The 57,671-nt window shown below is 48.5% G+C and carries 46 protein-coding genes (1 of these 46 running past the window's edge); 23 read left to right on the top strand and 23 right to left on the bottom strand.

The window, feature by feature from the left end; genetic code table 11:
• From dnaA to ACPYIV_RS00015, 3 genes are all read left to right on the top strand, one after another.
• Positions 1 to 1,389 carry a chromosomal replication initiator protein DnaA gene (gene dnaA / locus ACPYIV_RS00005; protein WP_293732060.1) on the top strand — a complete coding sequence of 463 codons (1,389 nt, stop codon included), beginning with the start codon at positions 1 to 3 and terminating at the stop codon, positions 1,387 to 1,389.
• Positions 1,390 to 1,642: 253 nt separating this feature from the next.
• Positions 1,643 to 4,186: an adenosylcobalamin-dependent ribonucleoside-diphosphate reductase gene (locus tag ACPYIV_RS00010; RefSeq protein WP_293732059.1), complete on the top strand. Its 2,544-nt coding sequence runs from the start codon at positions 1,643 to 1,645 to the stop codon at positions 4,184 to 4,186.
• 85 nt (positions 4,187 to 4,271) lie between these two features.
• A complete protein-coding gene (locus tag ACPYIV_RS00015) occupies positions 4,272 to 6,989 on the top strand; it encodes a 4-alpha-glucanotransferase (protein WP_425884904.1) in 2,718 nt (905 codons plus the stop codon).
• Here the strand turns inward: ACPYIV_RS00015 and ACPYIV_RS00020 are convergent.
• The gene (locus ACPYIV_RS00020; protein WP_293732084.1) at positions 6,972 to 7,331 is read right to left on the bottom strand and encodes a bactofilin family protein; all 360 of its coding nucleotides are present in this window, start codon (positions 7,329 to 7,331) and stop codon (positions 6,972 to 6,974) included. The two genes, ACPYIV_RS00015 and ACPYIV_RS00020, sit on opposite strands and share 18 nt — an antisense overlap.
• Before the next feature lie 119 nt (positions 7,332 to 7,450).
• Here ACPYIV_RS00020 and folB point away from each other — a divergent pair, with 119 nt between their 5' ends.
• The 4 genes from folB (at position 7,451) to ACPYIV_RS00040 (ending at position 10,453) form a co-directional block, all read left to right on the top strand.
• Positions 7,451 to 7,840: a dihydroneopterin aldolase gene (gene folB / locus ACPYIV_RS00025; RefSeq protein WP_293732057.1), complete on the top strand. Its 390-nt coding sequence runs from the start codon at positions 7,451 to 7,453 to the stop codon at positions 7,838 to 7,840.
• A 309-nt stretch (positions 7,841 to 8,149) separates the two neighbouring features.
• The gene (locus ACPYIV_RS00030) at positions 8,150 to 9,595 is read left to right on the top strand and encodes a monomeric [FeFe] hydrogenase (protein ID WP_293732056.1); all 1,446 of its coding nucleotides are present in this window, start codon (positions 8,150 to 8,152) and stop codon (positions 9,593 to 9,595) included.
• A 6-nt stretch (positions 9,596 to 9,601) separates the two neighbouring features.
• The gene (locus ACPYIV_RS00035) at positions 9,602 to 9,784 is read left to right on the top strand and encodes a hypothetical protein (RefSeq protein WP_293739704.1); all 183 of its coding nucleotides are present in this window, start codon (positions 9,602 to 9,604) and stop codon (positions 9,782 to 9,784) included.
• Between the two features lie 24 nt (positions 9,785 to 9,808).
• Positions 9,809 to 10,453: a MarC family protein gene (locus tag ACPYIV_RS00040; protein WP_293732055.1), complete on the top strand. Its 645-nt coding sequence runs from the start codon at positions 9,809 to 9,811 to the stop codon at positions 10,451 to 10,453.
• A 106-nt stretch (positions 10,454 to 10,559) separates the two neighbouring features.
• Here ACPYIV_RS00040 and ACPYIV_RS00045 read toward each other — a convergent pair whose 3' ends face one another.
• From ACPYIV_RS00045 to mtaB, 3 genes are read right to left on the bottom strand one after another with little or no spacing between them, the layout of a single operon-like run.
• Positions 10,560 to 11,624, bottom strand: a complete 1,065-nt coding sequence (locus tag ACPYIV_RS00045; protein WP_293732054.1) for a glycosyltransferase family 2 protein — start codon at positions 11,622 to 11,624, stop codon at positions 10,560 to 10,562.
• 27 nt (positions 11,625 to 11,651) lie between these two features.
• Positions 11,652 to 12,560, bottom strand: a complete 909-nt coding sequence (locus tag ACPYIV_RS00050) for a lysophospholipid acyltransferase family protein (RefSeq protein WP_293732053.1) — start codon at positions 12,558 to 12,560, stop codon at positions 11,652 to 11,654.
• Positions 12,561 to 12,597: 37 nt separating this feature from the next.
• Positions 12,598 to 13,920 carry a tRNA (N(6)-L-threonylcarbamoyladenosine(37)-C(2))-methylthiotransferase MtaB gene (gene mtaB, locus ACPYIV_RS00055; protein ID WP_301704669.1) on the bottom strand — a complete coding sequence of 441 codons (1,323 nt, stop codon included), beginning with the start codon at positions 13,918 to 13,920 and terminating at the stop codon, positions 12,598 to 12,600.
• A gap of 292 nt (positions 13,921 to 14,212) precedes the next feature.
• On the opposite strand from mtaB, the gene ACPYIV_RS00060 reads away from it, so the two are divergent.
• From ACPYIV_RS00060 to ACPYIV_RS00090, 7 genes are all read left to right on the top strand, one after another.
• Positions 14,213 to 15,442, top strand: a complete 1,230-nt coding sequence (locus tag ACPYIV_RS00060; protein WP_425884908.1) for a tyrosine-type recombinase/integrase — start codon at positions 14,213 to 14,215, stop codon at positions 15,440 to 15,442.
• Positions 15,439 to 15,813: a hypothetical protein gene (locus ACPYIV_RS00065; protein WP_320975571.1), complete on the top strand. Its 375-nt coding sequence runs from the start codon at positions 15,439 to 15,441 to the stop codon at positions 15,811 to 15,813. Before ACPYIV_RS00060 ends, ACPYIV_RS00065 begins: the two co-directional genes overlap by 4 nt.
• A gap of 307 nt (positions 15,814 to 16,120) precedes the next feature.
• Complete coding sequence (locus ACPYIV_RS00070) at positions 16,121 to 17,326, top strand: primase-helicase family protein (RefSeq protein ID WP_425884910.1); 1,206 nt, start codon at positions 16,121 to 16,123, stop codon at positions 17,324 to 17,326.
• Between the two features lie 254 nt (positions 17,327 to 17,580).
• Positions 17,581 to 18,546 carry a toprim domain-containing protein gene (locus ACPYIV_RS00075; RefSeq protein WP_136014998.1) on the top strand — a complete coding sequence of 322 codons (966 nt, stop codon included), beginning with the start codon at positions 17,581 to 17,583 and terminating at the stop codon, positions 18,544 to 18,546.
• A gap of 215 nt (positions 18,547 to 18,761) precedes the next feature.
• Complete coding sequence (mobV, locus tag ACPYIV_RS00080; protein WP_320975569.1) at positions 18,762 to 20,066, top strand: MobV family relaxase; 1,305 nt, start codon at positions 18,762 to 18,764, stop codon at positions 20,064 to 20,066.
• A gap of 80 nt (positions 20,067 to 20,146) precedes the next feature.
• Positions 20,147 to 22,255 (top strand): McrB family protein, encoded by a 2,109-nt coding sequence (locus ACPYIV_RS00085; RefSeq protein ID WP_425884913.1) that lies wholly within the window; start codon positions 20,147 to 20,149, stop codon positions 22,253 to 22,255.
• Positions 22,239 to 23,555, top strand: a complete 1,317-nt coding sequence (locus ACPYIV_RS00090) for an McrC family protein (RefSeq protein WP_425884915.1) — start codon at positions 22,239 to 22,241, stop codon at positions 23,553 to 23,555. Before ACPYIV_RS00085 ends, ACPYIV_RS00090 begins: the two co-directional genes overlap by 17 nt.
• A 217-nt stretch (positions 23,556 to 23,772) precedes the next feature.
• Here ACPYIV_RS00090 and ACPYIV_RS00095 read toward each other — a convergent pair whose 3' ends face one another.
• Positions 23,773 to 24,975: an acyloxyacyl hydrolase gene (locus ACPYIV_RS00095; protein WP_425884917.1), complete on the bottom strand. Its 1,203-nt coding sequence runs from the start codon at positions 24,973 to 24,975 to the stop codon at positions 23,773 to 23,775.
• Positions 24,976 to 24,987: 12 nt separating this feature from the next.
• A complete protein-coding gene (locus tag ACPYIV_RS00100; protein ID WP_425884919.1) occupies positions 24,988 to 26,067 on the bottom strand; it encodes a 6-bladed beta-propeller in 1,080 nt (359 codons plus the stop codon).
• A gap of 419 nt (positions 26,068 to 26,486) precedes the next feature.
• On the opposite strand from ACPYIV_RS00100, the gene ACPYIV_RS00105 reads away from it, so the two are divergent.
• From ACPYIV_RS00105 to ACPYIV_RS00115, 3 genes are all read left to right on the top strand, one after another.
• A complete protein-coding gene (locus tag ACPYIV_RS00105; RefSeq protein WP_293732048.1) occupies positions 26,487 to 28,151 on the top strand; it encodes an AMP-binding protein in 1,665 nt (554 codons plus the stop codon).
• Positions 28,152 to 28,307: 156 nt separating this feature from the next.
• Positions 28,308 to 28,538, top strand: coding sequence for a hypothetical protein (locus tag ACPYIV_RS00110; RefSeq protein WP_425884921.1), 231 nt, complete (start codon positions 28,308 to 28,310; stop codon positions 28,536 to 28,538).
• Between the two features lie 85 nt (positions 28,539 to 28,623).
• The gene (locus ACPYIV_RS00115; protein ID WP_425884923.1) at positions 28,624 to 30,723 is read left to right on the top strand and encodes a TonB-dependent receptor domain-containing protein; all 2,100 of its coding nucleotides are present in this window, start codon (positions 28,624 to 28,626) and stop codon (positions 30,721 to 30,723) included.
• Between the two features lie 11 nt (positions 30,724 to 30,734).
• Here ACPYIV_RS00115 and ACPYIV_RS00120 read toward each other — a convergent pair whose 3' ends face one another.
• The 10 genes from ACPYIV_RS00120 to ACPYIV_RS00165 all read right to left on the bottom strand — a co-directional run bounded on the left by ACPYIV_RS00120 (position 30,735) and on the right by ACPYIV_RS00165 (position 40,234).
• Complete coding sequence (locus tag ACPYIV_RS00120; RefSeq protein ID WP_293739678.1) at positions 30,735 to 32,030, bottom strand: NAD(P)/FAD-dependent oxidoreductase; 1,296 nt, start codon at positions 32,028 to 32,030, stop codon at positions 30,735 to 30,737.
• A gap of 181 nt (positions 32,031 to 32,211) precedes the next feature.
• The gene (locus ACPYIV_RS00125; protein ID WP_425884926.1) at positions 32,212 to 33,201 is read right to left on the bottom strand and encodes an FAD:protein FMN transferase; all 990 of its coding nucleotides are present in this window, start codon (positions 33,199 to 33,201) and stop codon (positions 32,212 to 32,214) included.
• Between the two features lie 142 nt (positions 33,202 to 33,343).
• A complete protein-coding gene (locus ACPYIV_RS00130) occupies positions 33,344 to 34,300 on the bottom strand; it encodes an acetylornithine carbamoyltransferase (protein ID WP_293739676.1) in 957 nt (318 codons plus the stop codon).
• 60 nt (positions 34,301 to 34,360) lie between these two features.
• Positions 34,361 to 34,546 carry a hypothetical protein gene (locus ACPYIV_RS00135; RefSeq protein WP_293739675.1) on the bottom strand — a complete coding sequence of 62 codons (186 nt, stop codon included), beginning with the start codon at positions 34,544 to 34,546 and terminating at the stop codon, positions 34,361 to 34,363.
• A 179-nt stretch (positions 34,547 to 34,725) separates the two neighbouring features.
• Positions 34,726 to 35,970: a glutamate-5-semialdehyde dehydrogenase gene (locus tag ACPYIV_RS00140; protein WP_425884928.1), complete on the bottom strand. Its 1,245-nt coding sequence runs from the start codon at positions 35,968 to 35,970 to the stop codon at positions 34,726 to 34,728.
• A 16-nt stretch (positions 35,971 to 35,986) separates the two neighbouring features.
• Positions 35,987 to 36,403: a hypothetical protein gene (locus ACPYIV_RS00145; RefSeq protein WP_293732040.1), complete on the bottom strand. Its 417-nt coding sequence runs from the start codon at positions 36,401 to 36,403 to the stop codon at positions 35,987 to 35,989.
• A 15-nt stretch (positions 36,404 to 36,418) separates the two neighbouring features.
• Positions 36,419 to 37,492: a glutamate 5-kinase gene (gene proB, locus ACPYIV_RS00150; RefSeq protein ID WP_301704673.1), complete on the bottom strand. Its 1,074-nt coding sequence runs from the start codon at positions 37,490 to 37,492 to the stop codon at positions 36,419 to 36,421.
• A complete protein-coding gene (locus ACPYIV_RS00155; RefSeq protein ID WP_293732038.1) occupies positions 37,489 to 39,144 on the bottom strand; it encodes an AMP-binding protein in 1,656 nt (551 codons plus the stop codon). Before ACPYIV_RS00155 ends, proB begins: the two co-directional genes overlap by 4 nt.
• 53 nt (positions 39,145 to 39,197) lie before the next feature.
• A complete protein-coding gene (locus ACPYIV_RS00160) occupies positions 39,198 to 39,752 on the bottom strand; it encodes a helix-turn-helix domain-containing protein (protein WP_293732037.1) in 555 nt (184 codons plus the stop codon).
• Between the two features lie 293 nt (positions 39,753 to 40,045).
• Entirely contained in the window at positions 40,046 to 40,234 is a 189-nt protein-coding gene (locus ACPYIV_RS00165; RefSeq protein WP_005637036.1) for a ferredoxin, read from the bottom strand.
• Between the two features lie 197 nt (positions 40,235 to 40,431).
• Between ACPYIV_RS00165 and pruA the strand changes: the two genes are divergently transcribed.
• A complete protein-coding gene (gene pruA / locus ACPYIV_RS00170) occupies positions 40,432 to 42,063 on the top strand; it encodes an L-glutamate gamma-semialdehyde dehydrogenase (protein ID WP_425884932.1) in 1,632 nt (543 codons plus the stop codon).
• Positions 42,064 to 42,208: 145 nt separating this feature from the next.
• Entirely contained in the window at positions 42,209 to 43,384 is a 1,176-nt protein-coding gene (locus tag ACPYIV_RS00175) for a proline dehydrogenase family protein (protein WP_293732036.1), read from the top strand.
• Between the two features lie 67 nt (positions 43,385 to 43,451).
• On the opposite strand, the gene proC is transcribed toward ACPYIV_RS00175, so the two are convergent.
• Positions 43,452 to 44,258, bottom strand: a complete 807-nt coding sequence (proC, locus tag ACPYIV_RS00180; RefSeq protein WP_293732035.1) for a pyrroline-5-carboxylate reductase — start codon at positions 44,256 to 44,258, stop codon at positions 43,452 to 43,454.
• Positions 44,259 to 44,381: 123 nt separating this feature from the next.
• On the opposite strand from proC, the gene ACPYIV_RS00185 reads away from it, so the two are divergent.
• On the top strand, positions 44,382 to 45,599 hold the full coding sequence (locus tag ACPYIV_RS00185; protein ID WP_293732034.1) for an aminopeptidase C: 1,218 nt from the start codon (positions 44,382 to 44,384) through the stop codon (positions 45,597 to 45,599).
• Positions 45,600 to 45,714: 115 nt separating this feature from the next.
• Here ACPYIV_RS00185 and ACPYIV_RS00190 read toward each other — a convergent pair whose 3' ends face one another.
• The 3 genes from ACPYIV_RS00190 to ACPYIV_RS00200 all read right to left on the bottom strand — a co-directional run bounded on the left by ACPYIV_RS00190 (position 45,715) and on the right by ACPYIV_RS00200 (position 50,574).
• Positions 45,715 to 46,284 (bottom strand): copper resistance protein NlpE N-terminal domain-containing protein, encoded by a 570-nt coding sequence (locus ACPYIV_RS00190; RefSeq protein WP_425884935.1) that lies wholly within the window; start codon positions 46,282 to 46,284, stop codon positions 45,715 to 45,717.
• A gap of 109 nt (positions 46,285 to 46,393) precedes the next feature.
• Entirely contained in the window at positions 46,394 to 48,238 is a 1,845-nt protein-coding gene (locus tag ACPYIV_RS00195) for a mechanosensitive ion channel family protein (RefSeq protein ID WP_293739670.1), read from the bottom strand.
• 29 nt (positions 48,239 to 48,267) lie between these two features.
• The gene (locus ACPYIV_RS00200; RefSeq protein ID WP_425884937.1) at positions 48,268 to 50,574 is read right to left on the bottom strand and encodes a S9 family peptidase; all 2,307 of its coding nucleotides are present in this window, start codon (positions 50,572 to 50,574) and stop codon (positions 48,268 to 48,270) included.
• Positions 50,575 to 50,720: 146 nt separating this feature from the next.
• On the opposite strand from ACPYIV_RS00200, the gene ACPYIV_RS00205 reads away from it, so the two are divergent.
• Positions 50,721 to 51,329, top strand: a complete 609-nt coding sequence (locus ACPYIV_RS00205) for a hypothetical protein (RefSeq protein WP_293739668.1) — start codon at positions 50,721 to 50,723, stop codon at positions 51,327 to 51,329.
• 99 nt (positions 51,330 to 51,428) lie between these two features.
• Here ACPYIV_RS00205 and ACPYIV_RS00210 read toward each other — a convergent pair whose 3' ends face one another.
• Positions 51,429 to 52,223 (bottom strand): DUF6261 family protein, encoded by a 795-nt coding sequence (locus ACPYIV_RS00210; protein ID WP_293732029.1) that lies wholly within the window; start codon positions 52,221 to 52,223, stop codon positions 51,429 to 51,431.
• 424 nt (positions 52,224 to 52,647) lie between these two features.
• On the opposite strand from ACPYIV_RS00210, the gene ACPYIV_RS00215 reads away from it, so the two are divergent.
• Together ACPYIV_RS00215 and ACPYIV_RS00220 are read left to right on the top strand one after the other, a co-directional pair.
• Positions 52,648 to 54,936, top strand: a complete 2,289-nt coding sequence (locus ACPYIV_RS00215; protein ID WP_425884940.1) for a family 78 glycoside hydrolase catalytic domain — start codon at positions 52,648 to 52,650, stop codon at positions 54,934 to 54,936.
• A 72-nt stretch (positions 54,937 to 55,008) separates the two neighbouring features.
• Positions 55,009 to 55,515, top strand: a complete 507-nt coding sequence (locus ACPYIV_RS00220; protein WP_425884942.1) for an FKBP-type peptidyl-prolyl cis-trans isomerase — start codon at positions 55,009 to 55,011, stop codon at positions 55,513 to 55,515.
• Positions 55,516 to 55,619: 104 nt separating this feature from the next.
• On the opposite strand, the gene ACPYIV_RS00225 is transcribed toward ACPYIV_RS00220, so the two are convergent.
• Together ACPYIV_RS00225 and argC are read right to left on the bottom strand one after the other, a co-directional pair.
• Positions 55,620 to 56,747, bottom strand: a complete 1,128-nt coding sequence (locus tag ACPYIV_RS00225; RefSeq protein WP_293732026.1) for an aspartate aminotransferase family protein — start codon at positions 56,745 to 56,747, stop codon at positions 55,620 to 55,622.
• Between the two features lie 104 nt (positions 56,748 to 56,851).
• On the bottom strand, positions 56,852 to 57,671 hold the 3' portion of the coding sequence (argC, locus tag ACPYIV_RS00230) for an N-acetyl-gamma-glutamyl-phosphate reductase (RefSeq protein ID WP_293739665.1). It continues 149 nt past the right edge of the window; 820 of the gene's 969 nt are visible here — the last part of the coding sequence; its start codon lies off the right edge, out of view; the stop codon is at positions 56,852 to 56,854.

Here is a 57,671-nt window from a genome sequence, read left to right on the forward strand (position 1 = left end):
ATGCAAACTGAATATCAAACTTTGTGGAATAAATGCCTCGTAGTCATTAAGGACATCGTCCCTGAGGCCGCTTTTAACACATGGTTCAAACCTATCATACCATTATCATACGAGGATAATAAATTTACGATTCAGGTACCCAGCCAGTTCTTTTACGAGTATCTGGAAGAGAAGTATGTGAACGTATTGAAAGTTACCTTATATCGAGTGATGGGACAGGGTACGATATTGAACTATCGTATCAAGGTCGTTGATAAGGTGAAAGAGGATGGCATGATCACTTTACCTACCGGTAATGACGCTCCCCGTACCGGCAAGAAAAGTGCGGAAATCCCTTCATTATTCGAATCAAAAGCCCGGCAGGACTGGGATTCGCATTTGAACCCCAAATACAACTTCGACAATTATTTTGAAGGAACAAGCAACCGCTTGGTCCGTTCTTCGAGCGAGGCTATCGCCCAGGAACCGGGAAAGACCTTTAATCCGATGTTCGTGTTCGGGGCATCCGGCGTGGGAAAGACCCATTTGTGCCATGCGATCGGTAACCGTATCCAGGAGATCCACCCGGAAAAGAAGGTGCTGTATATATCGGCCCATCTCTTTACCGTACAATATACGGAAGCTATCCGGAAAAATACGACAAACGACTTCATGTATTTCTATCAGGGCGTCGACGTGCTGATTCTGGACGATATCCAGGAACTGATCGGAAAAGATAAGACACAGAACACTTTCTTCCATATATTTAATCACTTGCACCTGCTGGGTAAGCAATTGATCCTGACCTCGGATAAAGCACCTGTAGACTTGCAGGGAATGGAGGAACGCCTGATTACCCGCTTGAAGTGGGGATTGACGGCCGAGCTGGATCGCCCTGACCTGGATTTGCGTAAGAAGATCCTGAAAAACAAGATCAGCCACGACGGAGTGGTAATCCCGGACGATGTATTCAACTTTATTGCAAGCAACGTGACGGAGAACGTACGCGACGTGGAAGGTATCGTCGCTTCCTTGCTGGCCTATTCTACGGCGTTCAACCGCATGATCGACCTGCCCCTGACCAAACAGGTGGTGAGCCGTGTCGTAAAATTGGAAAAGAAGCAGGTGTCCGTAGAATCTATTCAGGACGTAGTCTGTAAATACTATAATCTGGAACTGGCTACCATCCAGACCAACTCGCGCAAGCGTGAAATCGTACAGGCGCGTCAGGTCACGATGTACCTGGCGAAGAAGTACACCGATAGTTCTTTCTCCCATATCGGAAAGATCGTCGGAAAGCGTGACCATGCAACGGTCCTGCATGCCTGTAAGACGGTAAAGGACCAGATCGAAACGAATAAATCTTTCCGTTCTTCGGTAGAAGAGATCGAGGCTTTGCTCAAAGCCTGATAGAATGCGATATTTTGATGAAAGGATGCGCTTGCGGGTTGCGTCCTTTTTCTGTTTCTGGAAAACCTTGTTGTAGGGCGGGTTTTCTTTTTGGGAAACTTTTTGAACTAAAGGAAAAGGTAAGCTGTTGATAAATAACATGGTTTATTAGAGAAAGGGGAAACTTGTCAACAATATATATTTTCTTTGTTGAATAATTTGGCTAATCCATAAACTATGCTTAAACTTGCACATCATTAAACTTAAAACAATCGTGAATCGTAAAACTTACACCTTCGATGAAGCGTTTAAGGCTTCACTGGACTACTTTACCGGCGACGAATTGGCCGCAAAAGTATGGGTAAATAAGTATGCCTTGAAGGATGCATTCGGGAATATCTATGAGGAGTCTCCTGTAGATATGCATCACCGTCTGGCGAGTGAAATTGCCCGTATAGAAAAAAAGTATCCTAACCCTCTGTCGGAAGAGGAACTTTTTAACCTGTTTGATCATTTCCGCTACATCGTGCCGCAGGGAAGCCCGATGACGGGAATTGGCAATGATTTTCAAATTGCCTCACTCTCTAACTGTTTTGTAATCGGATTGGATGGAGGAGCCGATTCGTATGGTGCGATTATTCGAATTGATGAAGAACAAGTGCAGTTGATGAAACGTCGTGGCGGTGTTGGTCACGATTTATCACATATTCGTCCGAAAGGATCTCCTGTAAAGAACTCGGCGTTGACATCAACCGGACTGGTTCCTTTTATGGAACGTTATTCTAATTCAACCCGCGAAGTGGCCCAGGACGGCCGTCGTGGAGCCTTGATGCTCAGCGTCTCTATCAAGCATCCGGATTCGGAATCGTTTATCGATGCCAAGATGACGGAAGGGAAAGTAACGGGAGCTAACGTTTCTGTGAAGATCGATGACGAATTTATGCAGGCGGTAGTCAACGGGACTCCTTATAAACAGCAATATCCGATCGACTCGCCGGAACCTACCACCGTGAAGGAGATCGATGCGGCCGGACTCTGGAAAAAAATCATTCATAATGCATGGAAGTCGGCCGAACCGGGCGTGCTTTTCTGGGATACCATCCTGAAAGAGTCAGTTCCCGATTCGTATGCGGACCTCGGATTCCGTACGGTATCGACCAATCCTTGTGGTGAAATTCCTTTGTGCCCGTACGATAGTTGTCGTTTGTTGGCGATCAACTTATATTCGTATGTAGTCAATCCTTTCACGAAAGATGCCTATTTCGATTTCGACCTGTTCCGCAAACATGTTATCCTGGCACAACGCATCATGGACGATATCATCGACCTGGAATCGGAAAAGATTGAAAAGATTCTCGAAAAGATCGATTCCGACCCCGAATCATTGGAAGTAAAACAAAGCGAGCGCCATCTGTGGGAAAAGATCCAGAAAAAGACTTTGCAAGGACGCCGTACCGGTGTGGGTATCACCGCCGAGGGAGATATGGTTGCCGCATTGGGATTACGCTACGGTACGGAAGAAGCTACCGATTTTGCCGAGGAGGTCCAGAAGATGCTGGCTCTGGCCGCCTATCGTTCTTCTGTCGAAATGGCCAAAGAGCGTGGCGCATTCGAGATTTACGATGCAAAACGCGAAGAGAAGAACCCGTTTATCAACCGTTTGCGTGAAGCCGATCCGGAATTGTATGACGACATGGTTAAATACGGCCGCCGTAATATCGCCTGTCTGACGATCGCGCCGACCGGGACGACCAGCTTGATGACACAGACTACTTCGGGCATCGAACCGGTATTCCTACCCGTGTACCGCCGCCGCCGCAAGGTGAACCCGAACGATGCGGAAGCCCGCGTCGACTTTGTCGACGAAACAGGCGACGCATTCGAAGAATATATCGTATTCCATCATAAGTTCGTAACCTGGATGTTGGCTAACGGCTTCTCCGCTTCCAAGAAATATTCGCAGGAAGAAGTAGAAGAGTTGGTTGCCAAGTCTCCTTACTATAAAGCGACTTCAAACGATGTGGACTGGTTACAGAAAGTCCGTATGCAAGGCCGTATCCAGAAATGGGTGGACCATTCCATCAGTGTGACGATCAACCTGCCGGCCGATGTGACGGAAGAATTGGTGGACACCCTGTATGTGGAAGCCTGGAAGTGCGGTTGCAAAGGATGTACGGTTTATCGTGACGGCTCCCGTTCAGGCGTTTTGTTGTCGACGGATAATAAGAAGAAGAAAAAAGAAGATTGCAATTGCATGGAGCCGCCGGTCATCGTGTCGACCCGCCCGCGCGAGCTGGAAGCCGATGTGGTGAAATTCCAGAACAACCGCGAGAAGTGGATCGCATTTGTCGGTTTGCTGAATGGCCGCCCGTACGAAATCTTCACCGGTCTTGCCGATGACGACGAAGGCATCATGTTGCCGAAGAACGTATCGAAAGGTAGCATCATCAAGAGCTACGACGAGGACGGAAAGAAGCACTACGACTTCCAGTTCAAGAACAAGCGTGGCTATAAAATGACGATCGAAGGTTTGGACGGCAAGTTCAACCCTGAGTTCTGGAACTATGCCAAGTTGATCTCCGGCGTTTTGCGCTACGGCATGCCGATCGACCAGGTGATCAAGCTGGTCCAAGGGATGGAACTGAACAACGAATCTATCAACACCTGGAAGAACGGTGTGGAACGCGCATTGAAGAAATACCTGCCGAACGGTATGGAGGCAAAAGGCCAGAAATGCCCGAATTGTGGACATGAAACACTTGTCTACCAGGAAGGTTGCCTGATCTGTACCAATTGCGGCGCTTCGAGATGCGGATGAAAAGATTTATGATTTTTGATTTATGATTTATCGTCGACGCGTACATCATAAATCAAAAATCAAAAATTATAAATATAAAAGTACCATGAAAGTCACCTTTAATATCAACTTCCATACCGTTTGGGGGCAGAAGTTATGTGTTGTAGGGTCGATACCGGAGCTTGGTTCCTGGGAACCCGCTCTGGCAAAAGAAATGAGTTATAAGGGAGATGGAAACTGGCAGCTCGAGCTGGAAGTGACTACCCCCGTGAAAGAGATAGAATACAGGTATTTCCTGAGTATAAACGATAAGCAGATATTCGAGGAATGGGAGAAGAACCATCAGGTATTCTTTATCGGCCAGGCAGATCAATATACGCTATATGACTATTGGCAGGTCCGCCCTGCCCATCTGGCTTTCTATACCTCTGCATTTACCAAAAGTTTGTTTGCCCATCCGTGTAATACGCACGAACGGGTGGTAAAGAGCGGGAAACGGCTAACGATTAAGATATCCGTCCCGCGTGTCGAAAAGAACCAGCGTGTGGCTATCACCGGCAATCAGGAATGTCTGGGCAACTGGCATCCCGACAGGGCGTTAATATTGAGTTGCGACACCTTCCCCGTCTGGCATATAGACCTGGATGCGGGTGGTATTACCTATCCGTTGGAATATAAGTTTCTGATCTGCGACGACCAGCAACAACCTTTATACTGGGAAGAAGATGAGAACCGCGTCCTCGATCTGCCTCCGCAACAGGTAGGAGAGACGGCGATCGTTTCCGGTCTTTATTTCCGCGATAACCTGCCCTTGTGGCGGTGTGCCGGTTCGGTGATCCCGGTCTTTTCCTTGCGTTCGGAAAAGAACTTCGGAGTCGGCGACCTGGGGGATTTGCGTATGCTGGTGGATTGGGCGAAGAAAACGCACCAACGCATTATCCAGGTGCTCCCGATGAACGATACGACAACGACGCATACCAGCACCGATTCGTACCCCTATAGCGCCATCTCGATTTATGCCCTTCACCCGATGTATATCAGCCTGGACGGTTTGAACGTTGCAGAGACGCTCGGCCGTGCGTCTCTACGCTTGGCGGACCCCGAAAGGGCGGCCTTCTATGCCCGCAAACAAGCCGAGTTGAATGAGTCGGACACCGTAGATTACGAACAGGCGGTTCGATATAAGTTGGAATATTGCCGGGAATACTTCAGGCAGGAGGGAGAAGCGATCCTGTCCACCCCGGGATACCAGGAGTTCTTCAAGCAAAACGAATCGTGGCTCATGCCGTATGCCGCCTATTGTTACCTGCGCGACACGTACCGGACTTCCGACTTTACACAATGGAAAGAAAACTCCGTATTCGACAAGAACAGCATCCGCGAGCTTTGCTCCGTGACGGGACGGGCGTACCCGGAAATATCATTCCTGTATTTCTTGCAATACATCTTGCATACCCAGTTTAAAGCCGTTTCCGATTATGCCCGCAAGAACGGGATCGTGTTGAAAGGCGATTTGCCTATAGGCGTGAATCGTACGAGTGTCGAGGCATGGATGGAGCCGAAATACTTCAACATGAACGGGCAGGCCGGCGCTCCGCCCGACGATTTCTCCGTGAACGGTCAGAACTGGGGATTCCCGACCTACAACTGGGATATGATGGAGAAAGATAATTTCTCCTGGTGGAAGAAACGTTTCCGCAAGCTGGAAGACTATTTCGATTGCTTCCGCATCGATCATATCTTAGGCTTCTTCCGCATCTGGGAAGTGCCGTCGGACTATGTGCAGGGGCTTTGCGGGCATTTCAACCCGGCTTTGCCGCTTACCCGTAGCGAGATCGAGCAATACGGATTGAACTTCAACGAAGCCCGTCTGACTACCCCGCATATCAACCGCGAGTTCCTGTCCGAACTCTTTGGCGACCAGACGGAGGTGGTGATCGGCACGTTCCTGGCCCAGTCGTCGTCGCATCATTTCGTGTTGAAGCCCTTCTGCGATACGCAACGCAAGGTAGAGGCTTTGTTTGCCGGAAAGACGGACGAGGCGTCCCTTCGGATCAGGAAGGGGCTGTTTGCCATAGCCAATGAGGTTCTGTTCCTGCGCGACCCGCGTGAACCGGATAAATTCCATCCGCGTATTTCGGCCAGCCAGTCCTACCTGTATCGCGAGTTGAGCGCTTCCGACCGGTATGCTTTCGACCAGTTGTATTGGAACTTCTTCTATCACCGCCATAACGAGTTCTGGAAGGCGCAGGCTTTTAGCCGCCTGACTCCGTTGATGGGCAGCACGAATATGCTGGTATGCGGCGAAGACTTGGGGATGATCCCGGAGTCCGTACCCGATGTGATGAACAAGTTGCAAATACTCAGCCTCGAAATAGAACGTATGCCCAAGACTCCGCAACGGGAGTTCTCGGACCTGGGCAACCTGCCTTACCATTCGGTTTGCACGACATCCACCCACGACATGACGCCGCTCCGTAGCTGGTGGAAAGAGGATCGTGCCAAAACACAACGTTATTACAACAATGTGCTGGGACATGCCGGGGATGCACCGGAAGAATGTACGGCTGATCTGGCGGCGCAGATCGTCTCCAACCATCTGGCAACCGCTTCGATGCTGGCCATTATCCCTTTGCAGGACTGGTTCGCAATGGACGACTCCATCAAACGGAAAGATTACGAAGCGGAGCGCATCAACGTCCCGTCCAATTCAAACCATTACTGGCGGTACAGGATGCACATCACGTTGGAGAAACTGATCGAGGCTGATAGCCTGAACAACAAGATTGCGGAACTGATTAAGCATTCAGGAAGATTCGCCTGACATCTTGCAGACGCCGTTGAAGCGGGCGTTCGGTTCGATCTCGAGGGTTTGGGCGAATATATCGCCTTTGATGACGGCGGTCGCTTTCAGGACAAGTTTGGCGCTGACGTGTACGGAGCCTTCCACTTCGCCCAATATTTCGGCATTTGCGGAAACGATATTTCCCGTGACGTTCCCTTTTGGGCCGATCACGATCTTGCCGCTACAACTTACATCTCCTTCTACTTTTCCATCCAGACGGAAATCTGTTTCCGTCTGGATATTGCCTTTAACGGTCGTGCCGGTTGCGAGGGTGTTATGCAGGCCGCCGTTTGTGTTTTCTTCTTTTTGCTTTATTCCCATCATATTTCGTATTGTTTGTTGGAGACGCACGGCCGTACGTCTCTGCATATCGCAAATATAAGACTATTTTTTTGCAGAAAGGTTTACTTTATTTACATTTACAGATAAAATAACGAATTATGACAACAAAGATAGAACTGACGGCCATGAAATTCTATGCCTACCACGGGGTAATGCCGCAGGAAACGAAGGTCGGGAACCATTTCGTTGTGAACCTGACCCTTACGGCACCGCTGGAACAGGCCGTAAAAAGTGATGAATTGGACGATACGATCAACTATGCCGCCGCCTATGCAGTTGTAAAAGAGCAGATGGATATCCCCTCTAAGCTGATCGAGCATGCGGCCGGCCGTATCCTGTATGCCTTGAAAGAACGCTTTCCGCAACTGGAAGCTATCGAGTTGAAACTCTCTAAGTTAAACCCGCCTTTCGGAGGCGATATCCATAGCGCGTCCATCCTTCTTTGCGAGACGTTTCTACCTCCTTGTCGTGACAATTGTGACAAATGACAATATTACAATAACAAGGGGGGGGATAATCGGTTCTATAGAAATAGTATAATATATATTATATATATATTATACTATTTTACTAAAAGAGAAAATTCTCTTTTAGCTAATTGTAATATTGTAATATTGTCATTTGTCACAGTTGTCACGATGCAAGGAAACATAGCTTTCTGCCCACGGAAACTATGTTTTGTTGGTGAAAAAGCATAGTTTAACATATTTTTGTGGTTTAGCCTACCCGTTATTTTGCGGGAGGGCTATATGCGCCTTATCTTTGTAACCAAATAAAGCACAAATAATAGATTCACCATGGCATTTACCAACAACGTAATGATTGTCCGCCACGGATTGCTGGCGAAGTTAGTGAAACTCTGGAAAGAAAACCGTCTGCTCGAAGAGATAGACCGGTTGCCTATCGAGTTGAGTCCCCGTAAATCGAAAGTCATCGGCCGTTGCTGCGTGCACAAGGAACGGGCGGTGTGGAAGTACAAGACATTGCCGTTGCTCGGATTCGATATGCAGGATGAGGTAGACGAGCTGACTCCTCTGTCCGAATATGCCAAACAAGCGTTGTTGCGTTCGGAAAACAAGAAAGAGAACCTGATGTGCGTGGTGGATGAAGCCTGTTCGTCCTGCGTGCAGGTGAACTACGAGATAACGAACCTCTGCCGTGGTTGTGTGGCACGAAGCTGCTATATGAACTGTCCGAAAGACGCGATCCGCTTCAAGAAGAACGGGCAGGCGGAGATCGATCACGACACCTGCATCAGTTGCGGCAAATGCCACCAGAACTGCCCCTACCATGCGATCGTGTATATCCCGATCCCTTGCGAGGAAGTCTGCCCGGTGAAAGCGATCAGTAAGGACGAGTACGGGGTGGAGCATATCGACGAATCCAAATGTATCTATTGCGGCAAATGCGTAAACGCCTGTCCTTTCGGAGCGATCTTCGAGATCTCCCAGGTGTTCGACATCCTGCAACGCCTGCGCAACAAAGAACCGATGGTGGCCATTGTCGCCCCGTCCATTCTGGCCCAGTTTGCGGCTCCGGTGGAAAAGGTCTACGGCGCCATCAAGTCGCTGGGCTTCCTCGAAGTCGTCGAAGTGGCGCAGGGAGCGATGGAGACAACCCGCCATGAAGCCGAAGAACTGAAAGAAAAGCTGGCGGAAGGCCAACCATTCATGACGACCAGTTGTTGTCCGTCTTATATCCAGCTTGCCGAGAAGCATATCCCGGATTTGAAGAAATATATTTCGACTACCGGTTCGCCGATGTACTACACCGCCCGGATTGTGAAGGAGAAATATCCGGATGCCAAGGTCGTGTTTGTCGGCCCGTGCGTGGCGAAACGGAAAGAGGTGAAGATGGACCCGTGTGTGGATTTCACGCTCACGTTCGAGGAAATAGGTTCGGTGCTCGCCGGATTGGATATCAAGGTGGAAGAGGCACAACCGTTCTCCGTCCTGTTCAATGCCGTACGTGAGGCGCACGGATTTGCCCAGGCCGGCGGCGTGATCAACGCCGTGAAGGTGTACTTGAAAGAAGACCAGGTTGCCAACCTCAACACGATCCAGGTCGCCAACCTGACAAAGAAGAACGTCGCCCTGCTACGTGCTTACGCCAAGACGGGCAAGGCTCCGGGACAATTCATCGAGGTGATGGCCTGCGAAGGCGGGTGTGTGACAGGCCCGTGTGTGCATGGCGATAGGGCTGCCGCGCAGAAGCAGTTGCTTAAAGAGCTTACTAAATACTAAACGCAAATGATGAAGAAGATTGTTTTACTCTTTTCGCTGGCGGTGACGTTGCTTCTGACGGCATGCGGACCCCGCGAAATTCCCGCGAAAGGAGATTTCTTCACGGTCAGCATTCCCGAAGCCGCCGGGATAGACGGGAACAAGTTGAACCATTGGCTCGTGTCTGCTTATTTAGTATGGGAAAAATAATGTACCAATAAAAAAAGTATTATCATGGAATCATTGTTACCTTTCTTTCTGTTATGTTTCACCTCGTTTTTTACGTTGACAAATCCGTTGGGGACGATGCCTGTCTTTCTGACTATGACGAATGGCATGAGCGAGGAGCAACGGCGTGCCATTGTCCGTCGTGCCACGATCGTGTCGTTTATGACGCTGATGGTGTTCACATTCTCCGGGCAGTTCCTGTTCAAGTTCTTCGGTATTTCGACGAATGGGTTCCGTATTGCGGGCGGTATCATCATCTTCACGATCGGTTTCGATATGTTGCAGGCACGCTATGCGAAAGCCAAGCTGAAAGAAGAGGAGGTGAAGACGTATGTGAATGATATCTCCATCACGCCCCTTGCCATCCCGATGCTCTGCGGCCCTGGTGCGATCGCCAATGCCCTGATGCTGATGGATGATGCCGTCACATTGGCAAAGAAGTGCATCTTGATCGGGACGATCGGCCTGATCTATTTTATCACTTATCTGATCCTCCGCGCCTCCACCCGCTTGAACCGCTATATGGGCGAAACGGGCAATAATGTCATGATGCGCCTGATGGGATTGATCTTGATGGTGATCGCCGTAGAGTGTTTCGTTAGCGGTTTCAAGCCGATTATGATCGACATTTTACAACATTCGAATCTGTAGCAGGTAAGGGAAAGCCCTACTTTCCCTTGCAATCATCCTCGGGATTTTGAATACATGGAGTGCCGTTTTGTCCGCATTTTGTCCGTTTGCCTGTTAACCTCTCTTTTTATAGCTCCGTAAATTTCTTTTTCCCCTGTAAATAGAACGCCAGGATCAGGCTTCCTTTTCGCAATTCCGGGATGTCGGAAAGTTTTGTTTTGGCAAGATTCTCCCGGCGGACCGGTTCATAAGACGGTTTTAACTCATGGAACGCTTTCCGGGCTTCATACACGGCACGGGCATTCGGATAATGGCCGGTCAGCAGAAACTTGGCCGCGGCAATATAGTCCAGCCAAAAACGCGTGCGCATCACGTGCTTCAAATCCTTTTCCGGCAAATTCTTATAGAGCATCAGCAGGTTGTTGCGGAAGTTGAGGAAGGTCTTGCGCGGGCTCTCGACATTCAGCGTCGCGCCTCCCACGTGGTACACAACCGACGAGGGCGTACAAACCAACCGGTAGCCACGCGAACGTAACCGCCAGCACATATCGATTTCCTCCTGATGGGCAAAGAATCCGGCATCCAGACCGCCGGCCTCTTTGTAGATCGATGTACGGACGAACAGACAGGCACCCGTGGCCCAGAGCAGGTCGGCCGGTGTGTCATATTGTCCGGCGTCTTTCTCCACAATGTGCAAGACGCGTCCGCGGCAATACGGATAGCCGTACCGGTCCATATATCCTCCTGCCGCTCCGGCATACTCGAAATATTCCTTATTCCGCTGGGCGCGTATTTTGGGCTGGGCCCCGGCTATGCTCTTGTCGGCATCCATGGCGGCGATAGGCGCATCCAGCCATCCCGGAGTGACTTCGACATCGCTGTTCAGCAAGACCGTGTATTCGTGCCCGATGTGCTCCAATGCCTGGTTATATCCTTCGGCAAAGCCGTAATTCTTGTCCAACCGGATGATGCCGACCGTCGGAAACTTGGCCTTTAGCATTTCGATGGAATCGTCGGTCGAGCCATTGTCGGCAACGATTACATCCGCCCATTCGCCGGGCGTATTAGCGACAACGGAGGGCAGGAACTCCTCCATCAGCGCCCGGCCGTTCCAGTTGAGGATGACGACGGCAAGACGTTTGTCCAGTTGAAAGTTGAAAGTTGAAAGTTGAAAGTTTTCGTTTGTTTTCATATAGTGTGTGTTCTTTTTTTGTGTAATTTAACTTTCACCTTTCACCTTTCCACTTTCAATTCTCTTGTATTTCCATCTCTTATGCGTCCAAAGCCAGTTAGCCGGATTGCGCAAGATGCATTTTTCCATCAGGCGGGCATATTGTTCGGTGATCCAGTCCTCGGATGTCTCTTTGGGAGTCTCTGTAACCAGTTTCATATCTACGGTATAGTAGCCGCGTTTCACCTGCTTCGTATCGAGGAATATGACGGGCAGGTCTAATTTGCGGGCGAGGCGTTCGGGACCGGTCAGGATGGAGGATTCCTGGTTCAGGAATGTTGTCCAGTAGTGCAGGTTGTTCCGGCTTGGCGTCTGGTCGGCGATGAAGATCACGACCGAAGGGGTTTTGTCTTTTTTCAGGGTGATGACATCCCGCACGGTGTCCTGCTTCTTGATCCCGTAGGAACCGAATTTCGTACGCAGGTTGATGAACAGGCGGTCGAAAGCCTTGTTGCTGAGCGGGCGGTATATCTGGTAGATACGGGAGTTCTTAAAGCGGGAGGTCGAGCCGGAGAACCATTCCCAGTTGCCGTAATGCCCCATCAGGAGGATAAAGCAGGTATGTCCTTTCTCCATCAGCTTGTCCACCAGTTCGGGATTCCTTAGGAAAGCCCGGCGTTGCAACTCTTCGAGGGAGATGTGGGCGAGCTTGATCGTTTCGACTATGTAGTCGGCGAAATGGTGGTAGAAATCCCGCTCCATGCGTCGGAGCTCGGCATCCGATTTGTCGGGGAAGGAGGCTCTCATATTTTGCCTGACGACCTTTACCCTGTATCTGACAACCTTATAGATCAGTACATAAAGGATATCCGATAATATATACAACGCCCACATCGGCAAGATCGCATGGACCTTTACCCAACTATAGATAAGCGCATATTGTATTTTACTCCACATAATGGTTTTATTCGTTTTTATTTGTGTAAATGATGATTTATTCAATAATCTTTACTACCAACGCCGTTTTGTCTTCGTTCCAACCCTCCAGTATGACTTGCCGGGTTTCGTTTACCAGCGAACCGTCGTAAGGGATCTCTACCTTTATATAGTTTTCCGTGAAGCCGTGCATCATGCCTCCCTTGCGGGTTTGCTCAAACAGAACATTCGCCTGTTGACCGATATGGGCTTCGTAGAATGCATGGAGCTTGCGGTCGGATATGTCCAGTAGTTGCTGGCTCCGGGCATGTTTGGCTTTCGGATCGACGACGTGGTCGATCTTGAGCGCTTGCGTACCCGGCCGTTCTGAATAGCTGAACACGTGTAGCTGGCTGATGTCCAAGCCTTCGATAAAGGTGCGGGCATCTTCGAAATAGGCATCCGTTTCGCCCCGCGTACCGACGATCACATCGACGCCGATAAAGGCATGAGGCATGATCTCTTTGATCTTTTCGATCTTATGGCGGAACAGGGCGGTGTCGTAACGGCGGCGCATCAATTTCAGCACATCGTCGCTCCCGCTTTGCAACGGGATATGGAAATGGGGGGCGAAACGCTTGCTACGCGCCACGAAATCGATCGCCTCGTCCGTGATCAGGTTCGGTTCGATGGAGGAGATGCGGTAGCGCACGATCCCTTCCACCTCGTCGAGCGCCCGGATCAGGTCGATAAACGTCTCCCCGGTGCTCTTCCCGAAGTCGCCGATGTTGACGCCTGTCAGCACGATCTCTTTCCCCCCGCTCGCGGCCACCTCTTCGGCCTGCTTCACCATGCTGGCGATCGTCCCGTTGCGGCTACGTCCGCGGGCGAACGGGATCGTACAGTAGGAGCAGAAATAGTCGCATCCGTCCTGCACTTTCAGGAAATGACGCGTACGGTCGTCCGCCGAGCAGGAGGGGGAGAAGGTACGGATATCTTTCGTTTGGGAAGCGATCACGGCGCCTCCCTCTTCTTTCTTTTTCAGGTCGTCTAAATACATCAACAGGTCCAGTTTCTGTTCGGCTCCTAAGACGAGATCGACCCCTTCGATATGCGAAACCTCTTCGGGCTTCAACTGGGCGTAGCAACCGGTCACGACGACGAACGCCCCCGGATGCTGCTTGCCGATCCGGCGGATTGCCTGGCGGCATTTCTTGTCGGCAAGCTCTGTCACAGAGCAGGTGTTGACAACGCAAATATCAGCCTTTTCACCCGGACGGGCTTTGCGTACGCCTTGTTCGGCAAGGACTTTCCCTATGGTCGAAGTTTCGGCGAAGTTCAGCTTGCATCCTAAGGTATAGTATGCGGCTATCTTGTTCTCAAAAACAGTCTTATCAATCATTGTCTTTTAATTATCGCGCAAATTTAGCGAAAATCTTTGGAATAACCGAGAAAAGAGGTTGAAATGTCACTGAAATGGCTATCATTAAAGCGTTTACAGTGCCAAATGAAGCCAACCGCAAAAAACGGGAAACGCAAAGGAAAGCAGTTCTATGAAGCAGAAAGGTTTTCAAATCGTTACCCGAAACGGGATGCAATTTTAACGTTCTCTGCTATGATTGCGCCGTTCTGCGCCGATTTGCTTATCAAGGTCTAACTCGTTGAGTAATAACTTTGCAAACAAAAAAACGAGTATGGCAAGAAGTACATTCAAAGTGCTGTTCTACGTGAACGGCAGCAAGGAGAAAAACGGTATTGTCCCCATCATGGGACGAGTGACAATCAACGGGACTGTGGCGCAGTTCAGTTGCAAGCAGAGTGTCCCGAAGACGCTTTGGGACATCAAGGGCAACCGAGCCAAAGGCAAGAGCAAGGAGGCACGGGACATCAATCTGGCTTTGGATAACATCAAGGCGCAAATCATCAAGCACTATCAACGCATATCCGACCGTGAAGCGTTCGTGACGGCAGAAATGGTGCGCAATGCCTATCAGGGTATCGGCAGCGAGTACGAGACACTGCTCAAAGCGTTCGACCGTGAAAACGAGGTGTTCAAGAAGCGTGTCGGCAAGGACAGGGTAATGGCAACCTACCACTCACGAGTTCGAGCAAGAAACCGTGTGGCTGCGTTCATCAAGTCTTTCTACAGGCGGACGGATATGTCCATGCTGGAAATTACGCCCGACTTCATCAAGGAGTTCGCCGCCTACCTCTCAACGGAAGCGGGACTGCATAACGGAACGATATGGGAAAAGTGTATGTGGCTGAAAGGTGTAGTGATGCGTGCTCATTTCAACGGTTTGATACCGAGAAATCCGTTTGCCCAATTCCATATCAGCCCGAATGTAAAGGAGCGTGAGTACCTGACAGAAGACGAGCTGAAAGCGTTGATGACGCACGAGTTCGGGGACGCCAAGTTGTCCTATATCCGTGATATTTTCGTTTTCGCCAGCTTCACCGCCCTCTCTTTCGTGGACATCAAGGAACTGACCAATGACAATATCGTGGAAGTAAACGGTGAGAAGTGGATATTATCGAAACGGCATAAGACAAAAGTGCCGTTCCAAGTGAAACTGCTGGATATTCCCTTGCAGATAATAGAGCGTTACCGCCTCCTGCAAGAGGACAACCTTGTTTTCCCCAATCTCAACTACTGGTCTATCTGCAAACCTCTGAAAAAGGTGATGAAAGAGTGTGGGATAACAAAGGACATCTCGTTTCATTGTGCAAGACATGGCTTTGCAACGTTGGCTTTGAGCATGGGTATGCCTATTGAGAGCGTGAGCCGTGTTTTGGGACACACGAACATAGTCACGACCCAAATCTACGCCAAAATCACAACGCAGAAATTGGACAACGACCTTACGATGCTCGGCAACAGACTGAACCAATCGTTCAACAACGTATCAATGGCAGGACAATGAAAAGGAATATCATCGAAATCACAGAGCACGGTACGATAACTATACCGAGTGAAACGGTATGGATGAGCGAAGCGGAACTTGTCAGCCTGTTCGGAGTTATCGCTCCATCCGTCCGTACAGCAATCAAAGCAGTCTATAAAAGCGGAATACTGACAGAGCATGAAGCGCAGCAGTATATTCGCCTATCGGACAAATGCCGCATGGATGTTTACTGCCTTGAAATGGTTGTCGCTCTTGCTTTCCGCATCCGTTCATACGGAGCGGAACGGGTACGCAAAGACTTAATTGAAAGGATGTACTTGCGAAAAGAGAAAACAAGCATCTACTTTTCGCTGTGTAATAGCATAAAATCATCTGAATATCAAGCGTAAAGTGTATTGATATGACGACATGAAGTAATGAAACCGATGCGTATTCCCATTGCCGAAAATGTATCCATATACATAATTGGGTAGGCGTATTGTCATTCATTCACAGGAATGTGGCAATCCCGAAGAAGCACCCCTCTATAACGGTTGTTTCTTCGGGATTTTTTATGGTTATGTTCTCCGATATACTGCAAGTTTTTCATACCGTGTGTTTTTTGCTCCGTTCTGCAGTGATTTGCGTATCAAGGTTTTAAGCGGCTCACTCTAACTTTGCATACGATTATTTATCAACCGTTTAAGCGTATGAACAATGAGTAAATCAGACATCTGCAAAGAGGAGTTTATCCGAGTGGGTACGACCCTCTACAAGTTAGTGAACCAGCCCCGACTGAACGGTGGCTATGTGAAGAAACGCATCGTGTGGAATAACGAAACATTACGGCAGGACTATGGTAAGCACTATCTCGCCACCGTCCCCAAGTATGACGGCTTCTGCACGGTTCCCGACCATGTGAACTACCATCCGATAGTGGACAAATTCCTGAACCTCTATGAACCGATAGACCACAAACCGATGGAGGGTAATTTCCCCTCTATATGTTCGTTAGTAAAGCACATCTTCGGGGAACAATACGAGTTGGGCATGGACTACCTGCAACTGCTCTACCTGCAACCCATTCAAAAGTTGCCAATCCTGCTGTTGGTGTCGGAAGAACGCAACACTGGCAAAAGCACGTTCCTGAACTTTCTGAAAGCCCTCTTTCAGAACAACGTGACATTCAATACCAACGAGGACTTCCGCAGCCAGTTCAATTCCGATTGGGCTGGCAAGCTGCTTATCGTGGTGGATGAGGTGTTGTTAAGTCGTAGGGAGGACAGCGAACGGTTGAAGAACCTGAGTACCACATTATCCTACAAGGTGGAAGCCAAAGGCAAAGACCGTGATGAGATAGCCTTCTTCGCCAAGTTCGTGCTGTGTTCCAACAACGAGTATCTGCCCGTCATCATAGACGCAGGGGAAACACGCTATTGGGTGCGGAAGATAGACCGCTTGCAGTCGGACGATACTGACTTCCTACAAAAATTAAAAGCGGAAATCCCTGCCTCCCTCTACCACTTGCAGTACAGACAGTTATCCACCGAGAAAGAGAGCCGTATGTGGTTTGCACCGTCATTGCTGCATACCGAAGCCTTGCAGAAGATAATCCGCAGCAACCGCAACAGATTGGAGATTGAGATGTGCGAACTTATACTTGACATTATGGTAAGCACGGGTATCGACTCTTTCTCTTTTTGCTGCAATGACATTCTCACGCTGTTGGCAAACACATATGTCAAGGCGGAGAAATACCAAGTAAGAAAGGTATTGCAGGAGTGCTGGAAGCTCACACCTGCACCGAACGGACTTACATACACCACCTACCAACTGAACTACAATCGGGAGTGTCGGTATGAGCCGATAAGGAGAGTGGGACGCTTCTATACCGTCACAAGGCAGCAGCTTGAAACGCTGTAAATCCATTGTCTTTTTGTTGAATTGTTGAATAAGGATATAACCATACTGATAATAAACAATATACACTCTCAACAAAATCTCAACAGACCAAAAGAGAAGTTGAGTCATAAAGCCACGAGCGATTGTCTGTTTCTCTTTTGGCGAGTGGTTTGTTGAGCGGATGTTGAGAATATATCTATATGGATATAAGTATCTTACATATACCATTCAACGAATCAACGATTTTCATTCACCATTAAAACCATAGGAAGATTATGACTACACAGGAAGCAAAGAAGATACATATCGCAGACTATCTGCAAAGTTTGGGCTACAACCCCGTCAAGCAGCAGGGCAAAAGCCTTTGGTACAAATCACCGTTCAGGGAGGAAACGGAAGCATCGTTCAAGGTGAACACCGAACTCAACCAATGGTACGACTTCGGAACAGGCAAGGGCGGCAACATCATCGCTTTGGCGCAGGAGCTTTACGGTTCGGACTATGTGCCTTACCTGCTTGGCAAGATAGCGGAACAAGCACCGCACGTCCGTCCCGTGTCTTTCTCTTTTCGCCAGCAGGCATCCGAACCGAGTTTCCAACATTTGGAAGTGAGAGAACTCACGCACCCTGCATTGCTCCGTTACTTGCAGGAGCGTGGAATAAACACCGCATTGGCGCAAGCGGAATGTAAGGAACTGCACTTCGTCCACAACGGTAAACCCTATTTCGCCATAGGGTTCCCGAATGTGGCAGGAGGCTATGAAGTGCGCAACCGTTTCTTCAAGGGCTGTATCGCCCCGAAGGACATCAGCCATATCCGACAGTCGGGAGAGCCGAGAGAGAAATGCCTCGTGTTTGAGGGGATGACGGACTATCTTTCATTCCTCACCTTGCGGATGAAGAACTGCCCGACCATGCCCAACCTTGACAGGCAGGATTACGTTATTCTCAATTCCGTTTCCAACGTATCCAAAGCCATAGACGTGCTGCACGGGTACGAGCGCATACACAGTCTGCTCGACAATGACGAGGCAGGACGGAAAGCGTATTGGGAACTGGCAGGAGAGTTTGCCGGACGTATCAGGGACTTCTCCCAAAACTACAACGGGTACAAAGACCTGAACGACTACCTGTGCGGTAAGCCCTTGTTCCAATCGGCAGAGCCGATAAAGCAGGAGAAGCAAGTCCAATCCGCAAGGCGGATGATGCAGCCACCGAAAAAACGAGGGCTGAAAATGTAGGGAGAGGTATGCTTGCAGCCGCACGGATATTTACCAACGGAAAATGCCGTAGCTTATTAGGGAATTTGTCCGAGCCGCATTGCAAGCAACGCTGAAAATCCCCCCAATAAGCCAAAGAGATTGCACCTCTCTGGACACTCCCAGTCAACGGCAAAAGCCGTGCAAAAGTAAATCATCAACCATTGTTTCACAAGTTAAAAAGAAAGGATTATTATATGGGTTATGCAGTATTACACATGGAAAAGACAAGCGGAACGGATGCCGCCATGTCAGCGCACATAGAGCGCACCATCAAACCGAAGAATGCCGATGAGAGCAGGACGCACCTCAATAGGGAACTGATAAGGTTCCCTGACGGGGTGGAGAACAGGACACAAGCCATACAGCACCGACTGGACACCGCAGAATTGGCACGCAAAATCGGCAACAACCAAGTGAGGGCTATCCGTGTCCTGCTCACGGGAACGCACGGGGATATGGAACGCATCACCAACGAGGGCAGACTTGATAAATGGTGCAACGACAATCTGAAATACCTTGCCGATACCTTCGGCAGGGAGAATATCGTGTCGGCAGTCTTGCACATGGACGAGCAGACACCGCACATACACGCCACCCTTGTACCGATAGTCAAGGGAGAGCGCAAGCGCAAGAAGAAAGAGGAACAGGTTAAGAAGCGATACCGCAAGAAGCCGACAGATACAGCCCGATTGTGTGCAGATGAGATTATGACACGAATCAAACTCAAATCCTATCAGGACACCTACGCCCAAGCCATGAGCGGCTACGGTTTACAGCGTGGCATTGACGGCTCGGAAGCGAAGCATATCACCACACGACAGTATTACCGTGACCTGATGCGGCAGACGGAACAATTACGAACAGACATCGGACAGCTTAAAGGCCGCAAAGAAACGGCACAGGAAGAACTCAGACGAGCCAAGAAAGAAGTTCAGACCGAGAAGTTGAAAGGTGTAGCCACGACCGCAGCCACCAACATAGCGGAAAGTGTAAGTTCTCTTTTCGGAAGTAACAAGGTCAAAACATTGGAAAGGGAGAATTCCGCATTGCAAAACCGCATTTCTGAACTTGAAGATGAAGTTCAACAAAGAGAGGAATGGCAAGCCAAACAGATGCAGGACATGAAAAGTACATATGAGCAACAGAACCACAAATTGTCCGAGTTCGTGGATTTCGTTAAACGCTATTTTCCATATGTTGAGAAGCTGATGCCGACAATAAAATTCCTACGTGAAACTCTGCATTTTGGCGATGACGTCATTAGAAAACTCTGTATGTTCAAAGACGCTTCCATTAAAGGCGAACTATATTCCCGTGAGTTTAACCAACGCTTCAAGGCTGACAGTGCGGTTTGTTCACTCAAACAGGACATAGAAGGAAATTTTGAACTCAACATAGACGGTGTTTCACACATTAGCTGGTTCAGACGAAAGAAAGACGAGTTTATGGAAGCGTTGGGAATGCCGACAAGGAAACAAAATAGGGGTATTAAGCTGTAAATCACAATAAAGTCCGTGGTAATGGTATACCGTATCACGGATTTTTTGTACTTTTGTACCAGTTATTTTGAAAGCAAACAATGGAAAGGACAGATTTCATAGAAAACAGAATAGATGTCGTTAAAAACATCTATACTCTATATTCTTATGCCAAAAGTACAATAGTAGAGGATAGAGAATGGGCTTTGCAACGATTTCAAAGAGGGAAATGGTATGTGGTTGAGCCATTTGGTAATACCTTGCTATTTGCTCCAAGTCGATTTGTCGGTTATAAAAATAACACAAGGGAAAAGCATACATCCAATCATGGAGATGGCACTCAGACTAACAACAAATTTCGTGAGCTAAAATTATATAAAGAAATATCAGATGATTATCTATCAGAACAATTTGAACATTTTATGACTGAATTGGGAATAGAAAGGGATACTGCTAATTTTTTTATTCCTAATGATTTGGATATTTCTGATTTGCGAAATCAACATAAGTGTTATTTTATCTGTCCCACTCATTGTAAGAGACAAAAAGATGTTGCATGGAAAGGTTTTCTTACCCAAAACCTCATGTCGATAGGATGGGAGCATACAGATTATACAAACTATACTATTGATGAAATAAAACAAGAATATCTTGATGACCAAACAGCTATAGGACCATTTACGTTAATTAAACAAATAAAAGCAGGAGATATTATCTGTTGCACCAATAATAATTTCGGTCTTTGGGGCATTGGAATTGCATTATCTCAATATAAATTTAAAGATAAAATTCACTATGCCGGCGTGGATGACGATGGCGATGAATCATATTATTCTCATTATATTGATGTTGCTTGGTTGTGCTTTAAGGAACAAGGATACATTTCAACCTCCGAATTTAATATCCAATCTACAGAAAAGCAATGGCAGCCTTATGGAACATTGAATCAAAAAAATGATATTCCCCAATATATATCAAATTACTTATTACACAGCAACTATACTGATATGGAAGATAATAAATACGAAAAATACATTAAGTTGTTAGAGGCTAATAAGAATCTCATTCTAACAGGAGCACCAGGAACAGGAAAAACATATTTGGCTAAAGCCATAGCAGAAGCAATGGATGCAGAATATGATTTTGTGCAATTCCACCCTTCCTATGACTATACTGATTTTGTAGAGGGGTTACGACCGACTCCACCGGACAGTAACGGAAATATTGGGTTTGAAAGAAAAGATGGAGTCTTTAAGATTTTCTGCAAAAGAGCAATAAAAGAAAAAGAAGAATCCACTGATTTCACTCCTTATAAAGAATCTTTAAAATTATTCAAAGACAAATTAAACAATGCTTCCATAGATATACAAAGTTTTAGAAGCAAAACGATGATACATGTACATATAGATGGGGGCATTATATGTGTGTATAATAAGCAAGGGCAAAAGAATTGGAGCGTTTCTGATGATAGAATGTTAAACTACTTAGTCAATAAGATATGCCCTACTAATGATACCTATCTTAAATCAATAGGCGATTATATACTGAAACAATTTCCTATAAAGGAAACCGCCAATGATCCTACCTCATTTAATTATGTTTTCATCATAGATGAGATTAATCGTGGGGAAATATCAAAGATATTTGGAGAATTGTTTTTCAGCATAGACCCAAGCTATCGTGGAGAAAGTGGATTGGTTAAAACGCAATACCAAAATCTGATAACGGATAAAACTGATTCTTTCTATGACGGATTCTATGTACCAAGTAATGTTTATATTATCGGAACTATGAACGATATAGACCGTAGCGTAGAAAGCATGGATTTTGCCATGCGCCGTCGTTTCGCATGGGAAGAAATAAAAGCAAATGAAAATACTGGAATGCTGGATACACTTCAAGAAATGAAAGATGAAGTTATAGAAGTAATGAAACGCTTGAATGCAGCAATATGGAATGAAGAATCCAATACTGGCATAGAAGGGTTAAATGCAGCATATCATATTGGCGGTTCTTATTTCAGTAAATTGCAACTTTATCTTAATGAGGAGCATACTAATAAGAAATTAGCATACAGACACCTTTGGGAAAATCACTTGAAAGGAGTGCTTTTTGAATATCTAAGGGGAACGGCAAATGCTATGGAGAATCTAAAAATGCTTGAATCTGTTTACTATAACGAAAATGACAACAATGATATTGAAAGATAATACACAGTATTCTTCTTCAGATAACTTCGAAGAATATCTATCATTCAATAATATTGCTAACAGAAAAATATCAGAATTGTTAGACGATAAGGGTAATGACTTGCTTGTTTATCCTCATTCATTTAGCCAGTGCGAGGATGAAATGGGGAGTCAATATCTATTTTCGTTGCAAACCAACTGGAAAGATAATAAATGTACAAAAGCTATATTGGAAACAGGGAATATGGCGGGTTTCATTGGTATGAATGGACAATCCGTTTCCATTCATTCTCGTTTTTCTAAAAATACAGAGGATTTCTTTTTACATTATATGCTTCAAAAAGTTTTATGTGTCAATGTTGTAAACTTATCACATGGAACTACAAATGAACGAATATTCGATTTCCTTTTATATCTGTTTCCCAAACTTCTCAAAGAAGCATTAGCGCAAGGAGTATATAAAGAATACCAACGGAATGAATACAATGATGCTAATGTACAAGGTGTAGTAGATATCAATAGGCATTTGAAAACAAATTTGCCATTTAACGGTCGTATCGCTTATCGTACACGAGAGTTTAGTTATGACAATCATGTAACGGAGCTGATACGACATACGATTGACTACATTGGTAAAACTTCATTCGGAAAAATGTTGTTGGAAAATGATGCAGAAACGCATGCTAATGTTGCTCAAATCATATCCGCAACTCCAAGTTATAGTAGGCAAGAAAGAGAGAAGGTAATAAAAAGCAATTCAAAAATTGTAAATCATCCATATTACTTCCGTTATACACCACTCCAAAGGCTCTGCTTGCGTATATTAAGACACGAAAAAATTAAGTACGGAGCAAAAGATGATAAAATACATGGAGTTTTGTTTGATGTATCTTATTTATGGGAAGAGTATCTTGCCTCTATTCTTACAAAGCAAGGATTCAAACATCCTAATAACAAACAAGGAACTGGACAAATATACTTGGCGAAAAATAAATTTCCTCGTTATCCCGATTTTTATAGAGAAGCAGACTGCTATATTATAGATGCAAAATATAAAAGAGAGATTAACCGAGATGATATTCATCAAATGATAACATATATGTATCGTTTAAGAGGAAAGTGTGGAACATTTATACAGCCAAGTGATAGAATATGTCAAAAAGAGAGTTATGAGCTATTAGGATATGGAATTGATAATAATGCTAAACTACAAACATATTTTTATCCCATATCGCAAACTGCAAACGATTACAAACAATTTGTTGCAGATATGATTGTATTGGAAAATATGCTGAAAGTTCAAATGCAATCAGGGAAATAAAATCGTTGTTTTCCCTGATTGAAGAAAAGTTTGAGATATATTCGCTATATTTGTGGTCAAATTGAGTTGCCAAGAAAGCATATCAAAGCAGAATACAGCAACAAAAACGGTTGGCAATTCGTTACCTCAAAATCGGGAAATCTACCCAAAGTCCTTATTCTAAGGAGATAAGGAAAATATTCCAAACATACAAAAAATGTTTGGACATAGTATATTCTTATCGTTTATTGTGGAACCGGTACCCTATCCCCAGCATGAGGTTGTTGGGGTCTTTAAATTTGCTCAACTGGTATCCTACGTGCAGGAACAGGTCGCGGGTGACGGAGGTTTTCAACGCCAGGATCTGATACATCCCTTGGGTATCGGAACACTTGTGGTAAACGTTGTAGCCTATGCCTAAATTGATCGTGAAGATCGGCATGACCAGTTCGCCCCGTACGGATAACCCGATTGCCAGTTGTTCCTTGAATGGCGGACGGTAAAACCGGCGTTCGGTTTGGTCGCTATAATCGGCCTCGTATTCCTTGATGTTGGCGCTTTCGTCATATTGTACATCGAGCGATGCCCCGGCACGGAAATATTTGTGGAAGTTATACATGGGATTGAAATTAAAGCCCAATACGCCGAACGAACCGGGTGCCAGGTAGGCTTCGTCCGGCTTGATAACCCCTTTCCGTTTCGAGGCGCCGTATATGACGACGTCATAGCTGATGTGTGGTTTGATGTGCAGGGCGGCCGGCCTGCCGGGCATTGCCGTCCCGGCGCTCTCTCCCAACGTGTGCACCAAGCCAATCCTGCCCCCAGCGGTATTGACGCCTGCATTGGGGTATTGGGTGTTCCCGTTGGAGAAATGGGTCAGGTCGATGCCCGCCGTCAGCCGCCATCCTGCCGCCAGGTGCCAGTTCAGCAAGAGGCCTAAGTTGATATAGGCATTGATGCGCGAGCCTACTACATAATTGTAGGAATTGGTTTCCGTATGGTACTTTTCCCACCCGAAGGAGGCTCCGAAGTTCCATTCATAATCCAGTGACAACCGGGGGGAGAGCCGGGCAATGCGCGAGCCCTGGAAAGCATATACCGAAACCGGGGTGCCGATTTCAGCCTTGTCAAAGAAGGAGTGATACGAAACGCCGATCCCCTGATATGTGTACGGGTATAATTTTCCTCTCTCCGATTCCGGATGAAACCGGAAAGAGTATTTCAGGTGTGCCGACACGGACTTACGCAAAGGTTGCCATGTCGCATTCTCGCCTGCAAAGAACTCATTGGTGGGGATGATGTAGACGGGGCGGAAGTCGATGCCGACCTCGTGGGTGAGCGGATGGCGGGGCACGGTGTCGTTCGTCTCTGCTCCTTGCGCACATATACGGATGCCTCCCAGTATGCATATTCCTGCTATTATGAATACTTTCAAGTTCATGCTATCGCTTGCTTAACGTTCTGCCAGAATAATGACCGGGTTCTCGTCGTTCTCTTGTACTTCATAGCCTATCAGGTAGCGTCCGTCTTCGGAGGTGAAGCGGGGAACGAACGTATTCCCTTCCTTGAACTCGAACGTGTGACCGGGATAGGGCAACCTGACGCTTTCCACTTTCTCCTCTTTTTCATCGTAGCCGATCAGATAGGAGTTGCTGTTCAGGTTGGCTGTCAGGTACAATTTGTTATTGCTGTTCCCTACGACATTGATCTGTGCCGCATTTTTCTCCTTGAACAGGCTATTGCGCGGGTCTTGCAACCGGTAGCGTCCCCCTTCTTCCAACTTGTATTTTCCTGCATCCACCACCCAGCGTGGGATAATCGTGTTCTCTTTCGTGATCCGGAAGATCGTGTCGTTGAACATCTCCTTCACATAGTTGCCGGACGGGGAGGAGAATACTTTGCATTCGTTATAGAACACCATCGTGATTTCCCCCGGCTCGAAGCTCCGGGCATACGGGATCGAATCCAGCACGGTCGAGTCGCGGAACAGATACATCCGTATCGGTTCTTTTCCTGAAATGTTCTGGACGTATCCGATATTGCGCCCGTCGGGCAGGGGAAGCACTTCCCTGATGTTTTTATTTTGGGGGACGGGTGTTGTCCGTTTCCATTTGCCGTCCCATCCGTATGTCTTGATCCATTTGTTGTTGTCGTCGATATGGATGCCTTCGGGGCCGACCCACGGATTACCAGCGGATATATATTCTTCCGGTCCTTCGCCTTTGGTACCGATCGTCCGGATAAATTTTCCTTCCGGGTTGAAGAGGTATATTTTATTGTTGTTGAAGACAAGCAGCTTATCCTGGTAGTAGACAATCTGCGGTATGTACCCGGTCAACAACACGGAGTCGCTCGTTTCCAACGGGATGAAACGTACGTCCTTCGCCCATTCGTCCAGTTTTATTTCGGTTGGCTCTCTATCGAAAACGGGGGCTATATTGATTGTTTGGCAGACCGTATCGTCCGCCTCTTGTCTATTTGAATTCTGGCAACCAGCCAATATTCCGCATAGTAGTAATATCCATTTATTCATATATCATATTATTAGGCTGCCGAAAGATAGGGAAAATTTTGTTTATTTGGGAGTTATAGATCATCATTTCAGGACAATCACACCCAATTCAGCAACAACAATTTCTTGCATCTATGGAGAGAAAGAATTTTTCGTTCCGAATAATTCTTTCTTAAATGCCTACTAATTCTGTAATCGGTGCCAGCGATTATATAGTCACAGGCACTGATTATATAATTGCTGGCACTGATTATGTAATCACAGTCACTGATTATAGAATTAGTAGGCACTCTTATCTTTTTATGTCTATGTAGATAAGTTTTCTTGTAGCGGGGATGCATTGTTCCTTATATTTTGTTGTAAGGGTTAAACTCTGGCTATCTGTTGTGTATTTGTCGGATAGTCTGTATTTTTGTCCAAATTATAATTCAGTGTGCGATATGATACAAGAGAATTTTATCAAAATATATGAGGAAAGTTTCAAGAAGAACTGGGAACTGCCTGCCTTGACGGATTACAGCAAAGGGACGACCTTTTCTTTTGCCGATGTAGCGAAAGAGATTGCCCGTATCCACATATTATTTGAAGAATGCCAGATACGGCGGGGGGATAAGATTGCTCTGATCGGGAAAGACAGTGCCCGTTGGTGCATTGTTTATATGGCCGCTGTTACATACGGGGCGATTATCGTGCCTATCCTGCAAGACTTCAGTCCGAACGATGTGCACCATATTATCAACCATTCCGAATCGGTTTTCCTTTTTGTTAGCGATCGTATCTGGGATACGCTGGAAGAAGAAATGATCGAGGACGTACGTGGCGTCTTTTCGCTATCCGATTTCCGTTGCCTGCATCAGCGCGATGGTGAAAGCATCCAAAAGCTCCTGAAAGGGATGGATGAGAAGATGGCGGAGAAGTACCCGGACGGTTTCGGTAAGGACGATATCAAATATGCGGAACTGGATAACGACAAGGTGGTCCTGCTCAACTATACTTCCGGCACGACCGGATTCAGCAAAGGCGTCATGCTTACCGGAAACAACCTGGCGGGGAATGTGATGTACGGCATCGGGCTTGGCGTATTGTACAGGGGGGAACGCGAACTCTGTTTCTTGCCGTTGGCGCATGCCTATAGTTGTGCGTTCAATTTCTTAGTGCCGATGGCTGTCGGGGCGCATGTCTACCTGCTGGGTAAGGTGCCTTCTCCCAAAATCCTGTTGAAAGCCTTCGAAGAGGTGAAACCGAACCTGATCCTGACGGTTCCGTTGATCTTAGAGAAGATTTATAAGAAGATGATCCTGCCGCAACTTAGCAAAACGACGATGAAGGTGGCATTGAACATCCCGCTCTTGGACTCCCGTATCTATGCACAGATCCGGAAGAAGTTGGTGGATTCTTTTGGCGGACGTTTCCGTGAAGTGATCGTGGGAGGGGCTGCCATGAATGAAGAGGTGACGAATTTCCTCTATAAGATCAAATTCCCGTTCACGATCGGCTACGGCATGACGGAATGCGGACCGCTGATCAGCTATGACCATAATGACGAATATGTGCCCGGATCATGCGGCCAGATATTGAAAGGTATCATGAAGGTGCGCATCGACTCGGAAGATCCCTATAATAAGGTAGGGGAAATCCAGGTGAGCGGCGAAAATGTGATGAAAGGTTACTATAAGAACGAGGAAGCGACTTCCAATGTCTTTACGGAGGACGGCTGGTTGCGTACGGGTGACCTGGGAACGATCGACGCCGATAACCGTATTTATATCCGCGGCCGAAGCAAGACGATGATTTTGGGGGCGAGCGGACAGAATATATATCCGGAAGAGATCGAATCGAAACTGAACAACCTGCCGTTCGTTATGGAAAGCATCATAATCGAGAAGGACGGTAAGTTGGTGGGGCTTGTTTATCCGGATTATGATACGGTGGACGGCACGGGGGTTTCACACGAAGACCTTCCGATCATCATGGAGCAGAACCGGATCGAACTTAACAAACTTTTAGCTCCTTACGAGGCCGTCTCCGCCCTGCAATTGTATCCGACGGAATTTGAAAAGACGCCTAAGAAAAGTATTAAGCGTTACTTGTATAGCAACTACTAATCAATTTATCCGGTCTGTAAATCAGCTTGTTGCTACTCTTGTAGAAAATATTTTAAAAAAAAGTGCACTATGTTGTACAACATATTTGATTAATACATACATTTGCATCGTTTTAAGACAAGAAGATATTATAGACCGTTTAAATTAGAAAACAAAATGAAAAAGTTAGTTGCATTTGCTGCCGTTATCGCAGCTGTATCATTCGCATCTTGTGGCAACAAATCAGCAGAAAACACTGAAGTTGCAGAAACTGAAACAGAAGCTACAGTAGAAGAAGTTGTTGCCCCTGCTGAAGAAGCTACAACAGAAGAAGCTACAGTTGCTGAAGGTGATTCTACTGCTGTTGAAGCTCCGACTGCTGAAACTGAAGCTGCTCCTGCTGAATAATCATTCAGTAATCAGTAATGAGGACAGTCTGTATGCGTGTAACATACAGACTTTTTTTGTTTTTAAACCTATGTAATTTATGTATATGAAACGAACGCTATTACTCCTTCCGGCTATTGCTTGCTTGAGCCTGTCTGCTTTCGCACAGGTTCCTGTAGATAAAACTGTCTCCTTGCAGAGTGTTGAAATCCAGGGGAAACGCTTTGGCGGCCTGACCGGCGGTGAAGTGAAACGCCTGCAGGTGGACAGTAACCTGAGTGGCTTGACCGGGACGACAGCCGATGTATTCCGCCTATTGCCTTCCGTTGTGACGGATATCGAGGGAGGGATTACCTTTCGTGGTTCCAGCCATCCCGGTTTGTTGATTGACGGAGTGCCCTACGGGCTGATGGAAGAGTATAGCGGGGATATGCTGATCCAGCTTCCGGCGTTGTTCTTCGACCGGGTGTCGATGACGGCAACCCCTTCTATCGAGCTGGTGCCGGATGGGGATGCGGGAATCCTGAACTTGTCGTCCGCGGCTTATACGGCCGGCGACTCGCCGCTGGTCTTGACGTTGGGTACCGGATTCCAGGAACGCTATAATGTCGGTGCGGTCCTGAACCTGCATCCGGGTAAGTTCCATGTCGTCGGGAAATATAATTACCGTCGCGAATACCGTAAACGTACGTTCAGCAAGTCGACGGCGAATAAGGCCGGGACGACCGTCATGAACAACAACGCCGCAGCCCGTCCTGATGTGCATCTGGCCGACCTGAGTGTCGGGTACGACCTGACGGCGAATGACCTGATCACGGTCTACGGCTTGTACAGCTTGATGGACTACAGCCGCTACGGAAAGATTCATAACAATAAGTTGGTGGATGGGAACCTGCAACCGGTGATGTTCCGCCATCGTTATAATGACCAGCGACAGGAAGCGTATGCTGCCGAAGCCCGTTGGAGCCATGCCTTCGACAATCCTCAGGATCGTTTGAGCGTCGTATTCAATTACAATAATTTCGGGTATGACGAGGATAACGAATACAAGAACGAGAAACCGGAAACGGGTAAGATTATCGCCGAAGACAACTATTATGTCAATCAGGACAAGAATAATTATTACCTGTCTGCTATCTACGGCAAACTCTTTGCTGACGACTGGCGTTTGCGTGTAGGATATATCGGGCGTTTTAAGAATGAGAGCTATTATGCTTACGGGAACAAACTGGCTGCGGGAGAGTGGCAGTCCGACCCGCAGAAGGAAAATGAATATAACTTTAATCGCCGTACGAACTTGTTGCTGGCTGCTTTGGAAAAGAAGTGGGGCAGTTTCTATGCCGAAGCGGGCGTGCAAGGTGAACTGAACTGGCAAAAGATTGACACACGTTATAAGATTGATGATGTAGCCGAAAAGTACCCGATGGTAAAGAGCACTTCCCGTTTCCATCTCTTCCCCCGTTTGAAGTTGGGCTACCAGACGGATAAAGCCGGAGAGTTGGTATTGAGCTACGTGCAACGCGTAATCCGCCCTTACGGCAGTTACCTGAATGTGTTTACCGACCGTAGCGACGCTACGCATATCTGGAAAGGCAATCCGGATTTGAAAGACGAACTGATCCATTCGGTCGAATTGTCTTATTCGTATGCTACTTCTGCTTTCCGGTTCTCACCGAGCCTTTACTACCGGAATAAGAAGAACCGCATCATGGACAGGGTGGAGGATGCAGGTGAAAGCGGGACGATCTGGACAAAGGAGAATATCGGCCATAGCCAAACCTTCGGATTTGAACTGTCCGGAACCTGGCAACCGGTCCGTATGCTGTTGATCGGTTTATCCGGTGATATCTACCGGGATGAGATCGACGGGCGCACAATCGGTTATGATGAAAAGAAGTCGATGGTCTGCGGTGATGTCAAAGGATCTGTCAACATCAGCATCACCCCGACAACGGAGTTACAGCTCGATGGCTTTTATATCTCCGACCAGCTTACCCCGCAAGGGAAGATCAAGCACCGTTCCAGCGTCAACGCCGGTATCTCGCAATATTTCATGAACCGCAAGCTACGTGCCAACCTGAGCATCAATAACATCTTCAACGGCCTCGAAGAAACAACGATCGTCGATACAAAAGACCTGCAAATGACACAGATCCGCAATCGCGACGCACAGGTGACTTGGGTGACGCTGACGTATAACCTGTAAGTCGCCGGTATTTATCCCTCTTGTTTGTTCCGCTCTTTCTTCGGGATGAACAGGATTAAGCGTATGGACTGGTCGTAGGTGAAGTAGCTCCATACCCATTCGATCAGGACCATGATCTTGTTCTTTACTCCCAGGATGGAACGCAGGTGTACGCCCATCCAGACCAGCCAGGCGATAAAGCCGTGCAACTTTACCTTATGGAGGTCGGCGACAGCTTTGTTACGGCCGACGGTTGCCAATGTTCCGAGGTTTTTATAATGGAAAGGTTTCATCGGTTCACCCTTTTCCATGCGTTTCAGGTTGTCGGCAAGCAGGAGACCTTGCTGGATGGCGACCTGGGCAACCTGCGGATGGCCGTTCGGATAGTCGGTTTCCGTTTGTAGGCAGACATCGCCGATGGCGAATACATTTCCCGAACCGTGCAGTTGGTTGTATTCATTGACCAGGATACGTCCGCCCCGGCCTAATTCCTTATTGTCGATCTGCTCGAAGCGGGTGGCTGTTACGCCGCTTACCCAGACGACTGTTTTCGTTTCGATGGAAGAGTCGTCGTCTAATATGACTTTATCGTCTTTGTAATCGACCACCTTTTTTTGTAGCATGACTTTGACGCCCATCCCTTCCAGGAACCGCTTTGCGTTGTCCGACGCCTCTTCCGACATGGCGGCAAGCAGGTGGGGCGAACCTTCCACTAAGTAAATATTCATCTCCGATTGTTTCAGGTCTGGATAATCTTTAGGCAGGACGAAATGTTTCATCTCCGCCAGTACGCCCGATATCTCGACACCTGTAGCACCCCCGCCAACGATGACGACATTCATCAAGGCCTGCTTCTCTTGCGGATCGGTGCAGATCGTCGCTTTCTCGAAATTAGAGAGGAGCGTGTTGCGCAGGATAAGAGCCTCTTCGATAGTTTTCATCGGCAGCGTTTGTTTTTCGATAACCTCATTCCCGAAGAAGTTGGTGACTGTGCCGGAAGCGATTATTAGGTAATCATATTTCAGTTCTCCGATAGAGGTCAGTATCAGGTTCTTTTCCCGTACGATCGCTTTCACTTCGGCAAGCCGGAAAAAGAAGTCTTTCCGTTTTTGGAATATCTTGCGGAAAGGGAAGGAGATGGAACTCGATTCGAGCCCGGAAGAGGCTACCTGATAGAGTAATGGCGGGAACTGGTGATAGTTGTTCTTGTCAATCAATACGATTTGGAAATTACTACCCTTAAGTCTGTTGGCAAGCTTTAATCCTCCAAAGCCCCCGCCAATGATAACGACCCGTTTCTTATCTGTGCCTGCAATGTTGAACCCCATGCCATCAGTGTTTTATGCTTTAAGATAAAACAAATAACCCGGTAATAAGTTGCAGGAAAGCAGAGGGGGAGTGCATTGTTTCTCTTGTATTACAGGAGAATCGGTTTGTTACGATCATCGTAAACGGACTGTTTAGGGTATCGTAAGCGAGCTTTTACGCTCACCGTAAAAACGCATGCAGCTACTTTTGCAGGTATTGTGAGAAGCCGGGCGAATAATCAGTCTGAAACTTTCCGTTTTCATCCGAATAGATAAACATATATTCGATATCCGGTAGCTGCTCCTTTATTTTGCGGGTTTCTTCACGCCCCATTGCCATAAATGCGGTGGCATAGGCATCGGCAGTCATGCAGTCGGAAGCAATAACGGTGACGCTTCCGACTGGCTGGGCGGCAGGATAGCCGGTGAGCGGGTTAATCGTATGGGCGTATTTCTTGCCGTCTTTGATGTAGAAGTTACGGTAGTCCCCGGAAGTGGCAAGACCGAAACGGCCGCAGAGCTGTACAACTTCTTCTATTTCCTGGTTGATCCCCATCGAATCGTCGACCGGTTTATTGATGCCGAGATGCCAGCATTTACCTCTCTCATTGACTCCTTTGGTGGTAAATTCGCCGCCGATATCGACCATATAGTTTTGAATGCCTTTGCTTTCCAGCAGGCGGGCGATCACTTCGCAACTGCATCCGTCGCCTATAGACGAACAGTTCAGCATGATGCGCGGATCGTCTTTTATTATCCGTCGCCCTTCCAGACGGATTTTCTTATAGCCGACGAAGGTGCGGACACTGTCTATCATCCGAGGCGTGACACTGTCCATTTTACTGAATCCGAATCCCCAGAGGTTGATCAGCGGGGCGCTGGTAATATCGTAAATACCGTTTGTTTTGGCAGATACTTCCATCGCTTTGCGGAATACTTCGGCGAAGAGGGTATCAACTTCGATATCCTTGTTTCGGTTGACCTGCGAGATGATGGAAAGCGAGTCGAACGGATTGAGGGCATGGTAATACCGTTTCAGTTCGGCATGTATTTCGTCATCAAGAGGTTCGGTGTATTGGTAGCGAATCTTGTAAGGGGTGTGCAACCTCCCGCTCGTCTCGATGTATCGTAATGGTTTGTCACAACTGCCCAAGAGAAGCAGGGTGAAAAGGAAGAGTATGTTTGCTTTCATTTGAGTATGGAGTAATGGATATCTGAAGGACGCTGATTACGCTGACGGGTACAGACGGACGCAGGTATATTCCTCAAAGAATAAAAGTCTGCCTCCGTCTGCGTTTTTAGTGCGATCTGCGTCCTCTGGATGGACGTGGTTCTTATTGCAACCCCATCAATATTTTCTTCAATACCGTCTGTGCCGATATTTCGCGGTTGGCGGCTTCGGGGATCACGATGCTCCGGGGGCTTTCGATCACGTCGTCCGTCACGATCATGTTGCGGCGGACAGGGAGGCAGTGCATGAAGTAGGCATCGTTTGTAAGTGCCATCTTTTCTGTGTCGACGGTCCAACTGCGGTCCATGTTGAGGACCTTGCCGTAGTTTGGATCGGCATAGGCCGCCCAGTTCTTGGCATAGATAAAGTCCGCCCCTTCGAACGCCTTCTTCTGGTCGTATTCCACACGGGCGTTTCCGACGAAGCGCGGGTCCAGTTCGTAGCCTTCCGGATGGGTGATGACGAACTCATAGTCTGTCGCGTTCATCCATTCGGCGAAACTGTTCGGAACAGCCTGTGGGAGCGATTTGGGATGCGGCGCCCAGGTCATAACCACCTTCGGGCGGTCTGTCTTCTTGTACTCCTCGATGGTGATCAGGTCGGCGAAACTCTGCAACGGGTGGCGGGTAGCCGCCTCCATACTGAATACCGGACGGCCGGAGTGTTGGATGAACTGGTTCAATATCTTTTCATTGTAATCGTCTTCCTTGCTTTCGAAACGGGCAAAGGAACGTACGCCGATCACGTCGCAATAACAGCCCATCACCGGAACCGCCTCTAAGAGATGTTCAGGCCTGTCGCCATCCATGATCACGCCGCGTTCGGTTTCTAATTTCCAGGCACCCTGGTTCACGTCGAGCACCATCGTGTTCATGCCTAAATTCATGGCTGCCTTCTGGGTGGAGAGGCGGGTACGGAGGCTGGAGTTGAAAAATATCATTAATAACGTCTTGTTCTTACCCAGTTCGGTAAACTGGTAACGGTCTTTCTTTATCTCGAAAGCCTCGGCGAGCGCCTTTTTGAGGTCGCCCAAGTCCTGTACACAAGTGAAGTTTCTCATATTATGCTGTTTAGTAGTGAGACGCAAATGTAGACATTTTCACGGAAAGTGCAAAGCGCTTTAGAACAGGATATCTACCTCCATATTGCTGATCCATTCCACCGGACGGCCTGCCACCTTGTTGCAACTGACGGCAAACTTCAATGGCAGGATGATCCCCAGCGGGATACGCAGACAGCCCGGCATATTGAAGTTGTGCACGCCGATCAGCGAACCTAACTGTATTCCCAGCGAAGGAGCCACCATGAAACGCGTCTCTGCGTTCGAACGGTGTCACGGTTGCCAACTTGACCGGCCGTGGTCCGGTTTCTTCAGGAGCCGGTTGCCGGCATCCGCCGAGAAAGGAAATTCATTTCTGCATTGGCGGTCGGTAGCCCGGCTATCCTGACGGTGATATTCTCCGTTACGTCGTGGATGATCTGGCACTACTTTCGTATCTGCCCGTCTCCTTCGATAATGTACTTGTAGGTCGTCAGTTCCGGCAGAGCCATCGGGCCGCGGGCGTGGAGCTTTTGTGTGCTGATACCTATTTCTGCTCCGAAACCGAACTGTGCCCCGTCGGTGAAAGCCGTAGATACATTGGCGTAGACGCAGGCGGCATCGACCAGTTGCTGGAATCGGCGGATGGCTTCCGTTGATTCGCTGACGATGCTTTCGCTGTGTTTCGAGCTGTAGCGGGCGATATGTTGCAGGGCTTCATCCAAAGAGGAGACCGTGCGGACCGCCATCTTGTAGTCTAAGAACTCGGTGCCGAAGCTGTCTGCCGTAGCGGGCTGGAGCAAAGCGGCGGGATAGCTGCCCGACAGGGCGGCAAAGGCGGGTTCGTCGGCATAGATAACGACGTTGCTTCCTGACAGTTTGCCGCACAGATAAGGCAGGTCGTCCAACCGGTCGCGATGGACGATCAGGCAGTCTAAGGCGTTGCAGACGCTGACGCGGCGTGTCTTGGCATTGTTGACGATCTCGCGTCCTTTCTCTTTGTCGCCGTCCTTGTCGAAATAGGTGTGGCAGATGCCGGCGCCCGTCTCGATGACCGGCACGCGGGCATGGTCGCGGACGAAATTGATCAGCGAACTGCTGCCCCGGGGAATGATAAGGTCCACTAAGCCGACGGCGTTCAGCAGTTCGGTCGTCGCTTCGCGGTCGGGCGGCAGGAGCGTGCAGACGGCGGGATCGACTCCTTGTTTCGCCAGTACGTCGTGGATGATCGCCACTAAGGCGCGGTTGGAGCTGTCGGCATCCGAACCGCCTTTCAGCACGCAGGCGTTCCCGCTCTTGAAGCAGAGGGAGAAGACGTCGAAAGTGACGTTCGGGCGCGCTTCGTAGATGACGCCGATCACGCCGAAGGGAACAGTCACTTTCCGGATCACCATGCCGTTCGGGCGTATCGTTTCGCTTAACAGTTTCCCAAGCGGCGACGGTAGGGAGGCGACGTTTTTCATGTCTCCGGCAATGCCTGCGAGGCGTTCTTCCGTCAGTCTCAGGCGGTCGTATTTCGGATTCGCAGGGTCCATGCGCTGCAAGTCTTCTGCGTTGGCAGCCAGGACTTCCGCTTGGCGCGACAGCAAAGCCGAAGCCGTGTCGGTGAGGATGCGGTTGATGATGGCATCGTCCAGCGTGACTAACTGGCGCGAAGCGGCGAGGGTTTGTTGCAGTAATTCGTTTATCATGGTCGTATGCTCCTTGTTACTTTTCGTAGCTCTGTATATATTTCGGATGGACGGCATCCTTCCCTAACACTAAGCAAAGCCCGATGACGAAGCTCACGCCCCAGTTGATAAGCTGGCCGCTACCTAACGGATGTCCGAACAGGAGGAAGCCGTTGACAAGGCCGCTCGCCAGGAAGAGCAGGAGGCTCGCCCAGCAGAATGCGTAGTTCGATACAAGCCTGCGTATCGTCAGGCTGACGGCGGAGATGACAAGCAGGAGACATACCGCAATCAGGCTGTAGGCTGCTATTTTCAACTCGGCAGGCGAAGCTGTGACGGGTAGTCCCAAGTTCACTTTATCCCCGTGTGTCAGGAGAGTGACGCCTCCCATGCCTCTAAGTAGTCCAACTACAATCATCAGGACTGATGCGAATGATAACCAATACTTCTTCATACTCTCTTCTATTTATTAATCCAGATACAAATAATCGTAATGTACCAACGGCTTCTTATCCCGGCTACCGATCAGTTCCCGTGCTTCCGTACTGTCGTAACCTGCGCATCCGACGCCTAACTGGGTGCCTTCCTCGTTGATGATCTTGACGATGTCGTCTTTCTCGAAGTCGCCTATGATCCGGGTCACGCCGACCAACAGGATACTGGTTGCCTTTGGGCCTAACAACGCCTCTTCCGCCCCCCCGTTGATGTGTATCTCGCCTTTGGCAAAGCCTTCGGAGTGGGCGATCCACTTCTTCACGCTACTGACAGGTCTGGCGGACGGGATGAAGCGCGTGCAGACAGTCCGGCTGTCTTTTGCGAGCAAGTCCGTCAGGATGTTGTCTTTCTTGCCGTTGGCGATGATGACCGTGATGCCTTCGTCTGCCACCTTCTGTGCAATGCTGCATTTGGTTAGCATACCGCCGCGGCCGAACGAGGACTTGCTGGCTTGCACATATTCCGATAAGTCTTCCTTGCCTCCGTCTATTTCGCGGATGACCGTGGAGGACGGGTCGGACGGGTTGCCGTTATAGATTCCGTCGATGTTGCTCAGGATAATCAAGGCATCCATTCCCATCATGGTGGCGATCAGCCCGGATAGCTCGTCGTTGTCCGTGAACATCAATTCTGTAACCGATATCGTGTCGTTTTCGTTCACGATGGGAATCACTTTATTTTCGAGCATTACCTCCATGCAGTGTTTCTGGTTGAGGTAATGCGTGCGGCTGCCGAAGTTCTCCTTTGTGGTGAGCACCTGACCACAGGTCATACCATGTTCACGGAACAGCTCGTAATACCGGTTGATCAGTTTGGCTTGCCCGACAGCGGAATACAACTGGCGGGCGGAGACGGAGTCTAACTTTTTGCCGGCCTTTATCTCGCTGCGTCCCGAAGCGACCGCACCGGAGGAGATGAGGACGACCTCCACACCTTTGCGGTGCAGCTCGGCCACCTGATCCACTAAGGCGGACATCCGGGTAATATCCAACGTGCCATCCTTGCGGGTGAGCACGTTGCTACCTATCTTTACGGCAATACGTTTCATTTCTTGTCTTTATCTCGGATCTCGACACGACGTATCTTGCCGCTGATCGTCTTCGGTAGTTCGTCTACGAACTCGACGACACGCGGGTATTTGTACGGGGCCGTCACCTTTTTGACATGGTCCTGCAATTCCTTGATCAGGGCGTCGCCGGCTTTATCCTTGTAGTCTTTCGCCAGGACAATAGTCGCTTTTACCACCTGTCCGCGGATTTCGTCGGGAACACCTGTGATGGCACATTCGACGACCGCCGGGTGTGTCATCAGGGCGCTTTCCACTTCGAACGGGCCGATGCGGTAGCCGGAACTCTTGATCACATCGTCGGCACGGCCTACGAACCAGAGGTAGCCGTCTTCGTCACGCCAGGCGACATCGCCGGTGTAATACAGTCCGTCGTGCCATGCTTCGTGTGTACGTTCGGCATCCCGGTAATATTCTTTGAAGAGGCCGATCGGTTTGCCGTTTGTCGTGTGGATCACGATCTGTCCCTGTTCGCCGTCTTCCGCACGTGAACCGTCCGGGCGCAGCAGGTCTACATCGTACTGCGGATTGGGGACGCCCATCGAACCGGGCTTCGGTTCCATCCACGGGAAAGTGGCGACGGTCAGGGTCGTTTCCGTTTGCCCGAAACCTTCCATCAGCTTGATGCCGGTCAGTTTGTAGAACGTGTCGAATACGGCAGGGTTCAAGGCTTCACCGGCAATGGTGCAGTATTGGAGGGACGACAGGTCGTATTTCGTCAGGTCTTCGCGTATCAGGAAACGGAAGATCGTCGGAGGTGCGCACAACGACGTGATGTGGTAGTCCTGTATCATCTGCAACATATCGGCAGGCGTGAACTTCTCGTGGTCGTACACGAATACGGTCGCTCCCGCAATCCACTGTCCGTAGAGTTTTCCCCATACGGCTTTCCCCCAGCCGGTATCGGCGATAGTCAGGTGGAGGCTGTCTTTATGCAGGTTGTGCCAGAAACTTCCTGTCACGATATGCCCCAGCGGGTAGGTGAAATCGTGTGCAACCATCTTCGGGTTGCCGGTGGTGCCGGAAGTGAAATACATCAGTGATATGTCGTCGTTGCTGTTCGGATGTTCCGGACGTACGAACGGAGCTGCGCTTTCAAGGCCTTTGTGGAAATCCTCGAACCCTTCGGGAATTTCGGGGCCAACCGAAACGACGCTCTTTATAGAAGGTGAGTCGGGCAACGAGTCGATGATGTGCTTGGTGATCACTTCTTCGCCGGCACAGACGATCATCTTGATATCGGCGGCGTTTGCACGGTAGACGATGTCTTTCTTCGTCAGCAGGTGGGTGGCCGGGATCACTACCGCTCCCAATTTATGCAGTGCAATGATCGAGAACCAGAACTCATAACGGCGTTTCAATATCAGCATGACCATATCGCCGTGGCCGATCCCCAGCGACTGGAAATAGGCGGCTGTCCGGTCGGTATATTTCTTCAGGTCGGCAAAGGTAAAGTCGATATGTTCTCCCTGGTCGTTTGTCCAGCACAGCGCTTTCTTATCGGGCTCTTCTTCCGCCCATGCATCTACTACGTCATATCCGAAGTTGAAGTTCTCCGGAACTTTTATCTTGAAATTCTTTATAAAATCTTCCTGCGACTCAAAGGTCGTTTTGTCTATGAATCTTTCTAACATGATGGTAATTGTGAATTATGAATGATGAATTATGAATGATGAATCATAAATCATCACAGTATTATTGCCAGAAAACTGACCTTTTCTCCGTCGAGCGCTTTCATTCCGTGCGGCAGTTCGGAGTTGAAATAGATACTGTCGCCTTCTTCCAGTATCAGTTCTTTATTGTTGATTTGTAACAGCATGCGGCCTTTCAGTACCATATTATACTCTTGTCCGGGATGCGAGTTCAGGTAAATCGGTGTTTCGTCCGGAGTCGGATGGACGGTAACCATGAACGGGTCTGCTTTGCGTCCGGCAAAACCGGCGGCAAGCGACTGGTATTTATAGGCTTTGGTCCGTTCCACGGCAATACCTTTTCCCTTACGGGTAATAAAGTAGCTACTCATCTTTGGTTCGTCACCGAACATCAGCGTCGTCAGCTCTACACCGTAAGCCTGCGAAATCTGATGCAATACACTTACTGAAATATCTACAGTACCGCTTTCCAGCTTCATATACTGTTCGGGAGTCAGGTTGCAAACCCCGGCCATTTCTTCAGGTGTGATTTCCAATGCATCCCGAAGTCCGGCCAAACGCTCCGCAATTTGTTTTATCTGTTCGTTCATCTCCGTTGATTATTATATTTATGATGCGCCAAAGATAGGAATAAAAAGCAAAATGTCTAAGAAAAGAAGAATGTAATGTTATTTAGTTATTTGGAGGAGGAGGGGTGGGGTATGTTTTAAAGGTATTTACAGTTTCCTATAGGAGAAACGCCCGTTTCCCCGGCAGGAAATTCCCGTTTCCTGCGGAGGAAATTCCCGTTCCCCGCAAGGGGAACGGGCGTTTCTTCCGGTAGGAAACGGTAGGTTGCTGAATGATAGTTTATTAAATTTAGCGGAATCGTGCGAGAAAATACTTAATCGTATTTGATGACGCTAACCGGGCAACTTTCGGCAGCTTCTTTTATTCCTTCTTCATAATCATTGAAGTTTACTCCTTCATTTACACGTGAGCGGTCTGTAACCTGGAATACTTCAGGACAAATGCCTTCGCATGTACCGCAAGCGATACAATCTTCTTCTATCCAAACACTCTTTATAGCCATATCTTTTACATTTAAGATGATTAATATGTTAAGATAACAGCCCTATGGCTTGAATTGTTGATGTTGGACGGAAATATCCTGACGTTTTGATTTAAATTTAATTTAACGCTTCTGTCTCTTCTTTTAAAAAATTATTGATTATGTTTACGGCGCTGAAATAATCAGTCTTTGAACACTTAATAAATTTAAGATATACTATGGACAACGCACTTTTTAGTTTTCCCAAGCCTATCAATGAGCCGGTAAAAGCATACGCTCCCGGTTCAAGTGAAAAATCATCCTTGAAAAAGGCTCTTGCACAGCTTTCTTCTGAAGAATGGGATATCCCATTGGTTATCGGAGGTAAAGAAATCCGTACGGGTAATACCGGTAAAGTCGTGATGCCGCATGATCACCATCATGTATTGGCCACCTATCATAAAGCAGGAGAGAAAGAGGTGCAAATGGCTATCGATGCTGCCATGAAGGCGCATAAGGAATGGTCCGAACTCCCGTGGGTAGAACGCGCTTCGGTCATGTTGCGTGTAGCAGAATTGCTTTCCACCAAATATCGTTATATGTTGAATGCATCCGTTATGTTGGGACAGAGCAAGAATCCGTTCCAGGCTGAGATCGATGCACCTTGCGAATTGATCGACTTCCTTCGTTTCAGTACCTTCTATGCCAGCCAGATATATGCTGATCAGCCCTATTCGGAAACAGGTATCCTGAACCGGATGGAATACCGTGCTTTGGAAGGGTTTGTGTTCTCGCTCACGCCGTTCAACTTTACTTCTATCGCTTCCAATCTGAACATGGGTCCCGCTATGATGGGGAATGTGGCAGTCTGGAAACCGTCGACAACAGCTATCCATTCCAACTACTTCCTGATGAAAGTATTCCAGGAAGCCGGCTTGCCTGACGGCGTTGTCAACTTTATTCCGGGACAGGGAAGCGTGATCGGCAAGGTCGTAACAGCCAGCCGTGACTTAGGTGGTTTCCATTTCACCGGTTCAACTTCTACATTTAATACGTTGTGGCGCCAGATCGGTGAGAATCTGGGACATTATAAATCGTACCCGAAGATTGTCGGCGAGACAGGTGGCAAGAACTTTATCTTCGTTCATCCTTCTGCTCCGGCTTTGGATGTCGCAACGGCCATCGTTCGTGGTGCATTTGAATATCAGGGACAGAAATGTTCGGCTGGTTCACGTGCCTATATCCCTGCTTCACTCTGGAAAGAAGTGAAGGATTATGTCGGCGATATGCTGAAAGAAATCAAAATGGGAGATGTCCAGGACTTCACGAACTTTGTCAATGCGGTTATCGATGAAGCATCGTTCGACAACATCATGAGTTATATCAACTATGCAAAACAGTCTCCGGATGCAGAAATCGTTTTCGGTGGAAACGGTGACAAGTCTGTGGGTTACTTTGTCGAACCGACTGTTATCCAGACTACGGACCCGATGTTCAAGAGTATGGTGGAAGAAATCTTCGGTCCGGTTATCACGATCTACGTTTATGATGATAATAAATACGAAGAGACACTCGAACTTTGCGACCGCACATCTCCGTACGGTTTGACCGGTTCTATTTTTGCACGCGACCGTTATGCGATCGATCTGGCATTCAATAAACTGCGTTATGCTGCGGGTAACTTCTATATCAACGATAAACCGACCGGTGCTGTTATAGCCCAGCAGCCGTTTGGCGGCTCGCGTGCTTCCGGTACGAATGATAAGGCCGGCGGACCGTTGAACCTGATTCGCTGGACGAATGCCCGTTGTATCAAGGAGGCGTTAGTTTCGCCGACAAGCTATGGTTATCCGTTTCTTGGAGAAAAGTAATTAATTAAATAATGAGCCGATAATTAGAATGTGCCAATATGCCAATGAAAGAGTCTCTCTTATGAATTGGTGATTGGCACATTTTGTAAAACGGCATGCCGGCTCATTCTTTATATATGTTGACTGTCAACTAATATCAAATACCATGTTAGATTTTAATAATACCGAAATTGCTTTCTCTGCCAAATCGCAGTCTGAGCTGAAAAATGCTTATTTGCTGTTCAATACAATTAAGTATCCGTGGCTGGTGAAATGTGCCAGCGTAGCAAGTAATATTGCTTTGAATATCCATTTTCCGTTGGGGTGGGCTGTCAAGCCGACCTTGTATAAACAATTTGTCGGAGGTGAAACTTTGCAGGACTGTTCAAAAGCAATCGATCACCTGCGGAAGTTCAATGTGCGCTCCACCCTCGACTTCTCTGCCGAAGGCGAGCAAACGCCCGAAGGAATACAGGCAACTTTTGAGGAGACCATGCGTTCGATTGATTTTGCAAAGGGAAATGATAATCTGGCTTATGCCGTATTCAAACCTTCCACGATCATAACAGACGAACTTCTTGCCAAGGCTTCGGAAAAGCATGAGGAACTGACCATCGAAGAAGTAAGGGCGTATCGTGAATTCAAAGAACGCTTTATGGCTTTTTGCCAGCGTGCTTACGACAACGATGTGCGCCTGATTGTGGATGCGGAAGACTATTGTTTCCAGGATGCACTCGATGCCCTGACCGACGAGGCCATGCGTAAATACAATAAGAAACGCGCAATCGTATTTGCTACCTTGCAGATGTATCGCCATGACCGTATGCCGTACCTGCGCCGTATCTTGGATGATGCGAAAGAGAAAGGATATATTGCCGGTGTGAAATTCGTACGTGGTGCTTATATGGAAGCCGAACGTGCCCGGGCAGCCGCTTTGGGATATCCCGACCCGATCTGCAAGGACAAGCAGGCGACGGATGAGAACTATGACGCGGCAGTCCGTTTCACCATGGATCATCTCGAACATTTCGAAATGTTTATGGGAACGCATAACGAAGAGAGCAACTATAAACTGGCCAAGCTGATCGATGAAAAAGGCTTGAAGCGCGACGATCCCCGCATCTTTTTCGCCCAGCTATTGGGAATGAGCGATAATATCTCTTTTAACCTGGCCCATGAAGGTTATAACGTGACCAAATATGTGCCGTATGCCAAAGTGCGGGATGTTTTGCCTTATCTGATCCGCCGTGCCGAAGAAAACACTTCGGTTGCCGGACAAACCAGCCGTGAACTTCGTATGCTGAAGGCGGAACTGGACCGTCGGAAAGCTATGAAGAAATAGCAGTTTGAACCTCCAATAATGATATACCTGTTACTTTTGGATCAAGCCAAAAGTAACAGGTATATCATTATTTGCTTGCCTTCAATCCCCGGATAACGGAAGAGGTGAAGCCGGAAAGTTCCATTTCGTTCAGTCCCTTGATGGTGATACCTCCGGGAGTCGTTACCTTATCTATTTCCATTTCCGGATTGCTTTTGTTTTCCAGTAAGAGGTCGACAGCACCTTTCACCGTATGGACTACGATCTCCTGTGCCTGCTTCGGGTAAAAACCTAATTCCACACCGCCTTCGATAGCTGCACGGATATAACGCAGGGCGAATGCAATACCGCTCGAAGCCAAAGCCGTTCCGGCAGACATCAGGCGCTCTTCGACCAACATCGCATTCCCTAATTCGTTGAAGATATTAATGATCAGATCCGTTTGCTCTTTAGAGGCATTACGGGCGGCAACGAAAGTCATGCTGCTAAGCACTTCTATCGCCGTATTGGGCATGATACGGATGATGGTCGGAGTAGCCAGGCAGTCGTCGAATCCCGTATTTTTGGTCAGGTAGGTGTTCAGTTGATCGAATGTGATACCTGCGGCAACGGAAACGATTATTTGTTTGTCGTAGTTAAGTACGCCTTTGATTTGGTCGATGATTTCCTCAACACGCCAGGGCTTTACGGCAACAACGATAATGTCGGCACTTTTGACCGCCTCGACATTGTCGAGAGACAGGACAAAATCAGGATTTGTATTCCTCATTTTCTCCAGGGTCGCTTCCGATTGCGCCGTACAAGTGATGTCGGATGCTTTAAACATATGACCTTTTGCCAATCCCCGTGCTATGGCGCCCCCGATATTTCCGGCGCCGATAATTGTGATCTTCATTTTTTCTTATGTTACAGTTATTATGTCGGACAAAGATACTACTTAAGTTTTGTCTGTTGTCAATTAAAGCTGTATCTTTGTCTTTCAAAATTAATCAGATAACATAAATATAAATAGAATTACATGAAAAAGACAATTTTTGCAGTTGGTATGCTGTTCGCCATGACGATGTCTGCAACAATCAATGCCCAGGATTCAGAAAAGAAAGAAAATGAAGAAGGATTTGTGTTTACCACGGTAAAGGAGAACCCGATCACTTCGATCAAGAACCAGAATCGCGCCGGAACCTGCTGGTGCTATTCCACAATGGCATTCCTGGAATCGGAATTGCTCCGTATGGGAAAGGGTGAATATGATTTATCCGAAATGTTTACGGTTTATAACACCTATCTGGATCGTGCAGATGCAGCTGTGCGTACTCACGGAGATGTATCCTTTTCACAAGGAGGTTCTTTCTATGACGTGATGTATGGGATGGAGGCTTTCGGCCTGGTTCCGGAAGAGGAAATGCGCCCGGGTGTGATGTATGGCGATACATTGAGCAACCATACCGAACTCTCTGCTCTTACAGATGCGATGGTGGCTGCTATAGCCAAAGGCAAACTGCGTAAATTGCAGTCGGACGAAAACAACGCCATGTTATGGAAAAAGGCGGTTGCTGCCGTCCATGAGATCTATTTGGGAAAAGCCCCGGAGAAGTTTACTTATAAAGGCAAAGAATATACTCCGCAGTCTTTCTATAAATCTACCGGTTTGAATCCTTCCGACTATGTGTCTTTGACATCTTATACGCATCGTCCGTTCTACACCCAGTTCCCTCTCGAAATCCAGGATAACTGGCGTCACGGCACGTCTTACAACTTGCCAATCGACGAGCTGATGGAAGTGTTTGATAATGCTATTAACACCGGCTATACGATTGCCTGGGGTTCTGACGTGAGCGAATCCGGCTTTACCCGCGATGGTGTAGCTGTTATGCCTGATGATGACAAGATCCAGGAACTGAGTGGCTCCGACATGGCTCATTGGTTGAAATTAAAACCGGAAGAAAAGAAACTGAATACAAAGCCGCAGCCTCAGAAATGGTGTACACAGGCAGAACGTCAGTTAGCTTATGACAACTACGAAACGACCGATGATCACGGTATGCAGATATACGGTATTGCAAAAGATCAGGAAGGCAACGAATACTACATGGTGAAGAACTCTTGGGGTACAGCCAACAAATATGAAGGCATCTGGTACGCATCCAAAGCCTTTGTCCGTTACAAAACCATGAACATCGTTGTTCACAAAGATGCTCTTCCTAAAGCTATCAAATCAAAGTTAGGAATCAAATAAATTGAAAAAGAAAATAAGGTATTTTCAATTATCAATTAAAAAGAGGCTACCCCACAGTAGGATTGGGGTGCCTCTTTTCTATTTATACAAAGATGTGCTGTGAAGATGTTTTGATTTACTGAACGAGTTTTAGCGTATAATTAAGGTCGGAGGCGGCTTTTTGTAATTCCTGATTCAACATGGTCAGGCTATCGCCTTCTGCCTGGAAATAAAATACCATGCTGCCATCGCTTGGAATCAGCTCATATACGACTGCGCTTGCATCGGCAGGAGTCCCTTTTTTCACTTGGCGTTTACCGGTGGAAGTGAATGTCTGGTCTTTGCCGTTTTCAGCTTCTAAATAGGTGGCATCCAGTTCGTAAACACCGTCTTCGCTATCCTGCTGATAGAACACCGTCAGGTCGTAAACGATACCGGGACCATCGGCAGCCGGAATAGTTCCTTTATATTTTTTCTGTACGACCGCACCCTTTTTCGGGTCCAGTTTCAAGGAGTCGCGCATATTGATAGGCTTAGCCGGTTTGGCCTTTACTACCGGCAATTCCGGCAGGGAAGGAGCGTCAGGAGCTGCTTCGGCCATGGCGATACTTTCTTCTTCTACTAATACGGGAGCGTCTTTTGCAGCCTTCCCGCTACATGCAGCCAAGAATGCCAGTGCTGCTACTGCGATAAAATACTTTTTCATTTTGTGCTTTTTATTTAGAGATTTAGTGACTTTTGGAGATATAACAAAAGACCCCCTGCATTTTGTTTTTGCAGAGGGCCTTTTTAACTATTTCAGATAAAAAGTACTTTTATTTACTTTTCAGATAGTCTTCCGGGATTGTCGAGGCGCTTCCGTCACGTCCGGCAAAGTAGTGCGGCGACATGATTTCTACGCCAGCCTCATTAAAGGTGTCCTGGATGTTCTGGTGCAAATCGGAAGTGATCTGTGCCAACTGGTCGGCATCTTTGATATAGGCGTTGATCTGATAACAAGGATAATAGTCCTGTAGTTCAGTCTCCAGTACGAACGGTTTCGGATGGGCCAGGACACCATGCGTACTACGTGCCGCATCGATCAGCAGTTGGTGGACTTGCCGCCAGGGAGCGTCGTAGCCGATCGTGACCGTGGTATGGATAATCAGCCCGAACTGGCGGGCCGAGGCACTGTAGTTGACCGTATGGGACGACATGATGAAAGCGTTCGGTATTGTCACGACTTCGTTTTTGGGAGTACGCAAGCGGGTGACGAAAGGAGTCTTCTCGATCACGTTGCCGGTCGTGTCGTTCAGCTTGATGCGGTCGCCGAGCTTGAAGGGACGCATATAGGTGATGACAAGTCCGGCGATGATATTGCCGATCACCGTACTGGAACCGAGCGAGATGATCAGACCAACAAACACCGAGATCCCCTGGAACACACCGGAGTTGGAGCCGGGCAGATAGGGATAAACCATCGCGATCATAAAGGCATAGAGCAGGAAACGGATGATATTGAACGTCGGCTGTGCCCAGTCCGGATAGAATCCGGTGATCTTCAGCTTCTCATTCTCGATCTCGTTGGCGATATACTGGATGCCTTTGATGATATACTTGATGCAGTACCAGATCACCAGGATGATGAACAGGTTCGGTATATATTCCACAATCGACTTCAGCACCATCTTGATCGGCTCTATGATGTAGAGGAAGATCTTCAGCGCCAGCTTCTCCGTCTGCGGGAAGATAGCGAAGAGCATAGGCACACTGAACATCAATTGTATCAGTAGCACGACATACCGCAGCAGGTTGCTGAAGAAGATCAGTATCCGCCCCTGCCTGTGCGTATTCAGAAACTCATAGTCACGGACGATGATCGGCTTGAGCCGTTGTTGCTTGAAGCGTATGATCTGCCGGCGCAACTTGCGGAACAGGAAGTTCGTCAGCCGGAACAACAGATATTGTATCGCCAGGACCAGCACGAATAAAGCCGCGCGCTTGGCCACTTGCAACAAACTGTGTTCCTCCTTCAACTCCTTGATCTTGGCTGCCAGGACAGGCGCATACTGTTCGGCCAGCTCCCGCCGTGACGTCCCCTGCCAGAGCGCGTCCTGGTCGGTGATGCTGACGATCACCTTGCTGCCATACATAATGTCTATGTAATATTCGCTTTCCAGCGTGTGGACCGAATCGCGGTGCAGGCTTCTGTCCTTGCCTATCTTCAGGAGGACATCGTTGATCATGCCTGCACGGTCGAGAGGGGAGAGGCCGCCCCTCTTTGCATACAACGTGAACAGCGTGTCGCCATCTACCAGGACGGGAACGCCCGGAGTGAGTGCACGAAGCGAATCGATACTCCGGCGCTGTTCGGCCTTTTTCAGCGAGTCGGTCACTTGGTTCAGGTTGCGGACGTCATCGAGTTCGGTGCGGAGGACGATCTCGTTCAGCTTCATCTCCTGCAACTGGAGCGCCATTTCCTGGATGCGGATAGAGTCCTGCCTGTGACGTGTATCAGCGTCCAGCGTATCGGCCGGAGCCATTGCGAGAGAGTCGGGCCGGGGCTCATTGATCGCAGACTGGATCAGTTGTCCCGCTTTCTCGATCAATTGAGCCTTAGCTCCGGAACAGGTGGCTAATATCCCGATGAAGATCAAGAAATAAACCGGTAATTGTTTCATGTCGAACTTCTGTTAGGTGTATTGTTTTATTATTTACCACCGGCGGGCAAATGCTCCAACCAGTATTTGGCCATTGTCATCCGCAGATGCAAGGTCGTACCCGGCCGTTCGTAAATGCCGTGGCTGCGCATCGGATAGCTGACTTGGCTGAACATCTTGCCATGTTTCACCAGCTCATTCACTAACATCTCGCAGTTTTGGTAATGGACATTGTCATCGCCTGTCCCGTGGATCAACAGCAGGTTCCCTTTGAGGCCGGACGCGTAAGTGATCGGTGAACCCTTGCGATAGCCTTCCGGGTTGTTCTGCGGCGTATTCATATAACGCTCCTGGTAGATCGTGTCGTAGGTGCGCTGGTCGGCGACAAAGGCGATGGCGATACCCGTGTGGAAGACTTCCGGATAGCGGAACATGGAGTTCAGCGTCTGGCTTCCGCCGCCGCTCCATCCGGTGATACCGATGCGCGCCGTGTCGATAAACGGATAGCGGCGCGCCATATCCTGGATGCCGCGTGCCTGGTCTTCAGAAGCGAACGTGCCGACTTCGCCGTAGATGCACTTGCGCCATTCACGTCCTCGCGGTGTGTTGGCCCCCCGGTTGTCGATGCTTACCACGATATATCCGAGGTTGGCGACATATTGGTTCCAGAGGTCGCCGCCTCCCCATACATCCTGGACGGTCGAGCTGGCCGGTTCGCCATACACCTCGATAATAACGGGATACTTCTTCGCCGGATCGAAACCGACCGGCTTGATCATCCATGCGTCCAGTTCGAGATCGCCGGAAGTCACTTTGACAAACTCTTTCGGGTTCAGCCCCAGGGCGGCATATTGTTCGCGTGCCTTTGCATTATCCTCTATCACCCGCACTGATTGATGCTTGGGGAAAGAAACCATGTCGATCACCGAAGGAGTAGCCGCGTTGCTATAGGTATGCACCGCCCACTTCCCGGTAGGCGACATATTATAGCGATGCTGTCCCGGCTGGTCCATCGGGCTGAGGCGTTTCACATTGCCCTTGCCGAAAAGCTCGGCGCTATAGAGATAACGTTGCGTGAAGTTGTCAGGAGAAGCGATGAAATAGACCAACCCCTTCTGCTGATCCGTCCCCACCGGCGAGATATAATCGAAGTCACCCTTCGTGACCGGCACGATCTCTTTCCCGTCCCGGCTGATGCGATACAGATGGCGCCAACCGTCGCGCTCGCTCTCCCAAGTGAACCAGGTGTTATCCTTCAACCATTGGATATTATCGTTCGTGTCTAACCAAGCCGCATCCGTATCGGTGAAGATGTTACGCGGTGTAGCGCTTCCGATGCCGGCGATCCACACTTTGTTCGTATTCTGCTGGCGGTTCATCTGCTGGATAAACAGCTCGTTGCTTCCGGGGATGAACTCCATGCGGGGAATGTAATTATTACGCGGGTCTCCCGGAATCTCGACCCAAGTCGTCGCCCCGCCGCCCGCGGGCAGGTATCCGACTTTGACAGCCGAGTTCGTACAACCGGCCTTCGGATAGGGAAAATGCAGGATCGTCGGATAGATCGAGTCCACATTATTGATGATGTCGAAGACGCCTGTCCCCTTCGTATCGCTCTGCCAATAGGCGATATATTGTCCGTCCGGACTCCAGCGGAATCCGTCGCGGCAGGCAAACTCCTCTTCATACACCCAGTCGAAAGTCCCGTTCACGATCGTCTCGCTCCCGTCGTGCGTCAGTTGTGTGATCTTGCCGGAGGCTACATCTTCCACATATAGATTATTGTCCGAGACGAAAGCCACGCGCGTCCCGTCCGGTGAGAACTTGGCGAACATCATCGACGATTCGGGCAGCCCTTTTCCCAACTGGCGCAAAGTGCCGTCTTTGAGTGTCAGCACCCAGTAGTCACCCCGCGTGTCGTAACGCCATACCCGTTTCGTATTGTTATAGATCAAGACCTTCCCGTTATCCGCGCTCCAGGAGATGCTGCGGATGGCAATCGGTTTGCCGGTCTCTTTGTCGATAAACATGGAGGAAGGAATGATAACTTCCCGCCGGTTATCCTTGGCGCGGTAGGCGACGATATCCATGCCGCCTGTCGTGGCGTTCGGTTCCATCCGGCTGTACCGTTCGCCGTCTTTCATCCACGTCATGGCGCCGATGCCTTTGGTCTGCACTAACCGTCCGCCGACGACGTCTTCGAGATGGAGTTTACCCTTTGCCGCGCTCGCTTCGCCTTGTGCGAATGGATCGCCGTCCGTCTCCGTCCGGTTTTCCCACGGCATGATCTGTGCTACACTTACATTCCCGGCCAATAGGATGCAGGCCAGAGGAAGAATGAGTTTGTTTAGTTTCATGTATATTAGTTTTAATAATTAGCTATATGCAAAGGAAGGAATGTTTTGTGAGATGGACAAAGGAAATGAAAAAGAAGTAGATTATTCTAAATAAATTATTAACTTGCAACGTTTCTCGAAATAAAAAAATCATTAAATAAATACATATGGAAAAATTAAAATTATTTGGAACAGTTTGCATATCTTTCATGATGTGCCTCTTAGTTGCCTGTAGTGATTCAGACTTCTTTAAAGAGGAATTCGAAGAGATAAAATTCGAGCAGGAAGAAGATGGAGAATGGTCTTTGTCTGATGCCAAGCCTGTAACAAAGGCTGAATTTGAGAAAAATCTTGTGGGAAACGGTTGGAAATGGGTCGCAACCCGTGAAATCGATGTGAATGGAAAGTGTTCGGAAAATGATTATTATGAAGATTTAATTGGCATAGGACCTTCAAAATATTATTTTGGCAAAGACACTTACACCGAATTCTTTTATTTTGATGCCGAACCAGCCAATTGTTACAGGGAGCAAACTTACACGTATGAAGAGAAAGACAATACCATACAGGGAAGTACTTATCCGTTCCCTTTCATGAAAATTTTGTCTTTAGACAGCAACACACTGAAGGTAATCGAATTTATGGCTTTTAGAGGAGGTGAAAACTTTACGAAAATCTACGGCTGTTCCATTTACACGAAGATGACAGACGAGGAACTTGAAAAATGCCGGAAAGACTATCCTATCAATTACAAGGATATAGGTAGACCAAAATAGCAAACCGGGGGAAGATCGGATTAACGAAGAAACGGCGGATAGTTGCAAATTTGAAATGCAGCGATCCGCCGTTTGATTTAGTGGTAAGCGATCCGGTTCCTACAATTCCCCCGGTCTTTCCTCTTCACCACCTCCACCCGACGGAGGAGGCGTCGGCGTGTTGTCGCCCTTGCCTGTGCTGCCGCCCTTTCCGGCGCCGAGGCGTTGAGAGACGGTGACACGATAATGGTCGATGCGCGTGTTCCAGCGGGTGATCAGGTCGGCGTATTTTTCATCGCCGTAGACATTGGTAAGGGAGTTGATTCGTTTGACTAATTTGCGATAGATCGGATCAGACTTTTCACGCAGATCTTTCACTTTGCCGATAGCCTCTTTGTCTCTCGTTTCCGTGTTACGTTGGTCCGCCAGCTTGGCACAAAGTTCGTTGGCCGTTTCGAGCGGTTCCATCCATTCGGTCAACCCGATCAGGTCGGCATCCGCTTTATATTTTTCCGATCTGATTTCCTGGATATAATTACGGATACGGCTGGTCTCGTCGTCGAAACCTGCTTTATATGCATTGCGATGAGCATTGTTCAGTACCTTGAGACGCATTGCGGCCGCCTTGTAATCCACCTTGAAATGACGTTCAGCCGAATGCGCTCTATCCATTCCCCCGATTAGCAGATTACCCCGTTCCACGTCTGCGACCTGCATTTCGGCAGTCAGTGCACTTTTGGTGATTTTGAGGATACCGTCGTCTTCCGCTTGCACGACTGCCTGATATTCGTCGAATAATTGGGTTACTTCCAGCGTCTCCGCCGTTTTTTCGAGGATAAGCGCTTCGAACTCTCGCAGAAAAGTCAGATGCTGGTTATTTAACAACGTCCTTGTGTTGTAACTTTGAATTTCCATAGGTATTTCGTTTTAAAATTAATAATGTAAGCATGTGTTTCCCTTTAAAACATTGTTTTGAAGCCTGTCATGCGCTGTGTTTTCTCTTTTTACATTGTTTTAAAGGCATACACGGGGTATGGATTCCTTTTTTACGTTGTTTTGGAGGCATACACGGGGTATGTTTTACTTTTCTACGCTGTTTTGGTGCTTGTCATAGGGTATGTCCGGCTCTCAGACATTGTTTTCCGGAAAAACACACCCTGTGTTTTTAGCTCAACTTCCCGATTCGTCAGAGACAAAGATAGTTTTTATCTTATGGATATGCAAGTGTATTTCGATTTTCCTTTGTGCATTTTTCAAAAGAAAAATGTCAAATATATGAAGGGATGAACCTCTCATTCATTCTATCTTTATCCCCGAATTACGAAAAAACAAAAATACCATGAGTACATTACTGAACCGCTTCACCCTTTTGGCCTCCTTTGCCCTCTCGTCTTTTTGCCTGCAGGCCTCCGATAAGAAACCCTCCGGCTTGATGACCGACCTCGTCGAACATACCGGACGGACGTGGCAGAACGGCTTTGCCTCGAACCTTCCTGTTTGGCAGATAGACGAGGCGATCGAGCCTTTGCAATATGCCGCCATCCGCTCGACGCATCCCGCCTTTTCCTGGATCGTGCCCGGCGAAGCACAAGGGACGCGCCAGACAGCTTACCGCCTGATCGTGGCCGACAACCGCGAGGATGCCGTCTCCGGCAAAGGCAATCTATGGGATAGCGGGGAGGTCGAAAGCGGCCAGTCCGTCGCCGTCCGCTATGCCGGCAAAGCCTTGGAACCCGGCAAGCCCTATTTCTGGCGGGTGAAGACAGTGACCAACACCGAAGGAGAAAGCGAGTGGTCGGAAGTGAAAGCATTCCGCACCGCCGACCGCTTGGCTGAATATGAAACAGCCTATTATCCGCAGGTAAAGACAATGGAGTTCCCGACTGGAATAAAGAAGATCAACCCCGGCACGTATCTCGTCGACTTCGGGCGGGATGCTTTCGGACAGTTGGTGCTGACGCTGGCATCCGACGGCAGGCAGGATTCTGTGATCGTGCATCTTGGGGAATGTCTCGAAGGCGGACGCATCCTGCGCGATCCCGGTAAGTCGACGATCCGCTATCACCGTTATCCGTTGGCTTTACTGAAGGGAACCAATACTTACCGGATCAAGATCGGTAAAGACAAACGAAATACCGGGCCGGCAGCCGTGCTGATGCCGGAATATATCGGCGAGGTGCTCCCTTTCCGCTATTGCGAGATCGAGGGATATGAGGCGGTTTTGTTGCCTGCAGCCATTGTCCGTGAAACGGTACATTATCCGTTTGATGAAACAGCTTCTTCTTTCCGTTGTTCCAATGATACGCTGAACCAGATTTGGGAACTTTGCAAATATTCTGTCCGTGCTACTTCTTTCTTAGGCGTTTATGTGGATGGCGACCGCGAGCGTATTCCTTATGAAGCGGATGCCCTGATCAACCAGCTTTGCCACTACGGGGTGGATCGCGAATATGCGATTGCCCGCCGTTCGCATGAGTACCTGTTGAAACATCCGACCTGGCCGACCGAGTGGATCTTGCAGGCCTTATCGATCGCCTGGTATGATTACCTGTACACCGGGGACAGCCGCTCACTCGAATCTAACTACGAATGGTTGAAGCCGCGTGTCCTGATGGCCCTCCGGGAGAAGAACGGGCTGATCAGCACGACGACCGGGCTGCAAACGGATGACTTCCTTCGCTCGATCCGTTTCAAAGGGCAGATACGGGATATCGTGGACTGGCCGCATACCGGAATCCTCGGTCTGGGAAAGAAGCAAGGGGGAGAAGACGACGGATTTGCCTTTACCGATTATAACGGGGTGACGAATGCTTGGCATTATGAGGCTCTGAAGCAGATGAAAGGTATTGCCGCTGCTTTGGGAAAGACGGACGACGCCGCTTTCTATGCTTCCGAATCGGATGCTTTCAAAAGACGGTTTATCCGTTCGTTCTTCAATACCCGCATGGGCTGTTTCACGGACGGCCTTGCTGCCGACACCAGACATGCTTCCCTGCATGGCAATATGTTCCCGTTGGCATTCGACCTGGTTCCGGCTGGAAAGAAACAAAGCGTCGCCGACTTTATCCGGACACGCGGAATGGCTTGCAGCGTCTATGGCTCGCAATTCCTGATGGATGCCCTCTACGAAGCAAACGCCGCCGAGTACGCCTTGCATCTGCTGACCAAGACGGACGACCGCAGCTGGTACAATATGATCCGCGTCGGCTCCACCATCTCGCTCGAAGCCTGGGACAATAAGTACAAGCCTAACCAGGACTGGAACCATGCCTGGGGAGCCGCCCCTGCCAATATCATCCCGCGCCGCCTGATGGGAGTGGAGCCTTTGACTCCCGGCTTCGGGACTGCCCGCATCAAGCCGCAGCTCGCCTCGCTCGAATGGGCGGAGGCTACGATCCCGACGATCCGGGGCGCGATCCGCATGGCCGTGGAGAATAAGTCGGACGCTTACATTCTGAAAGTGACGGTTCCCGCCAATATGGATGCCGAAGTCTATCTTCCGCTCCCGTCCGGCAAATATACCGTCACGAATAACGGTGCTCCGGTGAAAGCCGTTAAGGTGAAGGGCGAGCCGTTCCTCTATGCCGGGAAGATCGGTTCCGGTAGCTATACCTTTGTGGTGAATTGATCCTTCCGGTTGTGTCGTATTGCTTTGTATGCTATCTTTGTGCCTTCAAAACAATAAAAGACTAAAGAACAAATGAAGAGATCTATTTATGCCGTAGCCTGCCTGATGATGGTGCTGCTGGCCGGGTTTACCGCTTGTGGGGATGACGACAACGGCTTCTCTGCCGAACAGATTGCCTATTTCGAAAAGAACCGCGACTACATCCGCGAAAAGAAAGTATTGAAGGGTGAAGATGGGGAACTGCTTTACAAGCCGGTCCTTTTAGGTGGCGACACCGCTTTGTATCGTGTGCTAAGCAAGGAGGGAGAGGAAACGAAATATCCGACGAGCCAGACCTCTATAACAATGACTTTGAAAGGTGATTTTATCAGCGGCCAGAATTTCCAGAAGGAGATGTCGATGGATCTTACGCCCGCAGGTGTTGTTCCCGGGCTGGGAGCAGTCTTGTTGAATAATACGGTCGGCGAACGGGTCGAGGCGATTATCCCTGCTTACTTAGGATATGGCTATTCTGATTACCGAGGCATTCCCGGCGGTTCAACCCTGATCTTTACCTATACGGTGGAGAAGTTCAATTAATAGGATAAATTATCACCCCCCCAAATAAAAGATCCACCAACCGGAAACTCCGATGGTGGATCTTATTATATAAAGAAACAATTAAGCCTTGTAACGACGGTTCGTTAAGCATTCAGCACTTTGCGGAACCGCACGATGAACTCTTTCGCCTCGTCCATAGAGAGGCAGAGCGGCGGCAACAGGCGGATCGTGTTTGTCCCGGCCACTCCCGTAAACACCTTCTCCTCGAACAACAACTTGCTGCGCACTTCCTTGATTGACTCTTCAAACTCGATACCGATCATCAAACCGCGCCCGCGAATTTCCTTAATTCCCGGCAGCTTATGCAACTCATCCAACAGGTAAGCCCCTACTTTTGCCGCATTATCGATCAGCTTCTCATCCTCCATAATCTCCAGCACGGCAATGGCTGCCGCACAAGCTAAATGATTACCACCGAAAGTCGTCCCCAGCATCCCGTATACCGGCTTGAACATCGGGCTGATCAACAATCCGCCCATCGGGAAACCGTTGCCGATGCCTTTTGCCACCGAAATCAGATCCGGCTTGATCCCGGCATACTGGTGGGCGAAGAACTTGCCGCTGCGTCCGTATCCCGACTGGATTTCGTCTAAGATCAGGCAGGCTTCATATTTCGTACACAAGGCACGCAACTCCTGCATAAACGAATCGGTCGGCAACTGGATGCCGCCCACACCTTGAATACCTTCGATGATGACCGAAGAAACATCCCCCTTCTGCAATTCGGCTTCTACTGCTGCCGCATCGTTCAGAGGCAGATAGGTCACAGCCAGGTCTTCGTTCACCGGAGCGATGATCTTCGGGTTATCGGTCACGCGCACGGCAGCCGATGTGCGTCCGTGGAAGGCATGCTTGAAAGCGATCACCCGCTTCTTGCCATTGTGGAAAGAGGCTAACTTCAAGGCGTTTTCATTGGCTTCGGCCCCTGAGTTGATCAGGAACAGCGAATAGTCGTCATAGCCGGATGCCTTGCCTAAGCGGTCTGCCAACTTCTGCTGGAGGCTGTTGATAACGGAGTTGGAATAGAATCCCAACTTATTTACCTGTTCGGTGATAGCCTTTACATAAGTGGGATGGCTATGGCCGACCGAGATCACGGCATGTCCGCCATACAGGTCGAGGTATTCTTTCCCCTCTGTATCCCATACATGGCATCCCTTGCCTTTTACGATCTCTATATTGAATAATGGATATACGTCGAATAGAGTCATTAGATTTATAATTTATAATTTATGATTTATAGGGGATTTATGATTTATGGCTTATGGTCTGATTGTGTATGCTTTCAAATCATAAATCATAAATCATAAATCATTTAGAACGCCGAAGGCTTCAAATGCAATCCTACCGTCTCTTCCAGGCCGAACAACAGGTTCATGTTGTGGACCGCCTGTCCGCTCGCTCCCTTCAAAAGGTTGTCTATCATCGAAACGATAAGCAGCTTGTCTTCCTGTTTCTGGAGGTAGATCAGGCATTTGTTCGTATTCACCACCTGCTTCAGATCCGGGTTCTTGTCTATGACGAAGGTGAACGAATGATCACTGTAATACTCTTCGTAAATACGCTTGATCTCGTCCAGTTCGACCCTGCAATCCAGATAAGTCGTGGCGAAGATGCCTCGTGAGAAATTACCCCTCACCGGGATAAAGTTGATCGCACTGTTGAAGCTGTTCTGCAACTGCCGCAAACTCTGTCCGATCTCTGCCAGATGCTGGTGCGTGAACGGTTTATAGATCGAGATGTTGTCGTTTCGCCAACTGAAGTGGGAGGTAGGCGACGGTTTGACGCCCGCTCCTGTCGATCCCGTGATCGCGTTCACATGCAATTCCGAGTTCAACATCAGATGTTTCGCCAACGGTAAAATGCCTAATTGGATACAGGTGGCAAAACATCCGGGGTTTGCAATATGCTGCGCGTTGCAGATGCGGCGACGGTTCAGTTCGGGCAGGCCGTAAACGAAATCGTGTTCAGGGCTTTCGATGCGGTAGTCCATGCTGAGGTCGATGATCTTCACGTTTTCAGGTACGGTATGGCTTTCCATAAACTTCTTCGTGTCGCCATGAGCGGTACAGAAGAAGAGAAGGTCGATCTGGTCCAAAGGCAACTCGTCCGTAAATACTAAATCCGTTTCGCCA

This window comes from Parabacteroides vesiculifaciens (assembly GCF_049860805.1).
Lineage (GTDB): Bacteria > Bacteroidota > Bacteroidia > Bacteroidales > Tannerellaceae > Parabacteroides.

Bases quoted from the DNA above. Each gene is read 5' to 3' on its own strand.
- dnaA (WP_293732060.1), top strand. From the start codon at position 1: ATGCAAACTGAATATCAAACTTTGTGGAATAAATGCCTCGTAGTCATT.
- ACPYIV_RS00015 (WP_425884904.1), top strand. From the start codon at position 4,272: ATGAAAGTCACCTTTAATATCAACTTCCATACCGTTTGGGGGCAGAAG.
- ACPYIV_RS00020 (WP_293732084.1), bottom strand. From the start codon at position 7,331: ATGGGAATAAAGCAAAAAGAAGAAAACACAAACGGCGGCCTGCATAAC.
- folB (WP_293732057.1), top strand. From the start codon at position 7,451: ATGACAACAAAGATAGAACTGACGGCCATGAAATTCTATGCCTACCAC.
- ACPYIV_RS00030 (WP_293732056.1), top strand. From the start codon at position 8,150: ATGGCATTTACCAACAACGTAATGATTGTCCGCCACGGATTGCTGGCG.
- ACPYIV_RS00035 (WP_293739704.1), top strand. From the start codon at position 9,602: ATGATGAAGAAGATTGTTTTACTCTTTTCGCTGGCGGTGACGTTGCTT.
- ACPYIV_RS00040 (WP_293732055.1), top strand. From the start codon at position 9,809: ATGGAATCATTGTTACCTTTCTTTCTGTTATGTTTCACCTCGTTTTTT.
- ACPYIV_RS00045 (WP_293732054.1), bottom strand. From the start codon at position 11,624: ATGAAAACAAACGAAAACTTTCAACTTTCAACTTTCAACTTTCAACTG.
- ACPYIV_RS00050 (WP_293732053.1), bottom strand. From the start codon at position 12,560: ATGTGGAGTAAAATACAATATGCGCTTATCTATAGTTGGGTAAAGGTC.
- mtaB (WP_301704669.1), bottom strand. From the start codon at position 13,920: ATGATTGATAAGACTGTTTTTGAGAACAAGATAGCCGCATACTATACC.
- ACPYIV_RS00060 (WP_425884908.1), top strand. From the start codon at position 14,213: ATGGCAAGAAGTACATTCAAAGTGCTGTTCTACGTGAACGGCAGCAAG.
- ACPYIV_RS00065 (WP_320975571.1), top strand. From the start codon at position 15,439: ATGAAAAGGAATATCATCGAAATCACAGAGCACGGTACGATAACTATA.
- ACPYIV_RS00070 (WP_425884910.1), top strand. From the start codon at position 16,121: ATGAGTAAATCAGACATCTGCAAAGAGGAGTTTATCCGAGTGGGTACG.
- ACPYIV_RS00075 (WP_136014998.1), top strand. From the start codon at position 17,581: ATGACTACACAGGAAGCAAAGAAGATACATATCGCAGACTATCTGCAA.
- mobV (WP_320975569.1), top strand. From the start codon at position 18,762: ATGGGTTATGCAGTATTACACATGGAAAAGACAAGCGGAACGGATGCC.
- ACPYIV_RS00085 (WP_425884913.1), top strand. From the start codon at position 20,147: ATGGAAAGGACAGATTTCATAGAAAACAGAATAGATGTCGTTAAAAAC.
- ACPYIV_RS00090 (WP_425884915.1), top strand. From the start codon at position 22,239: ATGATATTGAAAGATAATACACAGTATTCTTCTTCAGATAACTTCGAA.
- ACPYIV_RS00095 (WP_425884917.1), bottom strand. From the start codon at position 24,975: ATGAACTTGAAAGTATTCATAATAGCAGGAATATGCATACTGGGAGGC.
- ACPYIV_RS00100 (WP_425884919.1), bottom strand. From the start codon at position 26,067: ATGAATAAATGGATATTACTACTATGCGGAATATTGGCTGGTTGCCAG.
- ACPYIV_RS00105 (WP_293732048.1), top strand. From the start codon at position 26,487: ATGATACAAGAGAATTTTATCAAAATATATGAGGAAAGTTTCAAGAAG.
- ACPYIV_RS00110 (WP_425884921.1), top strand. From the start codon at position 28,308: ATGAAAAAGTTAGTTGCATTTGCTGCCGTTATCGCAGCTGTATCATTC.
- ACPYIV_RS00115 (WP_425884923.1), top strand. From the start codon at position 28,624: ATGAAACGAACGCTATTACTCCTTCCGGCTATTGCTTGCTTGAGCCTG.
- ACPYIV_RS00120 (WP_293739678.1), bottom strand. From the start codon at position 32,030: ATGGGGTTCAACATTGCAGGCACAGATAAGAAACGGGTCGTTATCATT.
- ACPYIV_RS00125 (WP_425884926.1), bottom strand. From the start codon at position 33,201: ATGAAAGCAAACATACTCTTCCTTTTCACCCTGCTTCTCTTGGGCAGT.
- ACPYIV_RS00130 (WP_293739676.1), bottom strand. From the start codon at position 34,300: ATGAGAAACTTCACTTGTGTACAGGACTTGGGCGACCTCAAAAAGGCG.
- ACPYIV_RS00135 (WP_293739675.1), bottom strand. From the start codon at position 34,546: ATGGTGGCTCCTTCGCTGGGAATACAGTTAGGTTCGCTGATCGGCGTG.
- ACPYIV_RS00140 (WP_425884928.1), bottom strand. From the start codon at position 35,970: ATGATAAACGAATTACTGCAACAAACCCTCGCCGCTTCGCGCCAGTTA.
- ACPYIV_RS00145 (WP_293732040.1), bottom strand. From the start codon at position 36,403: ATGAAGAAGTATTGGTTATCATTCGCATCAGTCCTGATGATTGTAGTT.
- proB (WP_301704673.1), bottom strand. From the start codon at position 37,492: ATGAAACGTATTGCCGTAAAGATAGGTAGCAACGTGCTCACCCGCAAG.
- ACPYIV_RS00155 (WP_293732038.1), bottom strand. From the start codon at position 39,144: ATGTTAGAAAGATTCATAGACAAAACGACCTTTGAGTCGCAGGAAGAT.
- ACPYIV_RS00160 (WP_293732037.1), bottom strand. From the start codon at position 39,752: ATGAACGAACAGATAAAACAAATTGCGGAGCGTTTGGCCGGACTTCGG.
- ACPYIV_RS00165 (WP_005637036.1), bottom strand. From the start codon at position 40,234: ATGGCTATAAAGAGTGTTTGGATAGAAGAAGATTGTATCGCTTGCGGT.
- pruA (WP_425884932.1), top strand. From the start codon at position 40,432: ATGGACAACGCACTTTTTAGTTTTCCCAAGCCTATCAATGAGCCGGTA.
- ACPYIV_RS00175 (WP_293732036.1), top strand. From the start codon at position 42,209: ATGTTAGATTTTAATAATACCGAAATTGCTTTCTCTGCCAAATCGCAG.
- proC (WP_293732035.1), bottom strand. From the start codon at position 44,258: ATGAAGATCACAATTATCGGCGCCGGAAATATCGGGGGCGCCATAGCA.
- ACPYIV_RS00185 (WP_293732034.1), top strand. From the start codon at position 44,382: ATGAAAAAGACAATTTTTGCAGTTGGTATGCTGTTCGCCATGACGATG.
- ACPYIV_RS00190 (WP_425884935.1), bottom strand. From the start codon at position 46,284: ATGAAAAAGTATTTTATCGCAGTAGCAGCACTGGCATTCTTGGCTGCA.
- ACPYIV_RS00195 (WP_293739670.1), bottom strand. From the start codon at position 48,238: ATGAAACAATTACCGGTTTATTTCTTGATCTTCATCGGGATATTAGCC.
- ACPYIV_RS00200 (WP_425884937.1), bottom strand. From the start codon at position 50,574: ATGAAACTAAACAAACTCATTCTTCCTCTGGCCTGCATCCTATTGGCC.
- ACPYIV_RS00205 (WP_293739668.1), top strand. From the start codon at position 50,721: ATGGAAAAATTAAAATTATTTGGAACAGTTTGCATATCTTTCATGATG.
- ACPYIV_RS00210 (WP_293732029.1), bottom strand. From the start codon at position 52,223: ATGGAAATTCAAAGTTACAACACAAGGACGTTGTTAAATAACCAGCAT.
- ACPYIV_RS00215 (WP_425884940.1), top strand. From the start codon at position 52,648: ATGAGTACATTACTGAACCGCTTCACCCTTTTGGCCTCCTTTGCCCTC.
- ACPYIV_RS00220 (WP_425884942.1), top strand. From the start codon at position 55,009: ATGAAGAGATCTATTTATGCCGTAGCCTGCCTGATGATGGTGCTGCTG.
- ACPYIV_RS00225 (WP_293732026.1), bottom strand. From the start codon at position 56,747: ATGACTCTATTCGACGTATATCCATTATTCAATATAGAGATCGTAAAA.